54 protein-coding genes (1 of these 54 running past the window's edge) are annotated in these 54,925 nt (G+C 72.1%); 34 read left to right on the top strand and 20 right to left on the bottom strand.

Annotated features, from left to right (window positions below; genetic code table 11):
* Positions 1-560, bottom strand: partial view of a metallophosphoesterase gene (locus tag ABGB11_RS04830; protein ID WP_347629171.1) — the 5' portion only. It extends 340 nt beyond the left edge of the window; the window shows 560 of its 900 coding nt (coding positions 1-560); its start codon is at positions 558-560; its stop codon lies off the left edge, out of view.
* Between the two features lie 94 nt (positions 561-654).
* On the opposite strand from ABGB11_RS04830, the gene ABGB11_RS04835 reads away from it, so the two are divergent.
* A complete protein-coding gene (locus ABGB11_RS04835) occupies positions 655-1,107 on the top strand; it encodes a GatB/YqeY domain-containing protein (RefSeq protein WP_347629173.1) in 453 nt (150 codons plus the stop codon).
* A gap of 47 nt (positions 1,108-1,154) precedes the next feature.
* Here ABGB11_RS04835 and ABGB11_RS04840 read toward each other — a convergent pair whose 3' ends face one another.
* A complete protein-coding gene (locus ABGB11_RS04840) occupies positions 1,155-3,458 on the bottom strand; it encodes a transglycosylase domain-containing protein (RefSeq protein WP_347629175.1) in 2,304 nt (767 codons plus the stop codon).
* Positions 3,459-3,784: 326 nt separating this feature from the next.
* Here ABGB11_RS04840 and ABGB11_RS04845 point away from each other — a divergent pair, with 326 nt between their 5' ends.
* A complete protein-coding gene (locus tag ABGB11_RS04845) occupies positions 3,785-4,096 on the top strand; it encodes a WhiB family transcriptional regulator (protein WP_347629177.1) in 312 nt (103 codons plus the stop codon).
* Between the two features lie 466 nt (positions 4,097-4,562).
* Positions 4,563-4,814 carry a hypothetical protein gene (locus tag ABGB11_RS04850; protein WP_347629179.1) on the top strand — a complete coding sequence of 84 codons (252 nt, stop codon included), beginning with the start codon at positions 4,563-4,565 and terminating at the stop codon, positions 4,812-4,814.
* 455 nt (positions 4,815-5,269) lie between these two features.
* Here ABGB11_RS04850 and ABGB11_RS04855 read toward each other — a convergent pair whose 3' ends face one another.
* Both ABGB11_RS04855 and ABGB11_RS04860 read right to left on the bottom strand, forming a co-directional pair.
* Positions 5,270-6,427 (bottom strand): ArsA family ATPase, encoded by a 1,158-nt coding sequence (locus ABGB11_RS04855; protein WP_347629181.1) that lies wholly within the window; start codon positions 6,425-6,427, stop codon positions 5,270-5,272.
* A gap of 472 nt (positions 6,428-6,899) precedes the next feature.
* A complete protein-coding gene (locus ABGB11_RS04860) occupies positions 6,900-7,895 on the bottom strand; it encodes an ArsA-related P-loop ATPase (RefSeq protein WP_347629182.1) in 996 nt (331 codons plus the stop codon).
* A 250-nt stretch (positions 7,896-8,145) separates the two neighbouring features.
* On the opposite strand from ABGB11_RS04860, the gene ABGB11_RS04865 reads away from it, so the two are divergent.
* The 3 genes from ABGB11_RS04865 (at position 8,146) to ABGB11_RS04875 (ending at position 10,259) form a co-directional block, all read left to right on the top strand.
* On the top strand, positions 8,146-9,183 hold the full coding sequence (locus ABGB11_RS04865; protein ID WP_347629184.1) for an SPFH domain-containing protein: 1,038 nt from the start codon (positions 8,146-8,148) through the stop codon (positions 9,181-9,183).
* A gap of 216 nt (positions 9,184-9,399) precedes the next feature.
* The gene (locus tag ABGB11_RS04870) at positions 9,400-9,675 is read left to right on the top strand and encodes a hypothetical protein (protein WP_347629186.1); all 276 of its coding nucleotides are present in this window, start codon (positions 9,400-9,402) and stop codon (positions 9,673-9,675) included.
* Positions 9,676-9,761: 86 nt separating this feature from the next.
* The gene (locus ABGB11_RS04875) at positions 9,762-10,259 is read left to right on the top strand and encodes a MarR family transcriptional regulator (RefSeq protein WP_347629188.1); all 498 of its coding nucleotides are present in this window, start codon (positions 9,762-9,764) and stop codon (positions 10,257-10,259) included.
* Between the two features lie 25 nt (positions 10,260-10,284).
* Here ABGB11_RS04875 and ABGB11_RS04880 read toward each other — a convergent pair whose 3' ends face one another.
* Positions 10,285-11,232 (bottom strand): NADP-dependent oxidoreductase, encoded by a 948-nt coding sequence (locus ABGB11_RS04880; RefSeq protein ID WP_347629190.1) that lies wholly within the window; start codon positions 11,230-11,232, stop codon positions 10,285-10,287.
* Positions 11,233-11,355: 123 nt separating this feature from the next.
* Between ABGB11_RS04880 and ABGB11_RS04885 the strand changes: the two genes are divergently transcribed.
* The 5 genes from ABGB11_RS04885 (at position 11,356) to ABGB11_RS04905 (ending at position 14,219) form a co-directional block, all read left to right on the top strand.
* Positions 11,356-11,757 (top strand): helix-turn-helix domain-containing protein, encoded by a 402-nt coding sequence (locus ABGB11_RS04885; protein ID WP_347629192.1) that lies wholly within the window; start codon positions 11,356-11,358, stop codon positions 11,755-11,757.
* Positions 11,758-11,788: 31 nt separating this feature from the next.
* Positions 11,789-11,947, top strand: a complete 159-nt coding sequence (locus tag ABGB11_RS04890) for a DUF4177 domain-containing protein (protein ID WP_021591512.1) — start codon at positions 11,789-11,791, stop codon at positions 11,945-11,947.
* 10 nt (positions 11,948-11,957) lie between these two features.
* Positions 11,958-12,419, top strand: a complete 462-nt coding sequence (locus tag ABGB11_RS04895; RefSeq protein ID WP_347629194.1) for a RidA family protein — start codon at positions 11,958-11,960, stop codon at positions 12,417-12,419.
* Between the two features lie 16 nt (positions 12,420-12,435).
* Positions 12,436-13,308 carry an NUDIX hydrolase gene (locus ABGB11_RS04900; RefSeq protein ID WP_347629196.1) on the top strand — a complete coding sequence of 291 codons (873 nt, stop codon included), beginning with the start codon at positions 12,436-12,438 and terminating at the stop codon, positions 13,306-13,308.
* A gap of 128 nt (positions 13,309-13,436) precedes the next feature.
* Entirely contained in the window at positions 13,437-14,219 is a 783-nt protein-coding gene (locus ABGB11_RS04905) for an MBL fold metallo-hydrolase (protein WP_347629198.1), read from the top strand.
* Positions 14,220-14,277: 58 nt separating this feature from the next.
* Here ABGB11_RS04905 and ABGB11_RS04910 read toward each other — a convergent pair whose 3' ends face one another.
* Positions 14,278-14,964, bottom strand: coding sequence for a Crp/Fnr family transcriptional regulator (locus ABGB11_RS04910; RefSeq protein ID WP_021591516.1), 687 nt, complete (start codon positions 14,962-14,964; stop codon positions 14,278-14,280).
* Positions 14,965-15,194: 230 nt separating this feature from the next.
* Between ABGB11_RS04910 and ABGB11_RS04915 the strand changes: the two genes are divergently transcribed.
* Positions 15,195-15,830 carry a TetR/AcrR family transcriptional regulator gene (locus ABGB11_RS04915; protein WP_347629200.1) on the top strand — a complete coding sequence of 212 codons (636 nt, stop codon included), beginning with the start codon at positions 15,195-15,197 and terminating at the stop codon, positions 15,828-15,830.
* Here ABGB11_RS04915 and ABGB11_RS04920 read toward each other — a convergent pair.
* Together ABGB11_RS04920 and ABGB11_RS04925 are read right to left on the bottom strand one after the other, a co-directional pair.
* Positions 15,827-16,381: a carboxymuconolactone decarboxylase family protein gene (locus ABGB11_RS04920; protein ID WP_347629201.1), complete on the bottom strand. Its 555-nt coding sequence runs from the start codon at positions 16,379-16,381 to the stop codon at positions 15,827-15,829. The two genes, ABGB11_RS04915 and ABGB11_RS04920, sit on opposite strands and share 4 nt — an antisense overlap.
* On the bottom strand, positions 16,378-17,259 hold the full coding sequence (locus tag ABGB11_RS04925; RefSeq protein ID WP_347629203.1) for an SDR family NAD(P)-dependent oxidoreductase: 882 nt from the start codon (positions 17,257-17,259) through the stop codon (positions 16,378-16,380). Before ABGB11_RS04925 ends, ABGB11_RS04920 begins: the two co-directional genes overlap by 4 nt.
* A 109-nt stretch (positions 17,260-17,368) precedes the next feature.
* Between ABGB11_RS04925 and nth the strand changes: the two genes are divergently transcribed.
* The 3 genes from nth to ABGB11_RS04940 all read left to right on the top strand — a co-directional run bounded on the left by nth (position 17,369) and on the right by ABGB11_RS04940 (position 20,199).
* Complete coding sequence (gene nth / locus ABGB11_RS04930) at positions 17,369-18,109, top strand: endonuclease III (protein WP_347629204.1); 741 nt, start codon at positions 17,369-17,371, stop codon at positions 18,107-18,109.
* A gap of 106 nt (positions 18,110-18,215) precedes the next feature.
* On the top strand, positions 18,216-18,812 hold the full coding sequence (locus tag ABGB11_RS04935) for a CoA pyrophosphatase (protein ID WP_347629653.1): 597 nt from the start codon (positions 18,216-18,218) through the stop codon (positions 18,810-18,812).
* A gap of 190 nt (positions 18,813-19,002) precedes the next feature.
* The gene (locus tag ABGB11_RS04940; RefSeq protein WP_347629205.1) at positions 19,003-20,199 is read left to right on the top strand and encodes a MarP family serine protease; all 1,197 of its coding nucleotides are present in this window, start codon (positions 19,003-19,005) and stop codon (positions 20,197-20,199) included.
* Here ABGB11_RS04940 and ABGB11_RS04945 read toward each other — a convergent pair.
* From ABGB11_RS04945 to acs, 5 genes are all read right to left on the bottom strand, one after another.
* Entirely contained in the window at positions 20,196-20,648 is a 453-nt protein-coding gene (locus tag ABGB11_RS04945) for a DUF309 domain-containing protein (protein ID WP_347629206.1), read from the bottom strand. The two genes, ABGB11_RS04940 and ABGB11_RS04945, sit on opposite strands and share 4 nt — an antisense overlap.
* A 22-nt stretch (positions 20,649-20,670) precedes the next feature.
* Positions 20,671-21,594 (bottom strand): alpha/beta hydrolase, encoded by a 924-nt coding sequence (locus ABGB11_RS04950; RefSeq protein ID WP_347629207.1) that lies wholly within the window; start codon positions 21,592-21,594, stop codon positions 20,671-20,673.
* 6 nt (positions 21,595-21,600) lie between these two features.
* Complete coding sequence (locus tag ABGB11_RS04955) at positions 21,601-22,032, bottom strand: phage holin family protein (RefSeq protein WP_347629209.1); 432 nt, start codon at positions 22,030-22,032, stop codon at positions 21,601-21,603.
* 13 nt (positions 22,033-22,045) lie between these two features.
* Entirely contained in the window at positions 22,046-22,207 is a 162-nt protein-coding gene (locus ABGB11_RS04960; protein WP_347629211.1) for a Na+/H+ antiporter NhaA, read from the bottom strand.
* Between the two features lie 96 nt (positions 22,208-22,303).
* Positions 22,304-24,271 carry an acetate--CoA ligase gene (acs, locus tag ABGB11_RS04965; RefSeq protein WP_347629213.1) on the bottom strand — a complete coding sequence of 656 codons (1,968 nt, stop codon included), beginning with the start codon at positions 24,269-24,271 and terminating at the stop codon, positions 22,304-22,306.
* A gap of 246 nt (positions 24,272-24,517) precedes the next feature.
* Here acs and ABGB11_RS04970 point away from each other — a divergent pair, with 246 nt between their 5' ends.
* The 10 genes from ABGB11_RS04970 (at position 24,518) to ABGB11_RS05015 (ending at position 33,345) form a co-directional block, all read left to right on the top strand.
* Entirely contained in the window at positions 24,518-25,309 is a 792-nt protein-coding gene (locus ABGB11_RS04970; RefSeq protein WP_347629215.1) for an oxidoreductase, read from the top strand.
* A gap of 34 nt (positions 25,310-25,343) precedes the next feature.
* Positions 25,344-25,961 carry a pentapeptide repeat-containing protein gene (locus ABGB11_RS04975; RefSeq protein WP_347629217.1) on the top strand — a complete coding sequence of 206 codons (618 nt, stop codon included), beginning with the start codon at positions 25,344-25,346 and terminating at the stop codon, positions 25,959-25,961.
* A gap of 904 nt (positions 25,962-26,865) precedes the next feature.
* Positions 26,866-27,945, top strand: a complete 1,080-nt coding sequence (gene ssd, locus ABGB11_RS04980; RefSeq protein ID WP_347629219.1) for a septum site-determining protein Ssd — start codon at positions 26,866-26,868, stop codon at positions 27,943-27,945.
* The gene (locus ABGB11_RS04985; protein ID WP_347629221.1) at positions 27,942-29,093 is read left to right on the top strand and encodes a TadA family conjugal transfer-associated ATPase; all 1,152 of its coding nucleotides are present in this window, start codon (positions 27,942-27,944) and stop codon (positions 29,091-29,093) included. The genes ssd and ABGB11_RS04985 overlap by 4 nt, the downstream gene beginning before the upstream one ends.
* On the top strand, positions 29,090-29,785 hold the full coding sequence (locus tag ABGB11_RS04990) for a type II secretion system F family protein (RefSeq protein ID WP_347629223.1): 696 nt from the start codon (positions 29,090-29,092) through the stop codon (positions 29,783-29,785). The genes ABGB11_RS04985 and ABGB11_RS04990 overlap by 4 nt, the downstream gene beginning before the upstream one ends.
* A gap of 515 nt (positions 29,786-30,300) precedes the next feature.
* On the top strand, positions 30,301-30,849 hold the full coding sequence (locus ABGB11_RS04995; protein WP_347629655.1) for a type II secretion system F family protein: 549 nt from the start codon (positions 30,301-30,303) through the stop codon (positions 30,847-30,849).
* Between the two features lie 97 nt (positions 30,850-30,946).
* Positions 30,947-31,132: a DUF4244 domain-containing protein gene (locus ABGB11_RS05000; protein WP_024934460.1), complete on the top strand. Its 186-nt coding sequence runs from the start codon at positions 30,947-30,949 to the stop codon at positions 31,130-31,132.
* Entirely contained in the window at positions 31,129-31,488 is a 360-nt protein-coding gene (locus tag ABGB11_RS05005) for a TadE family type IV pilus minor pilin (RefSeq protein ID WP_347629657.1), read from the top strand. Before ABGB11_RS05000 ends, ABGB11_RS05005 begins: the two co-directional genes overlap by 4 nt.
* Positions 31,478-31,888: an Rv3654c family TadE-like protein gene (locus ABGB11_RS05010; protein ID WP_347629225.1), complete on the top strand. Its 411-nt coding sequence runs from the start codon at positions 31,478-31,480 to the stop codon at positions 31,886-31,888. The genes ABGB11_RS05005 and ABGB11_RS05010 overlap by 11 nt, the downstream gene beginning before the upstream one ends.
* Positions 31,889-32,091: 203 nt before the next feature.
* Positions 32,092-33,345, top strand: coding sequence for a hypothetical protein (locus tag ABGB11_RS05015; RefSeq protein ID WP_347629227.1), 1,254 nt, complete (start codon positions 32,092-32,094; stop codon positions 33,343-33,345).
* A gap of 343 nt (positions 33,346-33,688) precedes the next feature.
* On the opposite strand, the gene ABGB11_RS05020 is transcribed toward ABGB11_RS05015, so the two are convergent.
* Positions 33,689-34,336, bottom strand: a complete 648-nt coding sequence (locus ABGB11_RS05020) for a helix-turn-helix domain-containing protein (RefSeq protein ID WP_347629229.1) — start codon at positions 34,334-34,336, stop codon at positions 33,689-33,691.
* A gap of 80 nt (positions 34,337-34,416) precedes the next feature.
* Between ABGB11_RS05020 and ABGB11_RS05025 the strand changes: the two genes are divergently transcribed.
* From ABGB11_RS05025 to ABGB11_RS05040, 4 genes are all read left to right on the top strand, one after another.
* The gene (locus ABGB11_RS05025; protein ID WP_347629231.1) at positions 34,417-35,697 is read left to right on the top strand and encodes an SgcJ/EcaC family oxidoreductase; all 1,281 of its coding nucleotides are present in this window, start codon (positions 34,417-34,419) and stop codon (positions 35,695-35,697) included.
* Positions 35,698-35,811: 114 nt separating this feature from the next.
* Positions 35,812-38,829 (top strand): AAA family ATPase, encoded by a 3,018-nt coding sequence (locus tag ABGB11_RS05030; protein WP_347629233.1) that lies wholly within the window; start codon positions 35,812-35,814, stop codon positions 38,827-38,829.
* Between the two features lie 18 nt (positions 38,830-38,847).
* Positions 38,848-40,254 (top strand): FAD-binding oxidoreductase, encoded by a 1,407-nt coding sequence (locus ABGB11_RS05035; RefSeq protein ID WP_347629235.1) that lies wholly within the window; start codon positions 38,848-38,850, stop codon positions 40,252-40,254.
* 193 nt (positions 40,255-40,447) lie between these two features.
* Positions 40,448-40,822, top strand: coding sequence for a hypothetical protein (locus ABGB11_RS05040; protein ID WP_347629237.1), 375 nt, complete (start codon positions 40,448-40,450; stop codon positions 40,820-40,822).
* A 3-nt stretch (positions 40,823-40,825) separates the two neighbouring features.
* On the opposite strand, the gene ABGB11_RS05045 is transcribed toward ABGB11_RS05040, so the two are convergent.
* Entirely contained in the window at positions 40,826-43,060 is a 2,235-nt protein-coding gene (locus ABGB11_RS05045; RefSeq protein WP_347629239.1) for a DEAD/DEAH box helicase, read from the bottom strand.
* 324 nt (positions 43,061-43,384) lie between these two features.
* Here ABGB11_RS05045 and ABGB11_RS05050 point away from each other — a divergent pair, with 324 nt between their 5' ends.
* The 5 genes from ABGB11_RS05050 to ABGB11_RS05070 all read left to right on the top strand — a co-directional run bounded on the left by ABGB11_RS05050 (position 43,385) and on the right by ABGB11_RS05070 (position 47,999).
* Positions 43,385-43,738 carry an STAS domain-containing protein gene (locus ABGB11_RS05050; protein ID WP_021597910.1) on the top strand — a complete coding sequence of 118 codons (354 nt, stop codon included), beginning with the start codon at positions 43,385-43,387 and terminating at the stop codon, positions 43,736-43,738.
* Positions 43,739-43,754: 16 nt separating this feature from the next.
* A complete protein-coding gene (locus ABGB11_RS05055) occupies positions 43,755-44,195 on the top strand; it encodes an ATP-binding protein (protein ID WP_347629242.1) in 441 nt (146 codons plus the stop codon).
* A gap of 606 nt (positions 44,196-44,801) precedes the next feature.
* Positions 44,802-47,252, top strand: coding sequence for a sodium-translocating pyrophosphatase (locus tag ABGB11_RS05060; RefSeq protein ID WP_347629244.1), 2,451 nt, complete (start codon positions 44,802-44,804; stop codon positions 47,250-47,252).
* A gap of 146 nt (positions 47,253-47,398) precedes the next feature.
* Complete coding sequence (locus ABGB11_RS05065) at positions 47,399-47,521, top strand: hypothetical protein (RefSeq protein WP_347629246.1); 123 nt, start codon at positions 47,399-47,401, stop codon at positions 47,519-47,521.
* Positions 47,522-47,531: 10 nt separating this feature from the next.
* Complete coding sequence (locus ABGB11_RS05070) at positions 47,532-47,999, top strand: histidine phosphatase family protein (RefSeq protein ID WP_347629248.1); 468 nt, start codon at positions 47,532-47,534, stop codon at positions 47,997-47,999.
* A 1-nt stretch (position 48,000) separates the two neighbouring features.
* Here ABGB11_RS05070 and ABGB11_RS05075 read toward each other — a convergent pair whose 3' ends face one another.
* The 5 genes from ABGB11_RS05075 to ABGB11_RS05095 all read right to left on the bottom strand — a co-directional run bounded on the left by ABGB11_RS05075 (position 48,001) and on the right by ABGB11_RS05095 (position 54,869).
* Positions 48,001-50,271 carry an FUSC family protein gene (locus ABGB11_RS05075; protein ID WP_347629250.1) on the bottom strand — a complete coding sequence of 757 codons (2,271 nt, stop codon included), beginning with the start codon at positions 50,269-50,271 and terminating at the stop codon, positions 48,001-48,003.
* A 213-nt stretch (positions 50,272-50,484) separates the two neighbouring features.
* On the bottom strand, positions 50,485-51,738 hold the full coding sequence (gene serB, locus ABGB11_RS05080; RefSeq protein WP_347629252.1) for a phosphoserine phosphatase SerB: 1,254 nt from the start codon (positions 51,736-51,738) through the stop codon (positions 50,485-50,487).
* 67 nt (positions 51,739-51,805) lie between these two features.
* Positions 51,806-52,846, bottom strand: a complete 1,041-nt coding sequence (locus ABGB11_RS05085) for an S-adenosylmethionine:tRNA ribosyltransferase-isomerase (RefSeq protein WP_347629254.1) — start codon at positions 52,844-52,846, stop codon at positions 51,806-51,808.
* The gene (locus tag ABGB11_RS05090) at positions 52,843-54,204 is read right to left on the bottom strand and encodes an MFS transporter (RefSeq protein ID WP_347629256.1); all 1,362 of its coding nucleotides are present in this window, start codon (positions 54,202-54,204) and stop codon (positions 52,843-52,845) included. The genes ABGB11_RS05085 and ABGB11_RS05090 overlap by 4 nt, the downstream gene beginning before the upstream one ends.
* On the bottom strand, positions 54,201-54,869 hold the full coding sequence (locus tag ABGB11_RS05095; protein ID WP_347629258.1) for an SDR family NAD(P)-dependent oxidoreductase: 669 nt from the start codon (positions 54,867-54,869) through the stop codon (positions 54,201-54,203). The genes ABGB11_RS05090 and ABGB11_RS05095 overlap by 4 nt, the downstream gene beginning before the upstream one ends.
* Positions 54,870-54,925 lie beyond the last annotated feature (56 nt).

Below are 54,925 nucleotides of genomic sequence, written 5' to 3' on the forward strand. Positions count from 1 at the left end.
TTGATGTGGGAGTCGTCGATGCCGCCGAACTCGACGTCGAGCTCGCCGACCTTGAGGCGTCCGATGCGGTTGTTGAGGTCGAGCCAGCCGGCGGCCTGGAGGGACGAGCCGAGTTCGCGGTAGGGCAGGTCGGGTTCGCGGCGGCGGCGGTCGTAGTCGGACTGGCTCGTCCGCCAGATGTAGCGGAGCGGGTTCTTCAGCACCGGTGAGTACAGGTCGTTCGACCCGTAGACGAAGACTCCGGGACGGTCGAGGAGGGGGCCGAGGGCGTCCAGGAAGGGGCCGATCGCGTCGCGGTGCGAGAGGGAGTCGCCGGTGTTGACGACCAGGTCGGGTTCGAGCGCGTCCAGGGAGCGGACCCAGTGGATCAGGCGCGAGCGGCCGGGGGTGAGGTGCGCGTCGGAGAGGTGCAGGATCTTCACCGGCGGACGGCCGGGCGCCAGCACGGGCACGTCGAAACGGCGGAGCCGGAACCAGTTCCGCTCGATGAGCGAGGCGTACCCGAAGGTCGCGGCTCCCACCCCCAGGAGTCCCAGGGGCGCGGCGTAGATCTTTCGCACGGCTCTCCCTTCTCAGGGTTCCATGTTTTCAGACATGGGCACCGCGCGGTAATCCTGATGAGGCAGAAGGTGCCGGACGGGCATGATGTTGGGCATGACCTTGAAGGAGAAGCTGGAGACCGACCTCGCGTCCGCGATGAAGGCGCGTGACGACGTGCGCACGCGGACTTTGCGGATGGCCCTTACCGCGGTGAAGAACGAGGAGGTCGCCGGCAAGCAGTCGCGCGAGCTGTCGGACGACGACGTCGTCAAGGTGCTCACCCGGGAGGCGAAGAAGCGCCGCGAGGCCTCGGCGGCGTTCGGTGACGCGGGGCGGGAGGACCAGGCGCAGGCGGAGCGGGACGAGGGCGCGGTGCTGGAGGAGTACCTTCCCGCGCAGCTGTCGGACGAGGAGCTGACCGCGCTGGTGGCGGACGCGATCGCTGGGACGGGCGCGTCCGGTCCGCGCGCGATGGGTCAGGTCATGAAGGCGGTGAACCCGAAGGTGGCCGGACGTGCCGAGGGCGGTCGCGTCGCCGCCGAGGTCAGGCGCCAGCTCGCGGAATGAGGAAGGGCCCGGCATGATCGCCGGGCCCTTGCGTCTCAGTCAGGGGGTTACTGCCCGTTCCCTCTGCCGCGTCCGTCGCCCTTCTTGCCGCTGCTCACGTACAGGATGACGGTGCTGCCGGGCGGGACCTCGGTGCCGGCGTCCGGGGACGTGGCCACGACCGTCCCGCGCGGCTGGTCGGACCGGACGGACCCGGGCGCGACCTTGACCTTCAGGTCGGCCCCCCTGAGTTTGGCGGTGGCGGCGGCGATCGTGTCGCCCTTCACCTGCGGGACGCGGGTGGTGTCGCCGAAGTCGCGGGACGGGGTGCGGAAGCCGGGCGCGGGCTCGCCGGAGAGGGCGCTCCGCATGGACTGCTGCCAGATTCCGCCGGGGATGTCAGCCCCGTAGACGCCGTAGACCTTGTACTGCCAGGGGCCGCGGAAGTCCCAGTAGGCGGTGGCGGCGGCGAGGTTCGGGGTGAATCCGGCGAACACGGCGCAGGTGAACTCTTCACAGGTTCCGGTCTTGCCGGCGGCGGGGCGGCCGATGCCGCGTCCGGCCGCGGTGCCCTTGGTGAGGACGCCCTGGAGGATCGAGTTGACCTTGTCGGCGACGTCCTCGTCCAGGGCCTGGTGGCAGTCCTGCTTGGGCAGCTTCAGCTTCTTGCCCTCGGGGTCGACGACCTCGGTGACGGAGATCGGTGCGCAGTACTTGCCGCGGGCGGCGAAGCCGGCGTAGGCGGCGGCGAGGTGCACCATGTCGATGTCGTTGACGCCGAGGACCTGGGACGCGATCGGCAGGAGCGGGTTGCCGTTGCCCTGCTTCATCCCGAATTTCTCGGCCATCTTGACGGCGTTGCAGACGCCGACGCGCTTCTCCAGGTGGGCGTAGAACGTGTTGACCGAGTGCCAGGTGCCGGTCTTGAGGTTGAAGTTGCCCTTCTCGCTGTCGCCGGCGTTGGACAGCGTCCAGGTGCCGCCGCCGATCATGGCGTTCTTGACCTTCTTGCCCTGGTACATCCCGGTGTAGCGGCACGGCTGGAAGCCGCCGATCGTGGTCGTCTGCGGCGAGTTGATCGTGGTGCTGACCGGGATGCCCTGGTCGAGCGCGGCGGCCAGCGTGAAGATCTTGAACGTCGAGCCCGCGGACACGCCGTTGCCGCCGCCGTGGTGGGAGTCGGCGGGCAGGTTGATCGTCGTCCGGCCCTTGCCGGGGCCGAACCGCTTGCTGAGCCCGATCGCCTTGATCTTGCCGGTGCCGGGCTCGACCATCGCCTCGGCGCCGACGCGGTTGCCGCCGGGGGCGACGGTGCTGCGCAGCGTCTTGTCGACGGCGCGCTGGTCGTCCATGTCGAGGGTGGTGCGGATCGTGTAGCCGCCCCGGTTGAGCTCGTTGACGACGGCCTGCTGCTGCTTCGGCTCGAGTTCCCAGTACTTGCCGTCCGACAGGATGTTGAGCATGTCGTACTTCACGTACTCGCAGAAGTACGGCGCCTTGCTGGACTGGCAGCCGCCGACCGGGTCGGTGCGGTTCAGCTCGATCGGCTTGGCGGCTTCCTCGTCCGCCTGGGCCTTGCTGATGTGCCCGAGCTGGGCCATCCGGTTGAGGACGATGTCGCGCCGGTGCCGCGCGTCCTGCGGGTTGCGGATCGGGTCGAACGCGGCGGGGTTCTGCGTGATGCCGGCGAGCAGGGCGGCCTGTCCGAGGTTGAGCTTGCTGGCGGGGACGCTGAAGTAGCGCTTGGCCGCCGCCTGGACCCCGTACGCGCCGGCGCCGAAGTAGGCGATGTTCAGGTAGCCCTCAAGGATCTGGTCCTTGGTCATGCGCTGCTCGATGTCGAGGGCGTAGCGCAGTTCACGGAGCTTGCGCCCGACGGTGGGGGCCGTGGCCTCGCGGTACTCCTCCTGCGTCCGGGCGCTGTCGACGAGGAGGTTCTTGACGTACTGCTGGGTGAGCGTGGACCCGCCCTGCGTCTGCTCGGACTCGACGTTGGACGCGAGGGCGCGGATGGTGCCCTTGAGGTCGAGCGCGCCGTGCTCGTAGAACCGCGAGTCCTCGATGTCGATGATCGCCTTGCGCATGATCGGGTTGACCTGGTCGAGCCGGACGGACTCGCGGTACTTGTCGAAGAACGTGGCGACCTGCTTGCCGCTCGCGTCGTACATCACCGTCTTCTCGGACGGTGGTGTCGTCTTGAGCTCGCCCTCCATGTCCTCGAAGTTGTTGGCGGCGTCGCGGGCCGTCAGCCCGGCACTGCCGACCGTCGGCAGCGCGATGAGCGCGACGATGAGCCCTGCCACCACCCCAGCCCCGAGCAGCCTGAACAGCGTGGACGCAGCCTTGACCCGATCCGTTTTCGCAACGCGCACGAGGTATAGGGTACGCGGGACGAGCAGTGCATTAGGGACAGGTCCGCCACCGCCCCCGCTTTCCGGGCCGCACGATCAGGACGTTCGTCCGGTATGCCCTCATGATGACAACCTGCGTCGTGTCTGGCGCGTCAACTACAGGTAACTAGTCCGTTCCGGCGGTATGGCCCCGGTGGGCTATATCGAGAATGGGCCCATCGGGGGCTGTTGAAACGTCCCTCGCTTCCGTAAGTTCTTCCCCACGGCTTTCGTTTGGCGGCCTGACGTCCGCGCCCGTCCGGCCAAGGAGCGCAAATCGACACAGACCCTAGGGGAGTGGGGCCAAGATGTGGATCACGGATTGGACCGCCCGCGCCGCCTGCCGTAACGCGGATCCGGATGCCCTGTTCGTGCAGGGAGCGGCGCAGAACCGGGCCAAGCTCATCTGCCGCGGCTGCCCAGTGCGCACGGAGTGTCTCGCTGACGCCCTCGACAACCGGATCGAGTTCGGTGTCTGGGGCGGCATGACCGAGCGTGAACGCCGTGCTCTGCTACGGCGGCGGCCGGATGTGCGATCGTGGCGCGACCTGCTGGAGACCGCGAAGGACGAGTACGAGCGGTCGGTCGAGGTCGACGAGGAAGAACTCGTCGCCAGCTGACCTCGGCGGGCCCCAGCGGCCCGTCCGGCAGGGGTTCAAGGACCGGGAAGGTCCAATAGAAGCGTGACCGCGGGCCTGTACCGTCCTCCAACCGGTACAGGCCCGTCGCCACGCCTCAGGCCAGGCCGAGTATCTCGATCTGGACGAGTGCAGTGCGCTTGACGCGCGATGTCGCGTGCCAGATGCCTAGCCCGCTCGCGATCGCTCCACCACGCTGCCGCCCACCGCGGGCACACTACGGCCCACGACCGAAACGGTGACCGCCGTACCCTGCTGTGGGGAAAACTGCCGCCTGTTGCGACGCATCACGGCTAAGCCCCGCCACCGCGGCCTCCCGCGCTGCGGCCGACGCCACTATGACCAGGCATGGTGAGCGGCTGAGCCTAGTAATAGCGCGACCTCGTTCGGGCCGAGCACGCCGTCAACGTCCACGACTATGTCCCGGAGCGGTGGCGAGGAACGTGCCGTGCTCGCAGCCGTGGATCTCCACGCACCGCGGGACTTGGCGGTTTCGGCGGTTGATCGGCTCGAACGCGCCGCTTCCGCCAGGGCTTCATGCCGCTCAACGCGCGAGCTCGATCAGGTTGCTGCGGAGGCAAAGCCGCAGGTGGTGGTCTTTCCGAGTGCGTTGTGTCGCTATCGCCTCGATCGGCTTGCGGTGAATGCACAGGGTGGCGCGAAGGTAGATACCGCAAGTGTTCGTGTTGCGGTCATCTGATCAGCTTCTGGCTACACCGAGTCACCGCCAACGGTGGAGTACGCACCGTTCACAATAGGCTGGGCTGCGCAGATCGCCTCCACCTGTACGTGGTCGTCAGGGTCGCCTCGTCCCCGCTCGGCGGGGTTGGGCGATCGCGCCGGGCAGGGGTCATTGGTCGTGATCCAATGCCTCACCTGCCGCGCCGGATGGCGAGGTCGTGGGGCGGGGCGGAGGTGGCGATCTTCCGCCTCGTCATGGCCACCCGCGAACCGACCAGTACCGCCTCCCCGACCCGCGCGGCTCCGCTGGGTGTGTCCTGCAAGGCGCCCGGGTTGTAGGCGCCGGTCGCTTCACCTGGCCTACTAGTCGGTGCGCCGCAGGGATCGCCCGACGTTGCATGCCAAGGCTGTGAGACGCCGCGGAGGGCAGCTGGGCGCGTCCAGCCGGGGAAGGAGGGGTGCTTGTGGTCGGGGTCAGGCTGCCGGTGCGGATGAGGTGGGGGCCGCCAGGTCTTCGCCGACCTGGCGCAGGCCGGCCAGGTCGTGGACGTCCTCCGCCTGGGCGGGGACGGCCGTGACAGGGACGGTCGGGTGCGTGGACGCGAAGTGGTCGCGGAGTCGCTCCTCGCGGGCGGAAAGCTGCATGCGGTCGGTGTGGAGGCGGAGCAGCGCGGCGGTCAGCTTGTGCTCGCCGCGTTCCTCCAGCGTCTCGGCGGCGGCCTGGCTTCGGGCGGCCGACAAGGTGTCGGCGGCGGACTCGTGGACGCGGTTGACGACGAGCCCGGCGAGCGGCATGCGTTCCTCGGCGAGACGCTCGACGAAGTAGGACGCCTCGCGGAGGGCGTCCGGCTCGGGCGCGGCGACGACGAGGAACGCGGTGCCGGGGGTCTGCAGCAGCTTGAACGTCTTCTCGGCGCGCTCGCGGAACCCGCCGAACATCGTGTCGAAGGCGGCGACGAAGGTCTGCACGTCCCGCAGCAGCTGGACGCCGAGGACCTTGTTGATGACGCCGGTGAACATGCCGAACCCGGCGCTGATCACCTTGACGCCGAAGCGCCCGCCGGTCTTGGCCGGCGCAGCGAGGATCTTCATGAAGCGGCCGTCGAGGAAGCGGCCCATCCGCTCGGGCGCGTCCAGGAAGTCCAGCGCGTTGCGGGACGGCGGGGTGTCGACGACGATCAGGTCCCAGGCGCCGGACCGGTGCAGCTGCCCGAGCTTCTCCATCGCCATGTACTCCTGCGTCCCGGACAGGCTGGACGACAGCGACTGGTAGAAGGGGTTGGCGAGGATCTGCTTCGCGCGGTCCGGGTCTGCGTGCGCCTCGACGATCTCGTCGAACGTCCGCTTCATGTCGAGCATCATGGCGTGCAGCTCGCCGTCGCCATCGACCTCGATCTTGCGCGGGTTGTTGTCGAGCTCCGACAGGCCCATCGACTGGGCGAGCCGGCGCGCCGGGTCCACGGTGAGGACGACCACGTCCCGTCCCCGCTCGGCGGCGCGCACCCCGAGCGCGGCGGCCGTGGTGGTCTTCCCGACGCCCCCGGAACCGCAGCACACGATGATCTTCGTGCGGGGGTCGTCGAGCAGCCCGTCGACGTCCAGTGCCGGAGGGGTCTTGCTGATCGGGCTCATCGGTTCACCTCTGCCGTCCGTGCCCTGGCTCGGAAGGGCCCTTCCCCAACGCCACCACGCCCACGCGCCGCTTGCTCGTCATCGCCGTCACGGTGCCGGAACGCGTCAAACCTGCGCGCCTGGCGAACGCTCACGTCCGGCCGGAGCCCGCGCCCATCATCCAGCGCGACCCACGAAACACCTGGCGGCACCGCCCCAGCATCGTCCAACGCCACCCACGAAACCCCACCAGGCGATACAGCAGACGCAATCCCGCCGCCTACCCGATCGGGCACGGCTACGCCGCCGAGGGTGGTTGCATCGCGCCGTTTGGGGCGGGGTGCGATCTGCGGTGCCGAACTGGGCGCGGTTGTGGCGTGCCGTGGCTGGTCGGGTGTGGAGGTGTTGGGCTGCGTGGCGCCGGGCACGGGTGCGACGTCCTCGATCGGATCGGAGCGCGGCTGGGCGGGGGTGCTGGGAATGGGGTGGGGGGTCATGCGGCGCCCTGGGCGCGGAGGGCGGCGGCCAGGTCGTAGAGGCCGGCGAGGTCCATGCCGTCCGAGAGGAGGGGGAGGGTGTAGCGGGGGCGGTCGATCGACTCCAGGCGTTCCTTCTCGCGGCGCTGCAGGGCCGTGCGGCGGGCGTGGTCGGTGGCCTCGGCGGCGAGGACGGCGCCGATCGACTCGGCGTCGTGCTCCAGGCCGGCGGCCTTCACGCCGCGGATGATCTCGTCGGTGTCGAGCGTGCCGGCGGCGGCAGCGGCGAGGTCGTCCTCGGTCAGGACGGGCTGGTGCTCCATGTTGACGATCACACCGCCGACCGGGAGGCCGACCTCGGTGAGGGCGTGGATGCCGTCCATCGTTTCCTGGACGGGCATCTCTTCCAGGAGCGTGACGAAGTGCACCGCGGTCTCGGGGCTGCGGACGACCTTCATCACGGTGTCGGCGTGGTTCCGGACAGGGCCGACCTTGGCGAGGCCGGACACCTCATCGTTGACGTTCAGGAACTTGGTGATGCGGCCGGTGGGCGGGGCGTCCATCACGACGGCGTCGTAGATGAAGGAGCCGTCCTTCTTCTTGCGGCGTACCGACTCGGAGGTCTTGCCGGTGAGGATCACGTCGCGGAGGCCGGGGGCGATGGTGGTGACGAAGTCGACGATGCCGAGCTTGGTCATCGCCTTTCCGGCACGCTTGAGGTTGTAGAACATCTCGAGGTACTCGATGAGCGCCTCTTCGGTGTCGATGGCCAGCGCGTAGACGTCCCCGCCGTCCGGGGCGACGGCGACGCGGCGCTCCTCGTACGGGAGCGGCGGGCAGTCGAAGAGCTGGGCGATGCCCTGGCGCCCCTCGACCTCGACGAGCAGGACCTTGCGGCCTCCGGCGGCCAGAGCAAGGGCGAGGGCGGCCGCGACGGTCGTCTTGCCCGTGCCGCCCTTCCCGGTGACCACATGGAGGCGTACGCCGTCCCAGTCGGTGTCTCTCGCACTCACCCGATCGACCATATCGTTCGCCCGTCAAACACTTGAGAGGGCGGAGGCCCTCGTGCAAGTGATCCCTGACACGATGCCGTCCGGGTCGACCCGCCCGGACGTTGTCATCCGGCCTGCCCGCGCGGTTAGCTGGGAAACGTGAACCGTTGCTCCCGGCGGTTCCGCCTGGATCGTACGGGTCCAGAAGCCTGCCGGGATTCCGGGGGTGCGCTCCCGGTGCCCGGCCGACCATGCGAGAAGAGGTGCCGTGATGGCAGCGGTGGCCCTGGTCATCTTGCTCATCGTCCTCGTCGGCGGGCTGATCGTCCTGTCGTCGTCCATCCGCATCGTTCAGCAGTTCGAGCGCGGGATCGTGTTCCGCTTCGGCCAGGTGCAGCGCGGCGGCCAGCTGCGTCCCGGCGCGGTCCGCGAGCCGGGCCTGACGGTGATTTTGCCGATCATCGAGCGGATGCAGAAGGTCAGCCAGCAGACGATCACCATGGGGGTGCCCGGACAGGACGGCATCACCCAGGACAACGTGAGCGTCCGCGTGGACGCCGTCGTCTACTTCCGGGTGATCGATCCGGTGAAGGCGATCGTGAACGTCCACAACTACGGCTACGCGGTCTCGCAGGTGGCGCAGACGTCGCTGCGGTCGGTCATCGGGCAGGCGGACATGCAGGAGCTGCTCGGCGAGCGCGAGAAGATCAACATGCGCCTGCGGGCGATCATCGACGAGATCACCGAGGGGCCGTGGGGCATCCTGATCGAGCGGGTCGAGATCAAGGACGTGTCGCTGCCGGAGGGCATGAAGCGGTCGATGGCCCGGCAGGCCGAGGCCGAGCGGGAGCGCCGCGCCCGGATCATCACCGCGGACGGCGAGTTCCAGGCGTCCAAGCGGCTCGCCGCCGCCGCGGAGATCATGTCGCAGGACCCGGCGGCCCTCCAGCTGCGCCTGCTGCAGACGGTCGTGGAGGTGTCGGCCGAGAAGAACAGTACGCTGGTCATGCCGCTGCCGGTCGAGGTGCTGCGGTTCTTCGACCGCGTCACCGGCGGTGCCCCCCAGAGCGGCGAGTCCGGGAGCGGGGACGACAAGCCCGGCCTCGCGGAGCGGCTCGCCAGGGCCGAGGCGGAACTGGCGAAGGCGGCGGAGCAGCCGTCCACGCTGAAGTCGGCCGATGACGTCCCGCCCGTCATCGGGCTGGACGAGCCGAAGTCCCAGGTGGCGGCCCCGCAGGACGACGAGCAGCGCGGCATCACCGGCGCCCCCGACGCCCGCACCGAGGGCGACCAGCAACCACCTACCTGAACCAGGACGGACACCAGCCGCCGCGTCCCGCAACGCCCTAGTTCGAGGGGCCGCCCGGGGCCGGTGGCGGTGCCGCGCTCGTCGGCACCAGGACGTCACGCGGGCCAGCGCCTGCGGCGGGATGCTCATCTGCACGACGGTCTCCCAGGTGGGGTTGAGGACGCCGAGCCCGGTCAGCGCGAGCCCGTATGCGCCGATGACCAGGGGTGCGGGCGCGTGGGCGGCCAGCAGGGCGAGGGGCAGGGCCAGGGTGGCGAGGCCCGCGTTCGCGACGAGGACGGGACGGCGCGGCCGGACGCGGGCGGCGACGAGTGCCCCCACGACGAGCCCGACGGCGCCCACCTGGACGGTCGCGCTTGCGCGACCGCGAGATGCCAGAGCTGCGGCGACCCGCCGATCGGTTCGAGCGCGGCGAACAGAGCGGCATCGCCGGTCAGGGACAGGACGCGCGCGCAGAACAGCAACCGGAAGTCCCGGCCGCGCGGTGGGTGAGCCATGGCGCGAAGGTAGTTCGGCGCAGAGTTATTCGCCAACGAATTATCGTCTAGCGAACAAAGCATCTGGATACGATCGCCGCCATGGGCGACAGAGACCGGACTGACGAGCACGTCGCGCGGTGGACGCCGATCCTCCCGGACCTCGATCCGGACACGGAGGGCGCCGTCACCCGGATGGGACGCTTCGTCAAGCACATCAATCGCGTCCGGGAGGACCTTCTCGTCGCCTCCGGCCTGCAGCGGCACGAGTACGACACGCTCCACGCCCTCGCCGGCCGGCACGGGACCGCCGCGCCCTCCCAGCTCGCCGCCGACCTCGGCATGCCGCCGAACTCGATCACCGGCCGCCTGGACGCGCTGGAGCGCCGCGGTTACGTTCGCAGGTCGCCGTCCGCCACCGACCGCCGCCGGGTCATCGTCGAGCTCACCCCCGCGGGCCGCGCCGCCTGGCGGGAGGCCCTGGACGGAGTGGGCGTCGAGGAGACCCGCCTCCTCGACGCGCTGACCCCCGAGGAACGCCGCATGCTCTCGGACCTCCTCCGCCGCGTCATGCTCCGCGCCGAGCAGGACGCCCGCTAGAAGACCACGCCGCGCCCCCGTGCTCTCAGGGGGTGAGGACCATGCGGCCGCGTAGGGGGGTGGACTCTAGGCGTTCGTGGGCCTTGCGGGCCTCGGTCAGGGGGAGGGTGTCGGCTACGCGGAGGGTCAGGTGGCCCTCGTCCACCAGTGCGGCCAGGCGGGTGAGCTGGGGGGCGTCGGCGCTGATCCATTCGTTGCGGACGGTGATGCCGCGCAGCGGGACCGGGATGGCCGGGCCGCCGTTGACGGTGGCGAACGTCCCGCCGTTCCGGACGGCGTCGAGGGCGGCGCCGGCCAGGAGGGCCGCGTCCACGGCGCCGTCTACGCCGCCGGGGACCAGTGCGCGGACGGCGTCCGAGAGGTGCGCGTCGCGGGGGACGAACATGTCCGCGCCGAGGCGGCGGACGAGGGGCTCGTCCCCCGTGGAGGCGGAGGCGACGACGCGGAGGCCTCGGTGGGCGGCCAGTTCGACGGCGTAGCCGCCGACCGCGCCGGCGGCGCCTGTGACCAGGAGTGAGGCTCCTTCCGGCAGGTCGAGGAGGTCGAGCGCCTGGAGGGCGGTCAGTGCGTTCAGCGGGAGCGTCGCCGCCTCGACGGGGGACGCCGAGCGGGGTGCGTGGGTGACGGCGGTGGCGTCGAGGACGAGGGCCTCGGCGTAGGCGCCGAGCGGGATGTCCAGCCTGTCCTGGAGGCCGACGACGGCGTCTCCGGGGGCGAGCCGGGTGACGTCCGGGCCGACGGCGTCGACGGTTCCGGCGACGTCCATGCCGACGCCGAACCAGGGGCGGGTGCCGAAGGCGGGCATCAGGCCGGCCTCCGCCAGGGCGCCGGAGCGGACCGCCCGGTCGACCGGGTTGACGGCCGCGGCCGCCACCCGGATCCGGACCTGCCCCGGCCCGGGTTCGGGGACGGGTATCTCGGCGTCTTCCAGGGCCTCGGGTCCGCCGGCCTTCCTGACGATGATCGCGTGCATGCCGCAACTCCTTGGTGAGGTGGGGTGCGGGGACGCCCCGCATTCGCCACCTTCGCCGGAACAGCGGTGCGCCGGAAGAGGTTACCCAAGAGTGCGTTCGTCACCAGGAAGTGAGCCCGCAGCATGGCGACGATGACGGCGGCGCAGCGCCGCGAGCAGGAGAAGGCGGCCTTCGAGGCGTTCATGGAGGCGTGCCCGATGAACCAGTTGATGGGCATCGTCGGCAAGCAGTGGAGCACGATGGTCCTCGTCGAGCTGGCGGAGGGGCCGCGCAGGTATGCCGAGATCAGCCGCGCCATGCCCGGGGTCAGCGCGAAGATGCTGACGCAGACGCTGCGGTCCCTGGAGCGGGACGGTTTCGTGGCGCGGACCGTGACGCCGTCCGTGCCGGTCCAGGTCGAGTACGCGCTGACGGTGCTGGGCGAGCGCATCATGCCGTTGATCACCTCGATGCTGGAGTGGGCGAACCGCCACATCGAGGACGTCCACGAGGCGCGGGAGCGGTACGACGCCGCCGCGCGGTGACCTGGGCCCGCCCATCGCTAGGGTGAGGGCCATGAAGAAGTGGGAGTACGCGACCGTTCCGCTGCTGGTGCACGCGACCAAGCAGATTCTCGACAACTGGGGACAGGACGGGTGGGAGCTCGTGACCGTCCTGCCGGGGCCGAACCCGGAGAACCTCGTGGCTTACTTCAAGCGCGAAGTCCAGTCGTAGGAGGAGTGGCATGAGCACGCCCGAAGAGCGGATCCGCGAACTGGGAATCGAGCTGCCGGAGGTCGTCCCGCCGGTCGCGTCCTATGTGCCGACGGCCCGGACGGGGTCGCTGGTGTACACCGCCGGGCAGGTCCCGCTGGTCAAAGGCGAGCTGGGCGTCACCGGGAAGGTGGGCGCCGAGGTCGACGTGGAGGAGGCGGTGCGGCAGGCGCGGATCTGCGCGCTGAACTGCATCGCGGCGCTGAAGGCCGAGCTCGGCGAGCTGTCGCGGGTCGTCCGGATCGTGAAGGTCGTCGGGTTCGTGGCGAGCGCCCCGGACTTCCACGGCCAGCCCGAGGTGATCAACGGGGCGAGCGACCTGCTGGCCGAGGTGTTCGGGGACGCGGGCAGGCACGCGCGCAGCGCCGTCGGCGTGGCCGTCCTGCCGCGCGACGTGCCGGTCGAGGTGGAGTTGATCGCCGAGGTCTCTTGACGGAATGCCATTCGGTATGTCCGAATTGGCCGCCATGGGGATCACCAACGGGCTCAAGCTGCCGGACTCGTTCCGGGACCAGGTAGAGGCGATTCGGGACGGCCGTGCCGAGCCCCCGCCCGCCCGTCACGCGGCGACGGTCGTCGTGCTGCGCGACCACGAGCGGCACGGGCTGCAGGCGTTCATGCTGCGCCGCGTCCGGTCGATGGTGTTCGCGCCGGGCGCGTACGTGTTCCCCGGCGGCTCGGTCGACCCGCGCGACGGGGAGGCGGAGCCTGCCTGGTCCGGCCCGCCTCCCGCCGAGTGGGGCAGGGCGTTCAAAGCGGACGAGACGCTCGCGAGGGAGCTGGTCTGCGCGGCCGTCCGGGAGACGTTCGAGGAGACGCTCGTCCTGCTCGCGGGGCCGACGGGCGAGACGGTCGTGGACGACACCCGCGGGGACGACTGGGAGGCCGACCGGCAGGCGCTCCTCGACCGGTCGCAGTCGTTCGGCGAGTTCCTGGCGAGGCGCGGCCTCGTGCTCCGCGCGGACCTGCTCCGCCCGTGGGCGCACTGGATCACCCCCAAGATCGAGCCGAAGCGGTACGACACCCGGTTCTTCGTGGCCGCGATGCCGCGGGGGCAGCGGGCCAGGGACGTCAGCACCGAGGCCGACCGGGTCGCCTGGGTGCGTCCGGCGGAGGCGGCGGAGCGTGCGGAGAAGGGCGAGTGGCCGATGCTCCCGCCGACCGTCGCGACGCTGGCGGAGCTGGCCGCGTTCGACACGGTCGCGGACGTGCTGGCGGCGCGGCGCGAGATCGTCGTGCACGAGCCCGTCGCGGAGATCGTCGACGGCGAGGCGTACCTCGTCCTGCCGGAGACCGTCGCGCGGCACTACCCGCAGCCGTGAGCCGCCGGATGCCGCTGAACCGGTCCGTCATGTGGCGGCTGGCGGGGACGTCCGCGCTCCGGCATCTGGAGCGCCTCGGCTGGAACCCGGTCCGTCATCCCGATCATGCCTCGGGCAGGATGGGGGATATGACGGAGATCGACGGGATGGGTACTGAACGGGCGACTTGCGTGCTCGCGCCGAACCCGTCCGCCATGACCCTGGACGGCACCAACACCTGGATCATCGCCGAGCCGGGGGCGGACGAGGCCGTCGTCGTCGATCCCGGCCCGAAGGACGGCAAGCACCTCCGGCGCGTCCTGGACACCGTCGAGGCCCAGGGGCTGCGGGTCGGGCTCGTCCTGCTCACCCACGGCCACCCCGACCACTCGGCGGGCGCCGGGAAGTTCGCGAAGCTGGCGGGCGGCTCGGTCACGGTGCGGGCGCTCGACCCCGCGCACCGGCTGGGCGAGGAGGGCCTCGCGGAGGGCGACGTCGTCACGACCGGCGGCCTGGAGCTGCGGATCATGGAGACGCCGGGGCACAGCGACGACTCGCTGACGTTCTGGCTGCCGGCGGACGGCGCCGTCCTCACCGGCGACACCGTGCTCGGGTACGGGACGACCGTCCTGGAGGGAAGCCTCGGCGACTACCTGAGTTCGCTCGACCGGCTCCGCGCGTTCTCCGCCGACGTGGAGGCGGAGACGATCCTGCCCGGTCACGGGCCGAAGCTGGACGACCCGATCGCCGTCCTCGACCACTACATCGACCATCGCCGCGAGCGGCTCGCCCAGGTCGAGGCGGCCGTCGCCGCGGGCGCGCGGACGGCCCGCGAGGTCGTCGAGCGCGTCTACGCCGACGTCGACAAGTCCCTCTGGCCCGCGGCCGAGTGGTCGGTCCAAGCCCAGCTCGACTACCTGCGGGAGCGCTGACGGCCCGCCGGGCGGGGCCGCCGCCCGCGCCGCGGCGCGGGCGCGCTCCCGGCGGGGGTCACTTCGAGCGCTTGCGGAGCCGTTCGATGTCGAGGATCACCACGGCGCGGGCCTCGATGCGCAGCCAGTTGCGCTGCGCGAAGTCGGCGAGCGCCTTGTTGACGGTCTCGCGGGACGCGCCGACGAGCTGCGCCAGCTCCTCCTGGGTGAGGTCGTGGTGGACGTGCAGGCCCGACTCCGACGGCTGGCCGAACCGCTCGGCGAGGTCGAGCAGCGCCTTGGCCACGCGGCCGGGGACGTCGGTGAACACCAGGTCGGCCATCACGTCGTTGGTCTTGCGGAGCCGCTGCGCCAGCGCGCGGAGCAGCTGGACGGCGACCTCGGGGTGGCCGGTGAGCCAGGGCCGCAGGTCGTCGTGCCCGAGCCCGGCCAGCCGGCACTCGGTGACCGCGATGGCGCTCGCGGTGCGCGGACGCGGGTCGAACAGGGACAGCTCGCCGAACATCTCGGACGGGCCGAGGACGCTCAGCAGGTTCTCCCGGCCGTCCGGCGCCGTCCGGGTCAGCTTGATCTTGCCTTCGAGGACGACGTACAGCCGGTCTCCGGTCTCGCCCTCGTTGAACAGCGTCTGGCCGCGGGCGAGACGCACCTCGGTCACGTTGGCGCGCAGCGCCTTGGCGCCCTGCTCGTCGAGGGCCTCGAAGAGCGGGGCTCTGCTCAGAACGTCCACGTCGCGATCGGTCACGCTTTTCCTCCTCGAACACCTACATGCCTAGTGTGACGTACGTCCCACCGCGTACGTGAAGGCAGGGTCACGGCGCGCCGAAACGTGGACCGCGGTGCTTCGTGCCCGTGAAGCGGTCACGGTTCCGTTCGCCCAGTGTACGGACCACCGGGTGAATGCCATCACACCGGTCTCATCACCTATTACCGTCCGATCTCGGATGGATGGCGCAGGTGCCCTAGCCTGAGCGGATGCAGAGTTCACCGCGACGCCTGCCGAGGGGGCGTCACGCGCTGTCCCGCGCGGAGGTGGAGCGGGTGCACCGCGACCGGCTCTGCTCCGCGATGGCGGCGGCGATGGCGGAGAAGGGCTACGTCGGCACGTCGGTGGAGGACGTGCTGAAGCGCGCGAGGGTGTCGAGGCAGAGCTTCTACGCGCTGTTCTCGTCCAAGCTCGACTGCTTCATGACGGCGTTCGACCAGGCGAGCGAGTTCCTCCGCCTCCACCTGGCCGACACCGTGGCGAGCGCCGGCGCCGGTGCGGGAGACCCGGCGGACAGGTTCGAGCGAGCGTTCACCACCTACCTGGAGACGCTGGCGCTGGATCCGGGGTACGCGCGCCTGTTCCTGGTGGAGGTGTACGCGGCGGGGCCGGAGGCCGTCCGCCGGCGCACCGAGGTGCAGCACATGCTCGCGGAGGGCCTCGCCGACCTCATGGGCGTGACCGGGGAGGCGGCCCGCTTCGCCTGCCAGATCGTGGTGTCGGCGGTGAGCACGATGGTGACGCCCGCCGTCGCGGCCGGCGACATGGACGCCCTGCGGGCGGTCGGGCCCCCGGTCATCGAGCACGTGCGGCTGCTGCTCCGCTCGGGCGTCCTGGACTCCTAGCCGCCAGGTCGGCGGTCGGGCTGGACGCGCAGCGCGGTGATCACGGTGGCGAGCATCTCGTAGTGGGTGGCCAGCATGGTCAGCTCGATGCACTCCGCCTCGGTGAGGACGGCGCGCAGCCGTATCCAGGTCTCGTCGTCGAGGTCCCGCTCGGTGTGGAGCCGGTCGGTCGCGATGAGCAGCGCCGCCTCGCGCATTGACCATCCGAGGGCGTGCGGCCCCTTCTTGACGCGCTCGATGTCCCGGTCGTGGAGGCCGGCGCGGCGCGCGAGGCGGACGTGGTGGTCGAACTCGTAGCGGCAGTCGCGCAGGTGGGCGACGCGGAGGATGACGAGCTCGGTCTCGCGGCGCGGCAGGGTCCCGCCGGGCATGAGCCGTCCGGCGAACCACAGCCAGCCGCGGAACAGGCCGCGGCTGCGCGCCAGCGTCAGGAACAGGTTCGGTGGCCGCCCGGTTCCCGCGACCCGGCCCGCGATGCGGCAGATGAGCCAGTTGACCGGCCCCACGTCGCGGCGGCCGCCGGGGGTGGCGCGGGGTCGGGGTGCGGTCATCGGCGGGGCTCGGGTTGCGGCGTGGTCAGCTCGACCTGCTCGTTCCTGGCGATGTCCAGGATCTCGCGCAGCCCTTTCTGGACGACGCGGTCGGTGATGGGTTGCACGACCATCCGGACAGGCAGGACGCCTCCGACCCACCAGGGAGCCACGATGCGCTTGGAGCGTCGGGCGATTCCGCGCTCCAGCGCGTCGATCCCTACCCGCAGTGGTGCGACGCCGGAGACGAAGCTGGTGCGCGGCGCCGCGTCCATCAGGGCGGACGCCGCTTCGGTACTGAACCCGCGGTGCGTCATGTCGGTGTCGAGTTCGGCGAAGTAGGCGACGCCCGCCTTCGCGCCCCAGGGGCGCAGTTCCGCGCGCAACGTGTTGCCGAGGGCCTCGACTCCTGCTTTGGACGCGCTGTAGGCGCCCAGCAAGGGCGCATGGACGGCCGCAGCCAGGGACGCCACCGCCAGTGCATAGCCGCGTTCATGGCTGATGTGGGGCCCGGCCGCTCGAAGGGTGTTGAACACGCCCAGGACGTTGACGCGCAGGCTCTGTTCCAGGACGGACGGGTCGCCGCCTATCACCGGCATCTGCGCGGCCACCCCCGCGTTGGCCACGACCACGTCCAGGCCGCCCAGCTCTTCGACCGCGCTGGTCACGACGTCCTCGACCCGGTCGCGGTCGGTCACGTCGCACGTCCACCAGGGGGCCCGCCCGCAGTCCTCGGCGACGGCGGACAGGCGGTCGGGCTCCAGCCCGGCAAGCGCCACCCGGGCGCCGCGCTCGTGCAGCCTGGCGGCGAGGGCCGCGCCGATCCCACGCGCGGCGCCGGTGATCAGCACGCGCCGTCCCGCGAGGGTCGCCGCCCACCGGGAGGAGTCACGGATCATGAGGTGACCTTACCACTAAAGAACATGGACGTCTTTTTGAGACTGCCGGGTCTCATGCCCGACCCTGTATGCGGCCAGGTGATGCGGGCAAGGCTCTAGGCTGACCGGTATGGCGACGGAGGCGTCCCCGAAGGCGCGTGCTCGGAAGTGGAAGGACGAGACACGCCTGGGACTGGTGCGGCGGGCACGCCGCATCAACCGGATCCTGGCCGAGACCTACCCGGACGCCCACTGCGAGCTGAACTTCGGGACCCCGTTCCAGCTCCTCGTGGCGACCGTGCTGTCCGCGCAGACGACCGACGTCCGGGTGAACTTGACCACGCCTGAGCTCTTCGCCAAGTACCCGACCCCCGAGGACCTGGCCGCCGCCGACCCCGAGGACGTCGAGGCCATCCTGAAGCCCACCGGCTTCTTCCGCGCCAAGACCAAGTCGGTCATGGGCCTGTCCGCCGCGCTCCGCGACGGGTTCGGCGGGGAGGTCCCGGGGCGGCTCGAAGACCTCGTGAAGCTGCCGGGCGTCGGGCGCAAGACGGCCAACGTCGTCCTCGGCAACGCGTTCGACGTCCCCGGGATCACCGTCGACACCCACTTCGGCCGCCTCGCCCGGCGGTTCGCCTGGACGACCGAGGACGACCCCGTCAAGGTCGAGCAGGAAGTCGGCGAGCTCATCCCGCGCAAGGACTGGACGATGCTGTCCCACAGGCTCATCTGGCACGGCCGCCGCATCTGCCATGCCCGCCGTCCGGCCTGCGGCGCGTGCCCGCTCGCGCGGCTGTGCCCGGCCTTCGGCGAGGGCCCGACGGACGAGGAGACCGCCCGCAAGCTCGTCAAGCCCGGGCCGTTCTCGTGACCCGCCCGGGAAGGAACGCGGGCGGCCCGGAGTTGGGACGGACGTGACCGACACCACCCTCAGCCGTCCCGCCTGGCTCGACCGGTTCCTCGACGAGGCGCCGAGGATGCCGGTGCCGCCGATGTTCCGGCCGCAGCCCGGCGCGCGGGACGCCGCCGTCCTGATCCTGTTCGGCGAGGGTCCGGACGGCCCGGACGTCCTGCTCACCGAGCGGGCCGCCACGCTGAACAACCACGCCGGGCAGCCCGCGTTCCCCGGCGGCCGCATCGACCCGGAGGACGACGGCCCGGTCGCGGCGGCGCTGCGCGAGGCGTGGGAGGAGGCCGGCGTCGAGCCGTCCGGCGTGGACGTCCTGTGCACGCTGCCCGAGCTGTACCTGTCGCACAGCGCGCACCGGGTCACGCCCGTCGCCGGATGGTGGCGCGAACCGTCGGAGATCGCCCCCGGCCACCCGGGAGAGGTCGCGATGGTCGCGCGCGTCCCGATCGGCGAGCTGGTCGACCCGCGGAACCGGCTGATGGTGCGGCACCCGTCGGGGATCAAGGTGGGACCCGCGTTCCACGTGCGGGACATGCTCGTGTGGGGGTTCACGGCGGCGCTGCTGACGCAGGTCCTGGACGTCGGCGGCTGGGACCGCCCCTGGGACACCTCCCGGGTCGAAGACCTGCCGCAGGAGGTCGTGGACCTCGCCGCGCGGGGCTGACCGCCTCGTGCGTTTCCACAAAATCGTTCCGCCGCGTCCACGCGAAGGGCTTGCCGCGGGTCAGGACGCCGTTCGCGGTGCGTACGGCGCTGGTCACGCGGGCGTGTCACTCCCGACGGCTACCTCGCGCACCTGAATCTGGTACATCGAGGGGACGTGAAGCGGCGGCGCGGACCTATACGGTGAAGCCGTGCTGCACGACCACGTACTCGATCTCATCCTGCTCGTGCTCGTCGTGCTGTTCGGGGTCTCGGGCTACCGGCAGGGCTTCATCGTGAGCCTGCTGAGCTTCGTCGGCTTCGTCGGCGGCGGCGTCATCGGGGTGCTGATCGCGCCGCCGATCGCGGAGGCCGCGGTGGACGGGGCCGCCCAGCAGGCGCTGCTCGCCATCGTGATCGCCTTCCTCGCCGCCACCCTCGGCCAGCTCGTCGCCTCGTCGCTCGGCGCCGTCCTGCGCAACCGGGTGACCGGCATGAACGCCCGTACCGCCGACGCCGTCGGCGGTACGTTCGTCAGCGCGCTGTCGCTGCTCATCGTCGCCTGGTTCTTCGGCAGCCTGGTCGCCAACTCCGAGTTCAGGCCCGTCCGGACGCAGGTCAAGGGCTCGTCCATCATCAACGGCATCAACGACGTGATGCCGGCGCAGGCGCAGACGTGGTTCACCTCGTTCCAGGGGTTCGTGAAGAGCAGCGAGTTCCCGCAGGTGTTCAACGGCCTCGGCGGCGAGTCGGTGGTGCAGGTCCCGCCGCCGGACGAGTCAGTGCTGAACACGCGGGGGCTGCGCGCCGCCAAGGACAGCATCGTCAAGGTCGTCAGCACGGCGCCGCAGTGCCAGCGCCGCATCGAGGGCACCGGGTTCGTGTTCGCGCCGCAGCACATCATGACCAACGCGCACGTCGTCGCCGGGGCGCGCGGCTCCTCCGTGGTGGCGACGATCAACGGCGACACCAACCGGGGGCGGGTCGTGCTGTACGACCCGAAGCGCGACGTCGCCGTCCTGTACGTGCCGGGGCTGCGGGCGCCGGCGCTCCAGTTCGCCAAGGAGGCCCGCGTCCGGGACGACGCGATCATCGCCGGCTTCCCGAAGAACCAGCCGTTCACGCCGGGTGCGGCCCGCATCCGCGCCCGGCAGACGGCGCGCGGCCCGGACATCTACCACTCCGGCCAGGTCAGCCGCGAGATCTACGCGATCCGCGGCAAGGTCGAGCCGGGCAACTCCGGCGGGCCGCTGCTGTCCACGGACGGGCGGGTCTACGGCGTCATCTTCGCGGCGGCGCTCGACACCGAGTCCACCGGGTACGCGCTCACCGCCGAGGAGGTCGCGTCCGACGCGCGGGCCGGCGCGAACGCCACGAAGCCGGTGTCGACGCAGAGCTGCTCCGACTAGGGGCTGGTCAGGCGGAGGGCTATGGGGCCGTTTTGTGGCTCCTCGGCCAGGGTGCGGGCGCGCTGAACGATCCCGCGGACGTCGATACCGTGCGGTGGCGTGTCCTGGTACGGGGCGATCCGGTCGGCGGCGCGGCTGAGCAGGGCTTCGCCGCCGCGTGCGTTTCCCCGGCGGAGGTGGGTTATCCCTACGGCGACCTGTGCCAGGCCCCTCCACAGTTCACGCTCTTGTTCTGGCGCAGCCTTCCAGACCGCTTCCAGTACTTCATGGGCATGGAACGGACGATCGGCGTCAAGGAGCCGTTGTGCCTCGGCCAGAGCCTCGTCTGGGGGCATGTCGAGGTCGTCCGGCATCGTCGGTATGCCGGTGGCGCCGTGCGGCAGAGGACGTCCGTACGCGTCGCGCGGCCGTGCGTTGCGTGGGCGTCCAGACTCGTCCCGATCCCGCATGCCTCCACGGTACGCGGGGGGTTCAGCCTTCCGGCTCCGGGTCGGCGAGCCAGCCGAGAAGCTGCGTGTCGAACGCTTCGGGGCGTTCTTGGTGGGGGAAGTGACCCGCGCCCTCTATGAGCGTCCATCGATAAGGGGCGGTCACGTAACGGCCGGAGCCTTGTGCACTGGACGGGAGGATGCACGTGTCCAAGGCGCCGTGTACCTGGAACGTGGGTGCCTGGATGGGGACGCGCATGCGGTGCGCGTAGCGGATACCGTCCGGGCGGGCCTGCGACCGGATGAGCCAGCGGTGGTACTCCAGTGCGCTGTGGGCCGCCCCAGGGATCTGCATGGCCTTCCGTACGAGTTGCTCTGTACGTGCGTCCGGCCAGTCTGAACCGGACCAGTCGTGCAGGAGCTTCCCGGCGAGCGCGGCGTTGTCGCGGACCAGGCGCCGTTCAGGCCATAGGGGCAGCTGGAAGCCGAACGTGTGGCGCGCCGCCCATCCCTGCCGGCGCGGGTCGCCGGCGACGGCCTGCCGCAGCCGCAGCGGGTGCGGGGCGCCCACCACCGCCAGCCGCTGGACGATCTTCGGGTGGTACACGGCCATCGTCCAGGCGAGCAGCCCGCCCCAGTCGTGCCCGGCGACGATCGCGTTCGCCTCGCCCAGCGCGCGGACGAGCCCCGCGGCGTCCCCGGCCAGCGTGACCAGGTCGTATCCGCGCGGCGGCTTGTCGCTGCCGCCGTAGCCGCGCAGGTCGACGGCCACGGCCCGGTACCCCGCGGCCGGCAGCGACACCAGCTGGTGGTGCCAGGACCACCAGAACTCGGGGAAGCCGTGCAGCAGCAGGACGAGCGGTCCCTCACCGGCCTCCGCGACATGGAAGCGCGTCCCGCCGGCGCTGATCTGCCGGTGCGTCCACGGGCCCTCGACCTCGATCAGCGACGCGTCGTGCCCGGACACGGCGTGTCAGCCCGTCAGCTCGGGGGTGCCCGAGTCGCCGCGGCTGCGCAGCGCGGCCAGGTCCTCCTTCAGCGTCCTGCGGGTCCGCTTCGCACCCTCGATCTTGGTGATCCGCCACTTGCCGAAGAGGAGCAACAGCCCCGCCAGCACCGCGTACACGCCCGCCACGACGAGGAACGCGGCCCAGTGCCAGAGGCCGAGCGCGACCAGGCCGTAGGCGAAGGCGATGGACAGCAGGATGATGATCAGCCCGCCGAGCATCGCGGCGGCGCTGAACATCGCGCTGCCGATGGCCGCCTTCTTGGCGTCGGCCTTCAGCTCCAGCTTGGCCAGTTCCATCTCCGCCCTGACCAGGTTGGAGATGGAGCTCGACGCCAGCGCGACCAGTTCGCCGACGGACTTCTCCTCGACGCGCTCGTCCGGTGTTGCCTCCGACATATCTCATTTCTCCTTAGTCCGGGCGTGCGCGCAGACGCACCCTTCTCCGGAAGACGACGATGGCGGCCGCCGAGGCGAGAACGCTCGCGATCAGAACCGCAGTCGTCACTCTCTCGAATTGTGACGGGTCGGTATAGGCCAAACCGCCGATCAGCAGCGAAACGGTGAAACCCACCCCGCAACTAACGCGACCAGGGTCTGTGCAGAGAGGCGGCCCGTGTCCCTCTGGGGTGCGAGGGACGCGGGCCGCGTTGGTCTCTGGTTCTGGTGGCTAGTCTTCGGACTTGGCGCTGGGCAGCTTCTCGGAGATGAGGTCCATCACCGTGCTGTCGGCCAGCGTGGTGACGTCGCCGATGCTGCGGTTCTCCGCCACGTCCCGCAGCAGCCGCCGCATGATCTTGCCGGAGCGGGTCTTCGGCAGCTCCGGAACGATCATGATCTGCCGGGGCTTGGCGATCGGGCCGAGGGTCTTGGAGACGTGGTCGCGCAGTTCCTTCAGGAACTCCTCGCCCTCCACCTCGCCGCCGGCGTCCCCGCGCGGGATCACGAACGCGACGATGGCCTGCCCGGTCACCGGGTCGGTCGCGCCGACGACCGCCGACTCGGCGACCTTCGGGTGCGCGACCAGCGCCGACTCCACCTCCGTCGTGGAGATGTTGTGCCCGGACACGAGCATGACGTCGTCCACGCGGCCGAGCAGCCACATGTCGCCGTCCGCGTCCTTCTTCGCGCCGTCACCCGCGAAGTACAGGTTGTCGAAGCGGGACCAGTACGTCTTCACGTACCGCTCGTCGTCGCCCCAGATCGTCCGGAGCATGCTCGGCCACGGCTCCCTGAGGACCATGAAGCCGCCGCCCCCGTCCGGCACGGACCGGCCCTGGTCGTCGACGACGTCCGCGGCGATCCCCGGCAGCGGGCGCATCGCCGCGCCCGGCTTGGCCGCCGTCACGCCCGGCAGCGGGCTGATCATGATCGCGCCGGTCTCGGTCTGCCACCAGGTGTCGACCACCGGCGTCCGGCCGCCGCCGATCTTGTCGCGGTACCAGACGTAGGCCTCCGGGTTGATCGGCTCGCCGACCGACCCCAGCACGCGCAGGGACGACAGGTCGTACTGCGCCGGGATGTCGTCGCCCCACTTCATGAACGTCCGGATCGCCGTGGGCGCGGTGTAGAAGATGGACACCTTGTACTTCTGGATGACGTCCCACCAGCGGCCCTTGTCGGGGGTGTCGGGAGTCCCCTCGTAGATGACGCTGGTCGCACCGTTGGCGAGCGGCCCGTACACGATGTAGGAGTGCCCGGTCACCCAGCCGATGTCGGCCGAGCACCAGTAGACGTCCTTCTCCGGCTTCAGGTCGAACACCGCCCAGTGCGTGTACGCGACCTGGGTGAGGTAGCCGCCGGTGGTGTGCAGGATGCCCTTCGGCTTACCCGTCGTCCCGGACGTGTACAGGATGTACAGCGGGTGCTCGGAGTCCATCGGCTCCGCGGTGTGCTGGTCGCTCTGCCGCTCGACGACGTCGTGCCACCACAGGTCGCGGTCGTTCTCGGCCACCGCCTCGCCGGTGCGGCGCACCACCAGGACGTGCTCGATCGTCGGCGTCTGCGCGACGGCCTCGTCCACGATCCCCTTCAGGTCGGACGGCTTGCCGCGCCGGAACCCGCCGTCGGCGGTGATGACGACCTTGGCCTCCGCGTCGTCGATGCGGGTGCGGAGCGCCTCCGCCGAGAAACCGCCGAACACGACCGAGTGGGTCGCGCCGATGCGCGCGCACGCCAGCATCGAGATCGGCAGCTCGGGGATCATCGGCAGGTAGATCGCGACCCGGTCGCCCTTGCGGACGCCCAGTTCGAGCAGGGCGTTGGCGGCCTTGTTCACCTCGGTCTGCAGGTCGGCGTAGGTGAGGGTACGGGAGTCGCCCGGCTCACCCTCCCAGTGAAAGGCGACCTTCGCTCCCCGTCCGGCCTCGACGTGCCGGTCCACACAGTTGTAGGCGACGTTCAGTTCACCGCCCACGAACCACTTGGCGAACGGAGGGTTGCTCCAGTCCAGGACGTCGTCCCAGCGCTTCGTCCAGGTGAGCCGGTCGGCCTGCTCGGCCCAGAACCCCAGGCGATCCTCATCGGCCTTCTCGTAGGCATCGGCCTTGACGTTGGCCTCGGCGGCGAGTTCGGCGGGCGGAGAGAAGCGGCGCGTCTCCTGCAGAAGGTTCGACAGTGTTTCTTGACTGTTGCTCAACGCGAACTCCTTGCTAGGTGATGCGGGGTCGCCCGGTATCCCCACTTCACCAGGAAGGTCCCGGTCCTCACAAGGCCGCGAACCCGGGTGTCGGGGGGAGAGCGCGAGCGGCGCCTGCGTCTCCGGACGGTTCGTGCGGTACCGACAGGCCAGGCCTTCCCAGGTCCGGCATGCGGGAACCGTCTCCGTTCTACGCCCTCGCGGGCCGATGCGCGAATGCCGGACCGGACCGCATAAGGTCGGGCCGTGACCGATGCCTTTGCCGCCGTAGCTGACCTGCCCGGTGTCCCCGACGCCGTCGACGACGCGCGTAAGGCCGTGGACCGGCTGCTCGGCCACCGCATCCTGCGGCGGCGGAGCGCCGAGGTGTCCACGGAGTCGGCGCTGCGCGGCGCGCGCGCCTCGGCCGTCCTCGAAGGCTCCCCGGTCACGCTGGACGAGCTGCGCACCACGGAGAACCCGACGGACCCCGTCGTGCAGGGAACGCTGCGCGTCTCGGCCGAGCTGGGCACGCTGACGGAGGTCTGGCGGAAGGCGCCGCGGCAGGCGCTGGCGCGCCTGCACGTCCTCGCGGCGGCCGACGCGGTCGGCAGCGCCGAACTGGGACGTCCGCGCAGTGGCGACGGGGTCGTGAAGGACGTTCTCGGCCTCGGCGAGCCTCCCGCGCCGTCGGAGGTGGCGGCCCGGCTGGACGCGCTCAGCGGGCTGCTGACCGAGCCCACCAAGGCGCCGGCGCTGGTCGTCTCGTCGATCGTGCACGGTGAGCTGCTGGCGCTGCGTCCGTTCGGCTGGGGGGACGGGGTCGTCGCCCGTGCCGCTCAGCGTCTCACCCTCGTCTCTCGTGGCCTCGACCCCAAGTCGCTCGTCGCGCCGGAGGTGGGGCACCTCGAACTGTTCGAGGAGTATGGCGAGGCCCTTCGCGGATACACGTCCGGTACGTCCGAGGGGGTGGCGCGCTGGGTCGTGCATTGTTCAGCCGCCGTGGCCGCCGCCGCGCGGGACTCCCAGGCGATCTGCGAAGCGTTCATGCGCGGCTGAACGCGTTGTCGGTGGGCGGGGCCATGCTGTTCGCATGGCCGATCGCATGCACGGACGACCCGCCGCGCCAACGGACGTCACCATCTCTTCGGAGAACTGGGATTCCCGTGACCTGACGGGTGAGAACCATGAGAACGTCCTGTTCGTGGACGTGGACATGACCGAGGCCAGTGGCGTCGGTGCCACGTTCACGGGCTGCACGTTCAGGGGCGTGCGTTTCAACGTGTCCAGCCATACGGATGCGGCGTTCGTCAACTGCACGTTCGTCAGATGTGGTTTCTTCGACGCGTCCTTCACCGGGTGCAAGTTCCTGGGGAGCTTGTTCGACGGCTGTACGCACGACCTGATGAAGGTGAAGGGCGGCGACTGGTCGTTCACCGGTCTGCCAGGTGCTGATCTGCGGCGGGCGTCGTTCACCGAAGTGCGCATGCGCGAGGCGGATCTCACGGGTGCGAGATGCGCTGGGGCAGAACTGCGCGAGGTCGACCTGTGGGGTGCGTCGCTGCACCAGGCCGACTTCTCGCGCTGTGATCTACGCGGCAGCGACCTGTCGTCGCTCGACCCGCTCACCGCCGAGATCAGAGGCGCGGTGATCGACGCCTACCAGGCGGTCGTGCTGGCGACGGCGCTGGGGCTGGACGTCCGCGGGTAGCGGGGGTGGACGCAAGCGAACGGCGCCCCGCCAGGGGACGCCGCCGCCAAACACGTCACACCGGGTTACCAAGCGTGCACCTCATATCCGTCGGACCGGGTCAAGCCCGTCTCGACGCGCCTCCCGCGGCTGGTCGCGCGTGGGTGCCCGGGTGCCGTGCTCGGACACGTGGTCCGTACGACCTGTGTACGCCTCATTTGCCCTGTTGACAAGCCCTTGTTCGGGAAACGCGCGGGGGCGGCGGGTCTGGAGCCGGAGGGGACGCGAGTGTCCCCTGAGGGCGACGGGGGATATTCCGGACTAACCGGAACTATAACTTTGGTCCGATAAATGATCACACACCGTGATCGTTCCCTTTTGGGGGGCCGATCCCGGATGTAACAGGAAAGATCTTTAGTTCTCCTGTACGCTCCCACTCCCGCCCCGTTGCGCGCCTTGTGCACTGGGACGGGAGGCCCGGCACCGGTGCGGTCGCGCCGCACGCGTCCCGCCTTCGGCGGATCGTTACCGCCAGGTGCGAAAAATCGTCACGTGCCGGACGAGTTTGCGACTCGACGGAACTCTCAACGATCGGGCAGCATATGTTGTATCTGCCTAGACTGGAGTCTGCGAGTTTGCCCGTGCCATAGCGCGAACTTACATACGGGCCGAACTCCCTGAGTCTTTCCTGGGAAAACGGGCCGGCTCTACCCCCCCCGGAGCCGGACCGTCCGGCGACCCCCGCTCTCCCCCCCGGCGGGGGTCGCCCAGTCGTACAGCGGCCGGGCGGTGGCGCCCGCGAGACACCTCCGCGCCACCGCCCCGCCGCCCGCGGCGGGAAGTTATCCACAGGTCGCGGTTCTCCGGCGGCGCTCGGGCCGCGCCCCGCACGGTGGATGTCTCCGAACGTCGAAGGAGCCATCCGATGAACCTCGCGGCACTGATCGTCACGTCCGACCCGGCCCTCGCCGACGGCCTGCTCCGCCTCGCGGCCGCCGCCGACGCCCACGCCGAGGTCGCCTACGGCGCCGACGAGGCCCGGCCCGCCTGGACGTGGCCGGCCCTCATCCTCGTGGGCGCCGACGCCGCCGGGGACGTGGCGGCCGCCGGCCTCCAGCGCCGGCCGGGCGTCGTCCTCGTCACCGGCGACGGCGCCACGTCCGACGCGTACCGCCTCGCGGTGGAGGCCGGCGCCCAGGACGTCGCCGCGCTACCCGACCACGAGGACTGGCTCGTCAACGCGTTCGCCGCCGCCTGCGAGCCCGAGGGCGGCTGGGCGACCACCCTCTGCGTCGTCGGCGCCCGCGGCGGCGCCGGGGCCAGCGTCCTCGCCGCCGCGCTCGGCGTGGCCTCGGCGAACCAGGGCCTGCGCACCCTCCTCGTCGACGCCGACCCCTTCGGCGGCGGCGTCGACCTCATGCTCGGGCTGGAGGAGCACGAGGGCGTCCGCTGGCACGACCTCGCCGAGCGCCGCGGCCGGCTGAGCACCGCCACGCTCCGCGAGACGCTCCCCCGCGCCGGCGACCTCTCCGTCCTCTCCTGGCGGCGCGGCGAACCCGCCCCGGTCTCCGGCGAGGCCGTCGGGTCGCTGTTCGACGCCGCCGCCCGCGGGTTCGACCTGGTCGTCGTGGACGTCCCCCGCTACCCGGGCGACGTCGGCCGGGCCGCGCTGCGCACCGCCGACCGCACCCTGCTGCTCGTCCCCGCGGAGGTCCGCGCCACCGTCGCCGCCGACGGCCTCGCCACCGCGTTGCGCCGCGACACCGCCGACCTGCGCCTGGTCGTCCAGGGCCCGGCCCCTGGCGGCCTCACGCCCGACGCGGTCGTGACCGCCCTCGGGTTGCCGTCCGCCGGCACCTTCGACCGCGACCGCCGCCTGCCCGCCGCGACGGACGAGGGCACCCTCGACCGCGCCTGCCGCCGCGGCCCCCTGGCCGACTTCTGTGCCGCCGTCCTCGACGACCTCGCCCTCCAGCCCTCCGCCTACCAGGAGGCCGCCGCGTGACCGGGCTCTCCGACGCCGTCCGGGACAGGCTCGCCCACACCGGCGGCGAGGCGACGACCGGCCGGGTCGCCGCCGCCTTGCGCGCGGAAGAACGCCTGCTCGGCGACCGCGAGGTCCTGGCCCTGGCCGACGAGTTACGCGCCGAGTTCGTCGGCGCCGGACCCCTGGAGCCGCTGCTGCGCTCTCCGGACGTCACCGACGTCCTGGTGAACGGCCCCGACGAGGTCTGGATCGACACAGGCTCCGGCCTGGTCCGCACCTCCGTCCGCTTCCCGGACGAACCGGCCTTGCGCCGCCTGGCCCAGCGCCTCACCGCCGCCGCAGGCCGCCGCCTCGACGACGCCTCCCCCTACGCCGACGCCCGCCTGCCGGGCGGCGTGCGACTCCACGCGGTCCTGCCCCCGGTGGCCGCGACCGGCACCTGCCTGTCGCTCCGCCTCCCCCGCCGCCGCGCCTTCACCCTGGACGAGCTGGTCGCGGCGACCACCGTCCCGCCCGAGGGCGCCGCCCTCCTCGCCGCCCTGATCGAGTCCCGCGCCGCCTTCCTGATCACGGGCGGCACGGGAACGGGGAAGACGACCCTTCTGAGCTCCCTGCTGTCGCTCGTGAACCCCTCGGAACGCCTGCTCCTGGTCGAAGACTCCGCGGAGCTGAAACCGTCCCACCCCCACGTCGTCCGCCTGGAGGCCCGCCCACCGAACACGGAAGGCGCGGGCGGCGTGACGCTGAACGACCTCGTCCGCCAGGCCCTCCGCATGCGCCCCGACCGCCTGGTCGTAGGCGAGGTGCGCGGCCCCGAAGTGGTAGTTCTCCTACAAGCCTTGAACACCGGTCACGAGGGCGGTTGCGGCACCCTCCACGCCAACACCGCGGCCGACGTACCCGCCCGCCTGGAAGCCCTCGCCTGCGCGGCGGGCCTCACACGGGAGGCCGTCCACAGCCAGTTGGCGGCGGCGCTGGACATCGTCGTCCATCTGGCCCGCGAGCCGGGCGGGGGCCGCCGCCGCGTAGCCGAGATCTGCCTGCTCCAGCGGGCCCCCGACGGCCTGGTCGGCGTCGTCCCCGCCGTCTCGTTCACCGCCTCCGGCGAAACCGTCCCGGCCCCGGGGATGGACGCCCTGACCGCCCGGTTGAGGGGCAGGGCATGATCGAGACCCTCGCCATCCTCTGCTCGGCCGCCGCAGCCTGGACGCTCCTGGTCCCCTCCCCCGCGGCCCACCGCCTCGACCGCCTGACCGCCCCCAAGCACACAGACCCGCTACGGCCCCTCCGCACCAAGATCGAGACCTTCCGGGAACGCCGAACACGTCCGCAACGCCGCCGCACCGCCGTCATCGAACTCTGCGACGCCATGGCCGCCGAGCTGGCCGCCGGCCGCACCCCGGACGAGGCGTTCACGTCGGCCGCCACCGTCCTCGACCCGCACGTGTCCGCCGAGTTGCTCAGCCTGCCTCGCCCACCGCCCGACCACCTGGACAAGCTGGCCGCCCAGCCCGGAGCCGAGGGCCTCCGCCTGCTGGCGGCCTGCTGGCGCGTCGGCTCCGAGCGCGGCGGCACCCTCGCCACGGTCCTGGACGGCCTGGCAAGCGCCCTCCGCGACGAGGAGACCCAGCGCCAGGAGGTCTCCGTCCAACTGGCCGGCCCCCGCGCAACGGCCCGCCTCCTGGCCGCGCTCCCCCTCCTGGGCCTGGCCATGGCCGCGGCTCTGGGCGCCCACCCCGTCCCGTTCCTCTTCGGAACCCTCCCAGGCCTGGCCTGCCTCATCACAGGCACGACCCTCAACGCAGCAGGCCTCTACTGGACCCGCCGCCTAGCCCAATCCGCAGAATCCCCCCACTAACCACCACGAATCCCTTCGAACCCCCTGACCACTTCCCGCACCACCACCCCAGCAAGCACCACACCACCCCAGCGAGCAGTGGCCGGGCGTCGCAGGTCGTCCCTGCCGCGCGCTTGGGGCGGGGCCGTCCGTTCTGTTCGCGGGTGGGCGGGGGCGTCGCGAGGCGGGACGTCAGGTCAGTGCGCTCGCAGGGGGATCGAGGGGCCGGGGGCGCGGCCGAGTGACAAGGAGAGGTAGGTGGGGTCGTGACGATGTGGATGGCTGTGCTCTGCGCTGCGGCGTCCGGTTTTCTCCTCCCTAGAGGCACGAGCATCGCTACGCACAGGCTGGCCAAGCAGTTCCGCGGGAGGCAGCCGAAGCATGCCGCTGCGAGTTCGCGGCATGCGCGGGGCCGGGCCGCCTCCCGGCGGAGTGAATCGTCGCAGGAACGGGACGGGTCCTCAGAAGCGGCTCAGCGGCGGGACGTCTTGCTCAGGCGTGTCGCCGCCGGTGCGGCGGGAGTGCTGTGCGTGGTGATGCTGGGAGGGCCGACCGGCTGGGTGATCGGTGTTCTGGCGGTGGTGGCGGTGTGGTCGTCCTTCAGCCGTCTCGGCGGCGGTGAGCGCCGCCGCCGGCAGGCGCGGCTCATCGCGGACCTTCCCGTCGCGGTGGATCTTCTCGCCGCCTGCCTGCGTGGCGGCGCCCCCTGGCACGAGGCCGTCGCCGCCGTCGCGGACGCCGTCGGAGGCCCTCTCGGGGACGACCTCCGTGCCGTTTCCGTCCAGATCCGGCTGGGAGCCGACCCGGCGGAGGCATGGCTGGCGCTGGCGAAGGAGCCGATGCTCGCACCCTTGGCGCGGGCGGCCGTCCGGGCGACGTCGACCGGGGCCGCTCTCGCCCCGTCTCTCAGCCGCCTCGCGCGCGACCAGCGCCGCGTCGCCCGCTCGGCGGCCGCCGCCAGGGCCAGGGCGGCGGGCATCCGGGCGCTCGCCCCGCTCGGCCTCTGCTTCCTGCCCGCCTTCGTCCTGCTGGGCGTCGTCCCGGCCATCGCCGGGATCGCCTCGACCCTTCTCCTGCCCTGGTGAGCCGGGTTATCCACAGAACGCCGTTCACCCTTCTCCCGGCCCGCCCAGGCAGCAGCCTTGAACAGAACCACGAGCGAAAGGAGCCCCGATGAGGGCCATGAAGACGGTGGTGCGGCGATGGTCCGGAGCATGCAAGGACCGCGGGATGTCCACCGCCGAATACGCGGTCGGCACCATCGCGGCGGCGGCCTTCGCCGGGCTGCTGTTCAAGATCGTGACCAGCTCCCAGGTGAAGTCGCTGCTCTTACAGATCATCGAGAAGGCCCTGAAGCTGGCCGGCTGAGGGACCGCGGGACGGTCACGGCGGAGATCGCCGTGGCCCTCCCCGCCCTCGTCCTGATCACCGCGGCCGCCCTGTGGGGCGTGACGGTCGCGTCCGTCCAGCTCACCTGCACGGACGCGGCCCGCGCCGGCGCCCGTGCCGCGGCCAGGGGCGAGTCCCTCACCGCGGTACGGGCCTTGGTGGAGGAGGCCGTCCCCGATGGGGCGACCGTCCAGGTCCGGCGCGACGAGGCGACCGTCCACGTGGACGTCTCGGCTCCCGTCCGCCCCGCCGCCGCGATCGGCCTGCCACCCATGATCGTCCGAGCCCATATAGCCGCCCCGACAGAACCAGGAGCTCCCACCGATGCCCCCTAACCGCGAACACACCGCAGGCCAGCCCAGGCGGGGGTTGCGTGTCCTACGGGTGGATCGCGGGTCGGGAACGGTGTGGGTGCTCGCGTTCGCGGCCCTGGTGTGGGTGGTCGGCGTCGCGGCGATCATGGTCGGCGGCGTGCGGGTGGCGAGGCATCGGGGTGATGCGGCGGCCGACATGGCGGCTCTGGCAGGCGCGGCGCGAGTCGCGTACGGGGACGCCTGCGGCAGGGCGAAAGAGATCGCGGTCGAGTCCGGTGCCCGCGTGACGCGGTGCCGGGTGCGCGGTGACGTGGTCGAGGTGTCGGTGACAGTCGAGTTGCATGTGCCGATGGGGGTCGGCGGTCTGCGAGTCGCCTCCCGGGCCAGGGCTGGCCCCGTGGGGCGGGACGATGTAAGGTAACGCTTACATCGTTGCACTGAGTGTCAATAGGGTGGGGAGGTCGTCGGAGAATGAAAACACGTTCCTCTTTGTCATGCTCCTGTGACTTTTGCTACCCGGTGGTACGTTACGCTGCCGTAAGCCCGTAGCCATCTCCAGGCACAGTGTGACCCGCGAGCCCTCCGCGGGACGAACGAGCAGACGCTGTCGAAGGGATTGAGGCCGTGACCATCAGTCGCAGGATCGGTGCAGTCGCGCTCGCGGCGCCCCTTGCGATGAGCTTCCCGGTACTCGCCGCCCTGCCTGCGAAGGCCGCAACGACCAGTGTCATCACCCCGGCGAACGGCGCGGTCATCACCAGCGGGTCCGAGCTGACGGCCAAGGCCCACTTCGACTTCGCCATCACCATGCAGCTGCGGGTGGACGGCCCCGGCATCGGCGACACGTTCCTCCAGGAGAAGGGCTTCTCCGGGGACATGTCCGGAACCTTTCCCATCAGCCGGAACGGCCGCTACAAGGTCTACTTGAAGGGCAAGCAGACCGGGAACATCTACGACTCCAACACCTTCACCGTGCGCATCGCGCCGGCGGCCCCGACCGGGGTGTCCGCCGGCACGTCCGGCGGCAAGGTCGTCGTGAAGTGGAACCGCGGCCTTGAGGACGACCTCACCGGCTACACGCTGTCCGGTTCGGGCGTGAAGTCCAAGTCCGGCTCGGTCAATTCCCTGTGCCAGGGGACGAGTTGCTCCGCCACACTGGCGGCGACCCGCTCCAGCGGCGCGGTCTCGGTGGGCGTCAAGGCCCGGCGCTCGACGGGAACGGGCGGCTCCCTATCCTCGAGCGCATCCACGGTCAGCGCGGCGCTGGGCGGTTCCGGCTCGGTGCCCGGCGGCTCGGCGCCGTCCCTCCCGTCCGGCGGCAGCGTCCCCAGCACCGGGACACCGCTGACCCCCTTCAACAATCAGTCGCCGGTCACGCTGCCGTCCGTCCAGCCGGACGGCGCGACGCCCGGCCTCACCTACCCGGCGCCGCAGATCGCCACCGACTCGCCGAAGGCGGAGAACATCGCCGCGACCGACCGGCTCCAGTGGGGCAAGAGCGTCGGCATCGCGCTGGTCCTGCTGATCATCGCCGCGCATCTCGGGACATGGACGCGACGCCTGCGGTTCGCGCAGGGGCCGACCAGCAGCAAGGGCATGGCCGCGCGCATCGCCCGCAACGGCACCGGCCGCAAGCGGGTCTCCAAGGCCCGCGAGCAGATCGCCCGAGCCGAGGCGCTGGCCAAGACGGCCACGGTCACGCTCGCCGGCGCCAAGACCGGCAAGCCGCCGAAGAGGACCGGCGGCCCACGGCCCGCCGACTCGCCCAGGACGAGGCCAGGTCGCCGCCCCGCGACCCTGGGCAAGCGCTCCAGCGGCGTGAGCGTCCGCATAGCCCCGCCCGCCGCCAAACCCAAACGCGGCCGCCGCCGCAAGTAGCCCCCAACGTCTCCTGCCGTCCCCCTAGCGGTGCGGCGGCCCGTACAGGCCCAAGCTCACCGGGCTTCCTTGAGGCCGCGCGGGCGGCGACGCCTCCGGCGAATCGGCCGAGGCGAAGCCGGGCTCACCATCTTCGAGCGCTCCGGGCCGCAGCTGGGTTGCCGTCCTGCGACCGTGGGAGACGCGTGGTCGGCGTGTGATCGTCCGTATCGCCCAGCCTCCCGCCAAAGCCCATGCGCGGCCGCCAACTAGCGCGGCCCGCTCCTGCCCTGACGAAGCCGGTTCGCCGTTTCCGGGCGTTATCGGGGCGGCCTGTGGGGGTGGTTCGTCTGCGGGTGGTTGGTCAGGTTCGGCCGGTGGCCCACATGGTGTGGTACTCCCGGGGGTCGGGGGGTGGGCCTGGTAGCGGGTCGGTGTGGTCGGCTTTGAGGCCGTCCAGGGCGATCGCCAGTAGCCGGGACCGGACGTGCTGATCGGCGTGCTGGGAGGGGGCGGGGCCGGGGCGGCTGAACTGGCCGATGAGCAGGAAGATGTCCAGGGCGGTCACGTCGGTGCGCAGGGCGCCGGCGTCGTGGGCGCGGGCGATCAGTTCGTCGGTGAAGCGCCCGGCCTGTTCGGCGGCGTGCTGGATCTGGGGCGTGAGGGCGATGGTCCCCCCTAGCGGGGCCAGTGCGCCGAAGCCGAAGGCGGTGCACTCGGTGATGTAGTGGACGAGACCCTGCCAGGGATCGCCGATCGCCAGGCCGGCGCGCGCCGCCTCGGCGAGGTGCTCCATGGAATCGGCGCACAACCGCTGGAGGAGCTCCTCCTTGGTGGCGTACCGGCGGTACAGGCTGCCCATCCCCACCCCGGCCCGCTCCGCGATGGCGGACACCGGCGCGTCGAACCCTTGGGTGATGAAGACCTCGCGGGCCGCCTCGATCAGCGCGCGGTCGTTGCGCGCGGCGCGGGCTTGGGGTCCTCGCTTGCGGGGCTTCGCGGAGTCGGGCACGAGCGGAGCCTACCAATTGCGGAGCGAACCGCTCCGTATTAGGTTATTCGGAGCAATTCGCTCCGAATGAGAGGACGCCCATGTCTGTTTCCCGACCCATCCTGGTCACCGGTGCGACCGGCAACCAGGGCGGAGCCACCGCCCGTGAGCTGCTGGCTCGCGGCCGGCAGGTCCATGCGCTGGTGCGCGACCCGGACAAGCCCGCCGCCCGCCGCCTCCGGGAGCAGGGCGCGGTGCTGGTCCAGGGCGACTTGGACGACGCTGGTTCCCTGCGCAGGGCGATGGCCGGCGTGCACGGGGTCTTCAGCGTCCAGCCGCTGGCCCACGAGCCGGACACCTTGGCCGCCGAGGTGCGTCGAGGCAAGACCGTGGCGGACGTCGCGGAAGAGAGTGGTGTCGCGCACCTGGTGTACAGCTCCGTGGGCGGCGCCGAACGCGACACCGGCATCGACCACTTCGAGAGCAAGGCCCAGATCGAGCGGCACATTCTGGGCCTCGATGTGCCCGCGACCATCCTGCGTCCGGTTTTCTTCATGAACAACCTGCTTCACTACGCCGATGCCAAGGACGAGCGGGTCCTGTCGCTGCCGGTCGATCCGGCCAGGCCGATGCAGTTCATCGCCACGGACGACATCGGTGTGTTCGCCGCAGACGCCTTCGAGGACCCGGACCGGTTCATCGGCCGCCAGATCGAACTCGCTGGTGACGAGCTGACGTTCCCCCAGGTCGCCGAGGTCTACCAGCGTGTCACCGGTGTACCGACGCGCCTGGAGGTTCTGCCGATCCAAGAGCGGATGTTCCAGTGGTTCGCAGAAGCCGGATACCAGGCCGATATCCCCGCGCTACGCCGCCATCGTCCGCGCATGCTGACCCTTGAGCAGTTCCTCCGCCGGCGACTCGCTGCACCGGCCTCCTACGCATGGTCGGGGGCCTCAGGCATGACCGGGCGAACGGACGCCGAGCGGCTGGCCGCCGTCAAGCAGGTGGTCGCCCTGGCCGAGCAGCGCCAGAACGACCTCGAACCGTTTCTCGCCTTGCACACGGCTGAAGCCGTCATCGTCAACGTCGCCGGACGGCGGGTGCTGGGCAGGGAGGCACTGCGTCAGGTCAGAAGACAGGCCCTGGCCGGGCCCCTGGCACAGGTGCGCACAAGGCAAGAGGTCGTGGACGTGCGTTTCGCCGCCCCCAACGTCGCCATCGTCAGTTGCATCAAGCACATCTCCGACGAGCGGGATCCAGCGGCGAGGCAGGACGGCGGCGCGACGCTGCCCACGTCGGGCAGCCTCACGTACGTCATGGTCGAGGAAGCACACGGCTGGCGCATCGCGTCCGCGCAGACAACACCGGTGACCGCCGCCTGACCTGGCCTGGGGCTGGGGGGCGGGGGTGGGCGTAGCGTGGGGGGATGGCCGGGGGGACTTTCGGCTGGGGGGCGTTTCGCGGGGGGCGGCGCGTCCGGGCGGGGGCGTGTTGAGATGGCGCCGGCGTTGCGGGTGCGGCTGCTCGGCGGGGTGGAGCTCCGGCTGGAGGGGGAGGCGCTTCCGACGCTGGAGTCGGCGCGGGTGGAGTCGTTGCTGGCGTATCTGCTGCTGCATCGGGAGGCGCCTCAGTTGCGGCAGCGGCTGGCGTTCCTGTTGTGGCCGGACTCGACCGATGGGCAGGCGCTCACAAACCTTCGCAAGGTGCTGCACAATCTGCGGCGGTCGGTGCCGGACGTCGACCGGTTCGTCGACATCGGGGCGCGGACGGTGCGGTGGCGGGACGAGGCGCCGGTGTGGCTGGACGTCGAGCAGTTCGAGCGGGCGATCGCGGACGGGCGGCTGGAGGACGCGGTCGGCCTCTACGGCGGTGAGCTGCTGGAGGGCTGCTATGACGAGTGGCTCATCGAGGAGCGGGAGCGGCTCGCGGGGCTGTACATGGAGGCGCTGGCGGAGCTCGCGGACCGGCGCGGGCGGGAGGGGCGGTGGCCGGACGCCGTCCGGTACGCCGAGCAGCTGGTCGGAGGCGACCCCTTGCGAGAGGAGGGGCATCGGCTGCTGATCCGGCTCTGCGGTGAGGGCGGTGACCGGGTGCGGGCGCTGCGGGCCTACCACGTGTGCGCGACGACGCTGGAGCGGGAGCTCGGCGTCCGGCCGTCGCCGGAGACGCGGGCGATGTACGAGGCGCTCGTCGCGGAGGCGGAGCCGCCGGCCGCGATGTCGCCGTTCGTCGGGCGGGCCGCCGAGTGGGAGCGCCTGGCGGGCGTGTGGCGGGAGGCGGCGTCCGGGCGCGCGCAGCTGGTGCTCGTCAGCGGGGAGGCCGGAATCGGCAAGACCCGCCTGGTGGACGAGCTGAGGGTCCGCGTGGGCGCGCCGGCGGTGGAGGCGCGGGCCTATCCGGCGGAGGGGACGATCGCCTACGGGGTCGTGACGGCGTGGCTGCGGTCCCCTCCGGTGTCGGCGCGGCTGCCGAGGCTGGACCGGGCGCGGCTGACCGAGCTTTCCCGGCTGCTGCCGGAGCTGGCGGTGGCGCCGCCCGAGGCGCTGCCGGAGCCTGAGCTGCGGCGGCGGCTCTTCGGGGCGATCCGGCGGGCGCTGATGTCCGTCGGGGCGCCGCTGCTGCTGGTGGTGGACGATGCCCAGTGGTCGGACGAGCAGTCGCTCAGGCTGGTCCATTACCTGGTGCGGGCGGCGCCGTCCGCGCGGTTGCTCGTGGCCGTCACGGCCCGGCGGGAGGACCTCGACGCCGGGCATCCGCTCGGCACGCTGATCCGGTCGCTGCGGGCGCTCGCGCGGTTCACCGAGATCGAGCTCGGGCGGTTGGGCCGGGAGGAGACCGCGCTGCTGGCCGAGCGCATTACCGGTACGCCGCTGGGCACCGCCGATCTCCGGAGGCTCTACGGCGCCAGCGAGGGCAATCCGCTGTTCCTGGTGGAGGCGCTGCGGGCGGACGCGCCGGCGGCCACGCCGAAGGTGCAGGCGGTGATCGCGGGACGGCTGGCGCGGCTGTCGGAGCCGGCCGCGGAGCTGGCGGGCGTCGCCGCGGCGGTGGGGCGGGCGTTCACCGCGGACGTCGCGGCGGCGGCGAGCGGGTTCGACGAGCGGACGTTCGTGTCCGCGCTGGACGAGCTGTGGCGCCGCGGGATCGTCCGGGCGCACGGCCCGAGCGCCTACGACTTCAGCCACGCGCGGATCCGGGACGCCGCCTACGCCGCGCTCGGCCCGCCCCGCCAGCGGCGGGTGCATCTCGCGGTGGCCCGCGCGCTGGAGGAGGGCGGCGGTGCGGCGGCGGCGCTCGCGGGGCACTACGAGAAGGCGGGCGCGACCGCGGCGGCCGTCCGCTGGCATGAGCGGGCGGCGCGGGACGCGCAGTGGCTGCACGCGCACGCCGACGCGGCTCGTGCCCTGGAACGGGCGCTGGAGCTGTCAGACGGTCTGCCGCGCGGCCCCGACACCGCCCGGGTCCAGCTGCGGCTGCTGACGGCGTTGCCCGCGCCGCTGGTCGCGTGCGAGGGGCACGGGTCGGCGCGGATGGCGCGGGTGCACGCGCGGGCGCTGCGGCTCGCCGACCGGCTCGGCGCCGAGCCGGACCCGCCGCTCGTCTGGTCGCTGGCGCTGGCGGCGCTGACGCGCGGGGAGTGGGAGGCGGCGCACGGGTTCGGCGAGCGGCTGAGGGCGCGCGCCGAACGGGACGGCGACCAGGTGCTGTGGGTGGAGGCCGACTACGTCCACGGGATCGCCGCGTACTGGGCGGGGGACCTGGAGCGGGCGCGCCGGCATTTCACGGCGGCGATGCGGCGGTTCCGGCCAGCGCGGCGCCGGGCGCACGTCCTGCGCTACGGGCAGGACACCGAGCTGATCGTCCGGCTGCGGCTGGCGCACGCGCTGTGGCTGCTCGGCCGGGGCGCCGAGGCCGACCGCCAGCGCGGCATCGCGCTCGGGCTCGCGCAGGGGTCCACGCACGCGTACAGCAGGGCCGTCACGTGGCTGTGGGCGGCGGTCGACGCGATGGACCGCGGGGACGCCGCGCAGTTCCGCCGCCACGTGCGGGGGCTGGAGGCGGACCTCGCCGAGGGCGCTCCCCGCCAGGTGCGCGTGCCGATGGAGCTGTTCGGCGGATATCTCGACGTGGTCGCCGGGCGGACGTCCGAGGGATTGAAGCGCCTGCGCCGTTCTCGCGACGAGGTCGTCCTGGGGGAGGCGCCCGCGCCGGGGCTGCCCGGTGTCGCGACCCGGCTGCTGCTGGAGGGGTACGCGCTGGCGGACGAGCCCGGCGACGGCCTGGTCCTGGCGGACGAGGCGCTCGGCATGGGCCGCGGCGCCCGGCTGTGGGAGGCGGAGATCCGGCGGCTGCGGGCCCTGTTCCTCGCGTCGCTCGGCGAGCCCGGCGGCGAGGTGGACGCGGAGCTGGACCGCGCGCTGGCCGCGGCGCGGCGGCGGGGGCAGCGGGCGTTCGAGGAGCGGCTGCGCGGAACGCTCGCGGAACGGGTGTTCCGCCACGATCGTGCCATCTGACGACCCGAAGGAGGAGTGATGGCCCCGATCAACGCGGTGAACGCCCTCAGAGGCGGGTTCTCCGGCTCGGTGCTCCTGCCGAACGAGCCCGGATACGACGAGGCGCGGCAGGTCTTCAACGGGATGATCGACCGCAGCCCGGCGGTCATCGCCCGGTGCGCGGACGCGGCGGACGTCGCCGCGGCGGTCGACACCGCGCGCGAGAACGAGCTCCTCGTGGCGGTGCGCTCCGGCGGCCACGGCGTCGCCGGGCTCGCCACCTGCGACGACGGCATGATGATCGATCTGAGCGGGCTGAAGTCGGTCACGGTGGACCCGGTCGCGCGGACGGCCACGGCGGGCGGCGGCGTGCTGTGGGGGGAGTACGACGCGGCGACCCAGGAGGAGGGGCTGCACACCCCCGGCGGGCGGGTGACCACGACCGGCATCGGCGGGTTCACGACCGGCGGCGGCTATGGCTGGACGTCCTCGAAGTACGGGCTGGCCTGCGACAACCTCGTCTCGGCTGAGGTCGTGCTCGCCGACGGGAGCATCGTGCGGGCGAGCGATGACGACAACGCCGAGCTGTTCTGGGGCATCCGCGGCGGCGGCGGGAACTTCGGCATCGTCACCGAGTTCGAGTTCCGGCTGGAGCCGCTCGGCCCGACCGTCCTCGCCGGGCTGACGGCCTTCCCGATCGAGCGGGCGCCGGAGATGGTGCGCCGCTGGCGCGACTGGGCGGACGACGCGCCCGACGAGGTGTCCACGTCCTGTGCGGTGCTCAGCGCGCCGGACGAGCCGTTCGTCCCGCGGGAGCTCGTGGGCAAGCCGGTGTTCGGGGTGCTCGCGCTCTACGTCGGGGCCCCGGAACTCGGCGAGGACGCGATCCGGCCGCTCCGGGAGATGGGGCCGGCCGTCGACCTCATCTCGCCGATGCCCTACACCGCCTTCCAGGCGATGCTCGACCCGACCTGTCCGCCGGGCTTCCGCAACTACTGGCGCGGCGAGTACATGCGGGACCTGGACGACGCGGCGATCGACGTCTACCTGGCACACGCCGTCGACCTGGCCGGACGCGGGGGGCCGCTGAGCCAGATGGTCCTCTTCCGGATCGGCCAGGGCGTCGCCCGGGTGCCGGACGAGGCGACCGCCTTCTCGCACCGCGACGCCCGCTACCTGTTCCACCCGATCGTGGTGTGGTCGGATCCGGCCGACGACGCCGCCATGACGGCCGCCACGCGCAGGTTCGCGGCCGCGATGCGCCCGTTCAGCACGGGGGCGTCCTACCTCAACTTCACGGCGGAGGGAGACCGCGTCCGCGACGCGTTCGGCGAGGAGAAGTACGCCCGGCTGGTCGCGCTCAAGGACGCCTACGACCCCGCGAACCTGTTCCGGCTGAACCAGAACATCCGGCCGACGCTCCCCGCGGAGCCCGCCCTCGCGTGACGCCGGAGGGCGAAGCGTGACCGTGCGTGGCCGGACGGCGACGGCGGGTTCTGATGATCAGGAAGGGCTGGCGACCGGTTTGGGCAGGGTCTAGGCTGCCATGCCGAGTTGGATCGTCCGGAAATGCGGCCCGTCGCCCGGGATTCCGGCCCGCCGCGGGCCGGTGGGGCCCGTTGGAGAGGAGACCCTCCGCATGATCTTCTTGGGACTGATCGTCACGCTCGCCGCCGTCGCGGTCGGGGTGGCCGTGCTGCTGGACAACGGCGGCGCCGCCGGGATGACCGTGTTCGGGAACGACGTGCCGGGGGTCACGGCGCAGTGGCATGTCTTCATGGCCGGCGCGGTGGTCGCGATCGTGTTCATGGCGGGCGTGATGGTCGCGATGCTGGGCTTCCGGCGCGCGATGAACATGCGGCGGGAACTGAGGGACCTGCGGGACGAGCACGAGGAGTCGCTGCAGACGCTGGAGATGGAGCGGCGCAAGCTCCAGCAGGCGCTGGCCCAGGCGCGCCGGGGCATGGACGACCAGCCTCCCGTCTCCGCGCAGCGGATGGCCCCGAACGCCTGACCGCTATCGGGGGGCTTCGTCCAGGAGGACGGCCAGGAGGTCCAGGGCGCCGCGCTTGTCCAAGGGGTCGTTGCCGTTGCCGCACTTGGGCGACTGGATGCAGGACGGGCAGCCCGAGTCGCACTCGCAGGACGCGATGGCGTCCCGCGTCGCCCGCAGCCAGGACGCGGCGTCGGCGTAGCCGCGTTCCGCGAAGCCCGCGCCGCCTTCGTGGCCGTCGTAGACGAAGACGGTGAGGAGCCCCGTGTCGGGGTGGACGGCCGTGGAGACGCCGCCGATGTCCCAGCGGTCGCAGGTGGCGAACAGGGGGAGGAGCCCGATCGAGGCGTGCTCGGCGGCGTGGGCGGCGCCGGCCAGGTCGAGGTCGTCCAGCCGCGAGACCTGGTCTTCGGAGAGGGTCCACCAGACGGCGCGGGTGCGGAGGGTGCGGGGCGGCAGGTCCAGGGGCTTCTCGCCGAGCATCTCGCCCGTCTGCAGGCGCCGCATCTGGTAGCCGACGACCTGGCGGGTGACGTCGACGGTGCCGAAGCAGAGCGTGGCCTCGCCCCAGGACACCGAACGGAGCCGTTCGACGATGCCGATGTCGGTCACGTCGCGGGCGGTCGTGGAGTAGTCGGGGTCGGCGGCCTCCACCAGCGCGACGCTGTCGTCCAGGTCGAGGGTGTGGACGATGAACGACTCGCCCTGGTGGATGTAGACGGCGCCCTCGTGGACGGTGGTGTGCGCGGAGGACTCGTCCACGGTGCCGAGCAGGCGCCCGGTGGACAGCTCGACGACCTGGATGGGGGCGCCGCCCGCGCCCCGGATGTCGGCGAGGTCGGCGGCCTTGTCGCGGCGCGTCCAGTACCAGCCCGCGGGACGGCGGCGGAGGAACCCGCGGCGGACGAGGTCGGGCAGCAGGTCGGTGGTCGCGGGGCCGAACAGGGGGAGGTCGTCCTCGGTCAGCGGCATCTCGGACGCCGCCGCGCACAGGTGGGGTTCGAGGACGTAGGGGTTGTCGGGATCGAGGACGGTGGCCTCGACCGGCGTCCCGAAGATCGCTTCGGGGTGGTGGACGAGGAAGGTGTCGAGCGGGTCGTCCCGGGCCACGAGGACCGACAGGGCGGCCTGCCCGGAACGCCCGGCACGTCCCGCCTGCTGCCAGAGGGACGCGCGCGTCCCCGGCCACCCGCACACCAGGACGGCGTCGAGCCCGGAGACGTCGACGCCCAGCTCCAGAGCGTTCGTGCTCGCCAGCCCGATGATCGAGCGCGAGCGCAGGGCCGCTTCCAGAGCGCGCCGCTCCTCGGGCAGGTAGCCGGCACGGTAGGCGGCGACCTGTTCGGCTAGGTCGGGCGCTACCTCGTGCAGGGCGCGCTTGGCGCTGAGCGCCACCGACTCCGCACCGCGCCTGGACCGGACGAACGCGAGCGTCTGGACGCCCTCGACGACCAGGTCGGCCAGGAGGTCGCCCGCCTCGGCGGTGGCGGTACGGCGGACAGGGGCGCCGCGCTCACCGCGCAGGTCGGTCAGCGGCGGCTCCCACAGCGCGAACGTGGCGGGACCGCGCGGCGAGGCGTCGTCGTCGACCGCGACCACGTCCAGCCCGGTGAGGCGGGACGCGGCGATCGCGGGCGAGGACGCCGTCGCGGAGGCGAGGATGAACGTGGGGGCCGAGCGGTAGCGCGCGCAGAGCCGGCGCAGGCGCCGCAGGACATGTGCGACATGGGACCCGAAGACGCCGCGATACCCGTGGGCCTCGTCGATGACCACGTAGCGCAGGCGGCGGAGGAATGACGACCAGCGCGTATGCCCGGGCAGGATCGACCGGTGCAGCATGTCGGGGTTGGTCAGCACGTAGTTGGCGTGCTGCCGGACCCACGTCCGCTCGTCGTGCGGAGTGTCGCCGTCGTAGGTGGCGGCCCGGACGCGCGTGAGGCGGAGGGAGCGCAGCGCGCGCAGCTGGTCGGCGGCGAGGGCCTTCGTCGGCGAAAGGTAGAGGATCGTCCCCTCGCGGTGGGGGTCGTCGTCACCCGCGTAGATCGCCTCGATGGCCGGCAGCAGGTAGGCCAGCGATTTCCCGGACGCGGTGCCTGTGGCGATGATCACAGACCGGCCGGCGCGGGCGTGCTCGGCCGCCGCCGCCTGGTGCTCCCACGGGGCGTCGATGCCGGCCGCGGCCAGCCGGTCCACGAGAAGCGGCGGAGCCCACGACGGCCAGCTCGCGCGGCGGCCGCGACGTGCGGGAACGCTCTCCACATGGGTGATGCGATCGCGCCGCGTCGGGTCGGCGAGCAGGCGGTCCAGGGGAGTTGAAGATCTTTGGGCGCCCATCAGGTTTTCAGTTTGCCAGCCTGGGCAAAACAACGGGAACGCCCCGGCGACGGAGGGCTGTTACCCCCTGCCCTGGCCCTGAGATCAGCAGGTCAGACGGGATGGCGCGAACTTTCGCCCGTGTGGGCGATTACCTGCGTGCACGGCGCCGGAGCGTGGTTGAATCACGGCGAAGTCTCGGGTGGACGGCCGCCGCTGGGCGGTCCGGACGCCGGGATCGGATAGTGCTGCACGGCGCGTGGAGGATCTGTGGACCTGAAGGTGAACGACTACACCACCGACGATGGCCTCACCGTCATCAACGTGGAGGGCGAGATCGACGTCTACACGGCGCCGAAGCTTCGCGAGAAGCTCATCGACCTGGTCAACAAGGGCAAGTTCCACCTGCTCGTGGACATGGAGAAGGTGGAGTTCCTCGACTCCACCGGGCTCGGCGTCCTCGTCGGCGGGCTGAAGCGGGTGCGCGCCCACGACGGCTCGCTGGAGCTGGTGTGCACCCAGGAGCGCATCCTCAAGATCTTCCGGATCACGGGGCTGACCAAGGTCTTCGGCATCCACGACTCGATCGCCGAGGCCGAGGAGAAGCGCAAGGGCGCCAAGTAGGCGGCCCGCGGCTGAGATGTCGACCGTTGAACTGTCCTTCAGCGCGCTGCCCGTCCACGTCCGGACGGCCCGGCTGATCGTGACCGCCGTCGCCCGCCGCAGCGGCGTCGCCGAATCCCTGCTGGACGAGGTGCGGCTCGCGGTCGGGGAGGCGTGCTCGCGCGCCGTGGAGGCGCACCGACGGCACTGCCCGGACGAGCCCGTCCGCCTGGAGCTGAGCGGCGCCGACCGCCGCTTCGAGGTCACCGTCAGCGACACCGTGCCCGGTGACGACACGGCGGGGGGCCTGTCGGCCGCCCAGGACCCGGAGGAGCTCGAGTACGGGTTCGGGGAGGGCACCGCCGAACTGGGTCTGGCCGTGATCGCCGGGCTCGCCGACGACGTGGAGATCGCCGCCACGCCCAAGGGCGTGCAGATCCGGATGAGCTGGCCGGCCGAAGCCGAGGCGACCATCTGACGCGCCCCGTCCTCGCTCGCGGCCGAAGGCCCCGCCACCCGGCGGGGCCTTCGTCATGTCCGGCCCCGCCACGGCCCTCGGCACGGCCGCGCCACGGCGGCCCCGCCACGGCCTCGGCGCGACTTCGGCACGGCCCGAACACGGTTCCCTAGGGCGTGCCGGAGGGTGGCTCCGGATTGGGGCCGGTGGGGCCTGTGGTGTCCGTGGTGTGAGATTCTCTCGTGATCAACCCAAGATCGTCCCGATTTGGGTCTGGACATAATCCGTGTTAATGCCTAGCTTCAATAGGGACGCCGGTGGAGACGCCGAAGCGTGATAGCGGCCAGCGCCTGTCAAGAGAACGGCGGGGTAATAGTGGGGTAACCCGGATTGACCTGGGCTGATGCCTGCTGATCAGGCTAATAGGTCAATTTCCGGCGTATCGCGGATTGCATTTCGGCGACATCTTCATCAGGGGTGTCGCGGCCTTAACAATCGCCTTGTACGTGCGTAGACTCCCCGCACCCGCGTTGCCGTGCGAGGCGTTCGAAATCATGACTCGCGGGGTACGCGGTAAAGATCGTCTTTTGGGCGATCGAGACGCAATGCCCCTGTCGAGGAGGACGGATGTCCGGGTTTTCCCTGTCAAGCCCGGCCAGCGCAGAAGTGGATCTCGGCGGCGGCGACCTCTCCCTGGTCGTCGTCGTCGCCGTGATCGCGCTGCTCGCACTGGCCGTCGCCGCGGGTCTCGTGCGCGATGTCCTGGCCGCTGGCCAGGGCACCGACAAGATGCAGGAGATTGCGCGAGCGGTACAGGTAGGTGCGAGCGCCTATCTGAAACGCCAGTTCCGAACGGTCGCGGTCTTCGTCGTCCTGATCCCGCTCGTCCTGCTGCTCCTGCCGGCCGACTCCACCGGTGAGCGGATCGGCCGGTCCGTCTTCTTCGTCATCGGCGCGCTGTTCTCCGCCATCACCGGCTTCACCGGCATGTGGCTGGCCGTCCGGGGCAATGTCCGGGTCGCCGCCGCCGCCCGCGAGCAGGACGGCGAGAAGACGGCGATGCGCATCGCCTTCCGCACCGGCGGCGTCGCCGGCATGTTCACCGTCGGGCTCGGCCTGCTCGGCGCCGCGGTCGTCGTCCTGGCCTACCAGGGCGAGGCGCCGAAGGTGCTGGAGGGCTTCGGCTTCGGCGCCGCGCTGCTCGCCATGTTCATGCGTGTCGGCGGCGGCATCTTCACCAAGGCCGCCGACGTCGGCGCCGACCTCGTCGGCAAGGTCGAGCAGGGCATCCCCGAGGACGACCCGCGCAACGCGGCGACGATCGCCGACAACGTGGGCGACAACGTCGGCGACTGCGCCGGCATGGCCGCCGACCTGTTCGAGTCGTACGCGGTCACGCTCGTCGCGGCGCTGATCCTCGGCACCGCGGCGTTCGGCAACGAGGGCCTGGTGTTCCCGCTGATCGTGCCGATGATCGGCGTGATCACCGCGGTGATCGGCATCTTCGCGGTGGCGCCCCGCACCGGCGACCGCTCCGGGATGACGGCGATCAACCGGGGCTTCTTCATCTCCGCGGGGATCTCGGCGATCCTCGTCGCGATCGCCGCGTTCACCTACCTGCCCTCGTCGTTCGCCGACCTGAGCAACGTCACCGACGCGGAGATCCGCGGCCTGGACGCCGACCCGCGCTGGGTCGCGCTCGGCTCGGTCATCATCGGCATCGTGCTGGCCAGCGCCATTCAGCTGCTCACCGGCTACTTCACCGAGACCAACCGCAGGCCGGTCAAGGAGGTCACCGGCAGCGCCCGGACCGGCCCCGCGACCGTCATCCTGTCCGGCATCTCGCTCGGGCTGGAGTCGGCCGTCTACACCGCGCTCGTCATCGGCGGCGCCGTGTACGGGGCTTTCCTGCTCGGCTTCGGCAACACCACCGTCGCGCTGTTCGCGGTGGCGATGGCCGGCACCGGGCTGCTCACCACGGTCGGCGTGATCGTCTCGATGGACACGTTCGGCCCCGTCTCCGACAACGCCCAGGGCATCGCCGAGATGTCCGGGGACGTCCAGGGCGAGGCCGCGTCCGTCCTGGAGCGGCTGGACGCGGTCGGCAACACCACCAAGGCGATCACCAAGGGAATCGCGATCGCGACCGCGGTGCTCGCGGCGACCGCGCTGTTCGGCTCCTTCCGGACGACGGTGATCGCCGCGCTGGGCGACGCGTCGCAGAGCGCCAAGGACGCGATCGGCGACGACTTCCTCAACTTCAACCTGTCGATCGCCAGCCCGAACGTGCTGATCGGCCTGATCGTCGGCGCGGCCGTGGTGTTCCTGTTCTCCGGTCTGGCGATCATGGCGGTCGGCCGGGCGGCCGGCCGGGTCGTGGTCGAGGTGCGCGAGCAGTTCCGCACCAAGCCCGGGATCATGGACTACACCGAGAAGCCCGACTACGACCGGGTCGTGGACATCTGCACCCGGGACGCGCAGCGCGAGCTCGCCACCCCCGGCCTGCTGGCCATCATGACGCCGATCGCGGTCGGCTTCGCCCTCGGGTACGCGCCGCTCGGCGCCTTCCTGGGCGGCGCGATCGCGGCGGGCGTGCTGATGGCGGTGTTCCTGTCCAACTCCGGCGGGGCCTGGGACAACGCCAAGAAGCTCGTCGAGGAGGGCCACCTCGGCGGCAAGGGCAGCGAGGCGCACGAGGCGACGGTCATCGGCGACACGGTCGGCGACCCGTTCAAGGACACCGCCGGCCCCGCGATCAACCCGCTGATCAAGGTGATGAACCTGGTCGCGCTGCTGGTCGCGGACGCGGTGGTCACCTACGCGGGCAACACCCTGCTGCGCGTCGCGGTGACCGTGCTGTCCGTCGGGGTCATCGTCGCGGCCATCGTGATCTCCAAGCGGCGCGCCGACCCGATCGGCGAGGCACCCGCGAAGCCCGCCGTCGAGGACGGCGGCTCGCCGGAGGCCACCGAGAGCGGCGAGGCCAAGGGCGGCGCCATCGAGGAGGGCCCGGAGGAGGCCGTGGTGGGCGCCGAAGGTGCCGAGAAGGGCAGTGAGGAGCCGTCCGGCAAGTCCTGATCGCCTGAGATGGAGGGGCCGGTGGCGACGCGCCGCCGGCCCCTTCCGCGTTTCCCGGGGTCGTGTCCTGACCACCCGGCACCGGTCGTACGCTGTACGCGAGGGCTCGGACGTCCCGCGCCCGGACCGGAACTCGGGAGGCGGCCGTGGCGGGCAGCGGCAGCGGGAAGCAGGGCATGTCGGGGCCCAAGGGGTTCGCCGTCGCGATCGGCGGAATGCTGCTCATCATGCTCGTGCTCTGGGGCATCGCGGCGATGGTCGCGCCGTAGGGTGGCGGCCATGCCGACGCTCATCGTCCTCCGCCACGCCAAGGCCGTCGCCGGCCTCGGCACGTCCGACATCGACCGGACCCTCAACGACCGCGGGCGGCGCGACGCCGCCGCCACCGGCGACTGGCTGCGCGCCGGCGACCTCGTCCCCGACCACGTCCTGTGCTCCACGGCGGCGCGGACGCGGGAGACCCTGGAGCTGCTGTCGCTCGGCGCACGCGTGAGCTTCGAGTCCGGGATCTACGGCAACGACCCCGACCACCTGCTGTCCCTCGTCTCCGCGGCGCCGGAGGACGCCGGGCGGGTGCTGCTCGTGGGGCACAACCCGTCCGTGCACCAGCTCGTCCACGACCTGACCGGCGAGGCCCCCGACTCCTTCCCCACCTGCGCGCTCGCCGTGATCGACCTGCCCGGGGCGTGGACGGACGCGCGGCCCGGCGCCGGAACGCTCCGCACCGTCCACACCCCGAAGGGCTGACTCAGGACCGCGGCTCGGCGGCCTCCAGCGCCGTGTCGATGACGGTGGCCGCGTCCCGGCGCAGCGCCCGGATCGTATGGCGGGTGCCGGACACCTGGAGCAGGGCGTGCCGGAGCGGGGTGGGCTCGTCCCGCCCGACCCCGGCCTTGATCTCGGCGCGCCGCCGGCGCGTCAGCGCGGACAGGTGCGCGTCGAGGTCGGCGAGTTCCTCGTTGAGCTCCTCGGAGGGCGTACCGGCCTCCAGGTCTCGGTCCTCCGGCTCCTCGATGAGGTCGGCGGCCTCCTCGAGCTGGTCGGCGACCCGGTCGAGGATCTCGGGGATCGGGCCGGTGTCCACGGCCTTCTCCCGCGCGAGCCGCGCCACCGCGATCAGATGGTCGCGGCTGCGGTGCGCGGCGTCCACGGTCCGGCGCAGCAGGGCGATCAGCTCGGTGTCGGGCAGCCGCTCCTGGCCGAGCCGCGTCCGGGTCTCGGCGACCGCCTCCGCCGCCCGCTCCGCCGCGACGATCGTCTCGTGCGCCAGCCGGACGCGCTCCCCGGCGAGGACGTCCGCCGTCGCCCGGACGAGGCCGGCGTGCGTCCGCAGCACCCGTTCGAGCTGGACGGGGAGCCGCTCCACATGCCCCGCGGGCCACAGCAGCCGGACGGCGAGGTAGGCCATCAGCGTCCCCGCGAACGTCAGCCCGATCCGCTCCCCGGCGGTGCGCCAGTCGGCGGGTGTGGAGAAGTCGAGCAGCAGCATCGCCAGCGGCGTCCCGAACAGCGCCCAGTAGGCGTAGTTCACCGGCCGCATCGCGAACCCGGCGACGGCGAAGCAGAGGACGGTCAGCGCGATCGTGATCTCCCCGGGCGCCAGGGTGAGGATCACCGCCGCCACGACGGACCCGGCCGCCGTCCCGCCCACCCGCTGGACGAGCCGCTCGACCGTCTCGCCGTAGGTGGCGCGCAGGCTCAGCATCGCGGTGATCGTCATCCAGTGCCCGTGCGGGATCTTGAACGCGGCGGCCAGCGCCATCGACGCCAGTGCCGTCACGAACACCCGCGACACCTGCCGGAACCGCGGGGACCGCGTCCGGACGGCGCGGCGCAGCCGGTCCCACGCCGGCATCGGATCGAGCGTCTCCGGCATGCGCGGCGCGCCGAGCCCGATGCGCAGCCCGCCCGCGACGACGCGGCGCGCGGACGCGACCTCGCCGGCGATGCGGTCGATGGAGCGGCGCACCTGGCCGATCAGCGCGACCGCGACGAGGTCCTCGTCGCCGGCGAGCCCGGCGCGCCTGATCTGCTCGGCGGCGCGTCCCATCCGCCGGACGGCGGCGGACTCCTCCCGGCCGAGCGGCGCCTCGCCCGCCGTGGCGATCGCGCCGGCGAGCAGCCGCAGCCGCGCCGCGAGCGCCGAGATCGCCGTCTGCGTCTCCAGCCGCCACTCGCGGTCCGGCGGGTAGTTCTTCGCCGCCTCCAGGACGGCCTGCAGCGTCACCGTCTCGTGCAGGACGCGGCCGAGCGCGTCGATGAGCCGCTCGGGCCGCGTGGGGTCGCCGTTCCCGCGTCCGGACCGGTACAGCGCGTAGGTGGACCGCGCCGCCGTCAGCGCCTCCGACGCGGCCCGGCGCTTGGCCTCCCAGTCCGGGATCCGGGTGACGGCCAGCAGGTCGGGGTTCGTCAGCTCGACCGCGTCGAGCGGCGCCGCGTCGGGCGCCCCCACGTCCTCCGCGACGGCGTCGAGCGCCTCCGCGACCGCGTCGGAGGCCTCGCTCAGCGCCTCCCGCAGCGGCAGCAGCCGCCGCGCCGGCCACGGCGCCAGCAGCAGCAGCGCGGTGAGCAGCCCGCCGGTCAGCTCCAGCAGCCCGACGTTCAGGACGTCCGCGGACGGCGGCCGGACGGCGCTCAGCAGCACGGCGAGCCCCGCCGTCGCTCCGATCCGCGGCACCGCCACCCCGAGCGCGACCAGCGGCGGTACCACGAGCACGGTCGGCCACAGGTGCTCGCTGAGCAGCCCGCCCACCCCCGCGCCGACCGACACGATCAGCACCCCGGCGGTCAGGTTCCGCGCCTGCGCCCCGTAAGGCCCCTCGGGCGCCCGCAGTGCGACGAGATAGGCCCCGAGCGCGACCATCGACCCCTGCGCCGGATGATCGCTCACCGCCCCCACGAGCAGCGGCACGGCCATGGCCAGTGCGGCGGCCACCCCGTACATGGGCGCCACCTGCCCGTGGGCCCGGGCCAGCGCCTCCCGAACCCGGGCACGAGCCCCCACCAGCCGCCGCAACATGATCCAGATCTACCCGAACGCCTCTGATGCCCGAACCTCGATCGGCTCGTGGCTGGAGCTCAATTCGCGCCCTCTTGCGCGCCCTCTTGGAGCTTGAAGCTCAGCCGGGGTCACGGGCAGGCGCGTGGAGCGAGTGCAGCGAGCGGAGGGCGCATGCCCGTCGAGCCGGGCGACCGCAGCGACACGTCGCGGACCCGCACGGTCGCGGAGACCTTAGCCGTGTCGTGAGGATTGACCGGCTCGTGACGGGGGTTCCAGGGGGTCGCCCCCCTGGGAGTCAGCAGCGTCCGCTGCCTCTACTTCTTCTCGGGAGATGCCCAGGAGGAAGACGATGGTGTCCAGGTAGGGGACGTTGACGGCGGTGTCGGCGGCCTGGCGGACGACCGGTTTGGCGTTGTAGGCGATGCCGAGGCCGGCGGCCTGGAGCATGTCGAGGTCGTTGGCGCCGTCGCCGATCGCGACGGTCTGGCTGAGGGGGATGCCGGCCTCGCGGGCGAAGCGTTCCAGGGCGACGGCCTTGCCGGCGCGGTCGATGACGGGGCCGGTGACGCGGCCGGTGAGCTTGCCGCCGGCGATCTCCAGGGTGTTGGCGGCGGAGTAGTCGATGCCGAGGTCGTCGACGAGGGCGTCGGTGACCTGGGTGAAGCCGCCGCTGACGATCGCGAACTTGTAGTCGAGGCGCTTGAGGGTGCGGACCATGGTGCGGGCGCCGGCGGCGAGCCGCAGCCTGCCGCGGACGTCGTCGATGGCGGAGGCGTCGAGCCCGGCGAGGAGGGCGACCCGCTCGCGGAGGGAGCCCTCGAAGTCCAGCTCGCCGCGCATGGCGGCCTCGGTGACCTTGGCGACCTCGTCCAGGCAGCCGGCGTGCTCGGCGAGCAGCTCGATGACCTCGCCCTGGATGAGGGTGGAGTCGACGTCCATGACGATCAGCCGCTTGGCGCGCCGGTGCAGGCCGCCCTGCTGGACGGCGACGTCGACCTGCTGCTCGGCGGCCTCGACGGCGAGCCCGGCGCGCAGCGCGTCCGGGTCGGCGCCGGAGACGTCCATCTCGATGCAGGTGACGGGGTTCTGCGCGAGCCGCTCGATGCGGTCGATGTTGGCGCCGTGGGCGGAGATCCGGCCGGCGATCCCGGCCATGGCGGCGGGCTTGAGCGGGTTGCCGAGGACGGTGACGTGCAGCCGCCCGCCGGGCCGGTGCGTCCGCTTGTTGCGCCCGGTGGACAGCTCGATCTCCATGTCGAGGTCGTTCGCGACATGCTCGGCGGCGTTCCACACGCGTCCGATGTCGGCGCCGTCGGTGTAGGAGAGCAGGACGCCGAGGACGAGCCGGCCGCGGATGACGACCTGCTCCACGTCGGCGACCGTCAACGGGAACTGGGAGAGTGTGCGGAAGAGGCGCGACGTCACGCCGGGGCGGTCGCGTCCGGTGAGCGTGATGAGCAGCGTGCGCTGTGCTGACCCGTCCATACGTTCACAACGGTACCGGCCGCGCCGCACGCCCCGTCCGGCAGGTCCGGCATGCGAGACGGCGGCACTAACCAGCCACTATCAGGTTGAGGTCCCCGAACTCGTGCCAGAGGTAGCCCTCGGCCAGTGCGGTCTCGTAGGTGGCGGCGAGCAGTTCGCGGCCCGCGAGGGCGGTGAGCATCATCAGGTGGGACGACCGGGGCTCGTGCAGGCCGGTGAGGAGCCCGTCGACGGCCCGGACGCCGCTCTCGGGCGTCACGATGTGCTCCGTCCAGCCCGAGGACGGTTGGACGCGTCCAAAGGCGTCTGCGGACGTCTCAAGGGCGCGCACGGCGGTCGTGCCGACGGCGATCACCCGGCGCCCCCGGGAGCGGACGTGCTCGACGAGCGCGGCCGTCGGCTCGGGGACCTCGTAGCGTTCGGCGTACGGGGGCTCGTGGGCCTCGGGCGACGCGACGCCCGTGTGGAGGGTGAGCGGGGCGAACAGCACCCCGCGGGAGACCAGGCGCGTCACGATCTCGGGCGTGAACGGGCGGGCGGCGCTCGGCATCTCCGCGCCGCCGGTCGAGCGGTCGTGGGCGAAGGTCGTCTGGTAGGCGGAGACCGGCCAGTCGCGGCGCACGTACCCGTACCGGATCGGCGTCCCGTACCGCCGCAGGTAGGGGACGACGTCGGTGCTCAGACGAGCCTGCCAGAGCCGGTCGGACTCCCGGGAGCCGGCGGTGTGCCGTCCGACGAGGGTGAGGGTGGTGCCGCCGGGCATCGGGATCCATTCGCCGGGGCAGCCGCCGGAGTACGGGCGGCTGGACTTGCCGGCGAGGCGGCGCAGCTCGACGATCCACAGCCGGTCGTCCGCGCCGGGCACCGGGGTGGAGAAGTGCACGCTGATCCGGTCGAGCCGGACGGCCGCGGGCAGCGTGGCGGAGGTGTTGACGACGAGCAGGTCGCCCGGGTCGAGCAGCTCGGGCAGGTCGCGGAATTCGTGGTGGGCGACCTCGCCGGTGGCGCGCCGCCCGACGAGGAGCCGGACGCCGTCGCGGGTCCGGCCGCGCGCTTCGGGCGGTTCGTGCGCCTCCAGGGCGGGGGGCAGGGTGAATTCGACGGTCATTTCCGGACCTCCAGGCGGAGTGCGGCGATCACGCCGAACACGGCGATCGCGGCGAACAGCGCTCCGGCGACGGCGAGCCCGGTGCCGAGCCGGGCCGCGCCGAAGCCGGTGACGAGCGCGCCCGCGACCCCGACCACGAGGGACGAGCCGAGGGTGTCGCTGATCTGCAGCGCGGACGAGTTGACGCCCTGCTCGTCCTCGGGCGACAGGTCGAGGAGCAGGACGGAGAGGCTGCCGATGGAGAACCCCATCCCGGCGCCGCCGATGATCCAGGCGGGGGCGGTGAGCCAGCCGGAGAGCTGGAGGGCGACGGAGGCGAGGACGATCCCGCCGGCGACGAACACGGCGCCGAGGACGGCGTAGAACTCGCGGGACCGCTCGGAGCGGGCCTGGATCTGGGACGCCGCCGACCAGCCGAGCGCGCCGACCGTCAGGACGATCCCCGCCTGCGTGGCGGTGAAGTGGTGCAGCCGGGTCAGGGCCAGGGGGATGAACACGTCGGTGCCGAAGAACGAGCCGGACAGCAGGCCGCGGACGAGGACGACGCTCGGCAGCCCGCGGCGCAGGCGGAGCGTCCCGGCGGGCAGCAGGCGCGGCAGGCCGAACGCCAGACCCGCGAGGCCGGCGAGGATCGCGGGCACGATCGTCCAGCCGGTCCCGTCGAGGCCGTAGAGGAGGATGCCGGCGCCCGCGGCGACCAGGGCGGCGGCGAGGTGGCGCGACCGTCCCGTCACCGGGGAGCCGTCCACCGTCGCGATGCCGCGCAGCACCGGCACCAGCAGCAGCGCCGGCGGGAGCACCAGCGGGATCAGCCCGAGGAAGACCCACCGCCAGCCGATGTGCTCGGCCACGGCACCGCCCACCGCGGGGCCGATCAGCGACGGCAGCACCCATGCCGCCGACAGCGCCGCGAACACCCGGGACCGCAGCTCCTCGGGGTACACGCGGGCGATCACCACGTACAGCGCGACGATCGCGACGCCCGTGCCGAGGCCCTGGACGGCGCGCCCGGCGACGAACAGCCACATCGACGGGGCCCCGCCCGCGACCACCAGCCCGGCGACGAACGTGCCGAGCCCGGTCATGAGCGGCCGGGACGGCCCGGACCGGTCGACCCAGCCGCCCGCCAGCACCGTGGACAGCAGGGTCGTGATCAGGGTGGCGCTGAAGCCCCACGCGTACAGCGACAGGCCGTTCAGGTCGGCCGCGACCAGCGGCATGACGGTGCCGACGGCCATGCTCTCGAACGCCAGCAGCGTCATGACCATGACGATCCCGAGCGTCGCGCCCCGCAGCCCGGCCGCCATCACGCTCCGCCCGGCGACCGTCTCCCGTCCGGGCTCCAGGACGGTCGTCATCGCGCGCCCGCCAGGTCCGCCGCCCGGTACCGGCCGCTCGGGAGGCGGCCGGCGACGAGCCCGCGGAGCGCGGCGGCCGCCTCCTCGGGCGGTGGTGCGGCGTCGGCGTCCTCGCCCGCGGCGCGCAGCATGGCGGTGTTCATCTCGCCCGGGTCCGCCCACCACACGGCCACGTCGGGCTCCTCGGCGGCGAGGACGTTCGACAGCTGCTCCAGCGCCGCCTTGGACGTCCCGTATCCGCCCCACGTCGCGTAGCCCTCCACGGCCGCGTCGGACGTGATGTTGAGGATCGCGCCCCGCCGCTCCCGCAGGACCGGCAGGACGGCCTGGATCAGCGCGAGCGGCGCGAGGACGTTCGTCGCGAGCGTGTGCGCCAGCGCGTCGACGGGATGCGAGGCGAGCCGCGGCATCGGGGCCGGGCCCAGCGTGCTCGCGTTGTTGACGAGCAGGTCGAGCCCGCCGCCGGCCGCGCGGGCCAGGTCGGCCCGGTGCGCGGGATCGGCGACGTCTCCGGCGATCGCGGTCGCGCCGGTCTCGTCCGCGACCGCCGCCAGCGCCGCCGCGTCGCGCGCGTCGATGACGAGGTTCCAGCCGTCCCCCGCGAGGCCGCGGGCGAGCGCCCGCCCGAGCCCCTGGGAGGCCCCGGTGATCAGTGCCGTCTTCATGCTCCCGACGCTAGGAACCGGGGCGTCCCGGGGCATCGGCCGACGGGTCCCCGGAA

Origin of the sequence: Actinomadura sp. B10D3 (genome assembly GCF_039871695.1) — a bacterium.
GTDB classification, from domain to species: Bacteria; Actinomycetota; Actinomycetes; order Streptosporangiales; family Streptosporangiaceae; genus Spirillospora; species Spirillospora madurae.

Bases quoted from the DNA above. Each gene is read 5' to 3' on its own strand.
- ABGB11_RS04835 (WP_347629173.1), top strand. From the start codon at position 655: ATGACCTTGAAGGAGAAGCTGGAGACCGACCTCGCGTCCGCGATGAAG.
- ABGB11_RS04845 (WP_347629177.1), top strand. From the start codon at position 3,785: ATGTGGATCACGGATTGGACCGCCCGCGCCGCCTGCCGTAACGCGGAT.
- ABGB11_RS04855 (WP_347629181.1), bottom strand. From the start codon at position 6,427: ATGAGCCCGATCAGCAAGACCCCTCCGGCACTGGACGTCGACGGGCTG.
- ABGB11_RS04865 (WP_347629184.1), top strand. From the start codon at position 8,146: ATGGCAGCGGTGGCCCTGGTCATCTTGCTCATCGTCCTCGTCGGCGGG.
- ABGB11_RS04875 (WP_347629188.1), top strand. From the start codon at position 9,762: ATGGGCGACAGAGACCGGACTGACGAGCACGTCGCGCGGTGGACGCCG.
- ABGB11_RS04880 (WP_347629190.1), bottom strand. From the start codon at position 11,232: ATGCACGCGATCATCGTCAGGAAGGCCGGCGGACCCGAGGCCCTGGAA.
- ABGB11_RS04885 (WP_347629192.1), top strand. From the start codon at position 11,356: ATGGCGACGATGACGGCGGCGCAGCGCCGCGAGCAGGAGAAGGCGGCC.
- ABGB11_RS04890 (WP_021591512.1), top strand. From the start codon at position 11,789: ATGAAGAAGTGGGAGTACGCGACCGTTCCGCTGCTGGTGCACGCGACC.
- ABGB11_RS04895 (WP_347629194.1), top strand. From the start codon at position 11,958: ATGAGCACGCCCGAAGAGCGGATCCGCGAACTGGGAATCGAGCTGCCG.
- ABGB11_RS04900 (WP_347629196.1), top strand. From the start codon at position 12,436: ATGTCCGAATTGGCCGCCATGGGGATCACCAACGGGCTCAAGCTGCCG.
- ABGB11_RS04905 (WP_347629198.1), top strand. From the start codon at position 13,437: ATGACGGAGATCGACGGGATGGGTACTGAACGGGCGACTTGCGTGCTC.
- ABGB11_RS04915 (WP_347629200.1), top strand. From the start codon at position 15,195: ATGCAGAGTTCACCGCGACGCCTGCCGAGGGGGCGTCACGCGCTGTCC.
- ABGB11_RS04920 (WP_347629201.1), bottom strand. From the start codon at position 16,381: ATGACCGCACCCCGACCCCGCGCCACCCCCGGCGGCCGCCGCGACGTG.
- ABGB11_RS04925 (WP_347629203.1), bottom strand. From the start codon at position 17,259: ATGATCCGTGACTCCTCCCGGTGGGCGGCGACCCTCGCGGGACGGCGC.
- nth (WP_347629204.1), top strand. From the start codon at position 17,369: ATGGCGACGGAGGCGTCCCCGAAGGCGCGTGCTCGGAAGTGGAAGGAC.
- ABGB11_RS04935 (WP_347629653.1), top strand. From the start codon at position 18,216: ATGCCGGTGCCGCCGATGTTCCGGCCGCAGCCCGGCGCGCGGGACGCC.
- ABGB11_RS04945 (WP_347629206.1), bottom strand. From the start codon at position 20,648: ATGCGGGATCGGGACGAGTCTGGACGCCCACGCAACGCACGGCCGCGC.
- ABGB11_RS04955 (WP_347629209.1), bottom strand. From the start codon at position 22,032: ATGTCGGAGGCAACACCGGACGAGCGCGTCGAGGAGAAGTCCGTCGGC.
- ABGB11_RS04975 (WP_347629217.1), top strand. From the start codon at position 25,344: ATGGCCGATCGCATGCACGGACGACCCGCCGCGCCAACGGACGTCACC.
- ssd (WP_347629219.1), top strand. From the start codon at position 26,866: ATGAACCTCGCGGCACTGATCGTCACGTCCGACCCGGCCCTCGCCGAC.
- ABGB11_RS04990 (WP_347629223.1), top strand. From the start codon at position 29,090: ATGATCGAGACCCTCGCCATCCTCTGCTCGGCCGCCGCAGCCTGGACG.
- ABGB11_RS04995 (WP_347629655.1), top strand. From the start codon at position 30,301: ATGCTGGGAGGGCCGACCGGCTGGGTGATCGGTGTTCTGGCGGTGGTG.
- ABGB11_RS05000 (WP_024934460.1), top strand. From the start codon at position 30,947: ATGAAGACGGTGGTGCGGCGATGGTCCGGAGCATGCAAGGACCGCGGG.
- ABGB11_RS05010 (WP_347629225.1), top strand. From the start codon at position 31,478: ATGCCCCCTAACCGCGAACACACCGCAGGCCAGCCCAGGCGGGGGTTG.
- ABGB11_RS05025 (WP_347629231.1), top strand. From the start codon at position 34,417: ATGTCTGTTTCCCGACCCATCCTGGTCACCGGTGCGACCGGCAACCAG.
- ABGB11_RS05030 (WP_347629233.1), top strand. From the start codon at position 35,812: ATGGCGCCGGCGTTGCGGGTGCGGCTGCTCGGCGGGGTGGAGCTCCGG.
- ABGB11_RS05035 (WP_347629235.1), top strand. From the start codon at position 38,848: ATGGCCCCGATCAACGCGGTGAACGCCCTCAGAGGCGGGTTCTCCGGC.
- ABGB11_RS05040 (WP_347629237.1), top strand. From the start codon at position 40,448: ATGATCTTCTTGGGACTGATCGTCACGCTCGCCGCCGTCGCGGTCGGG.
- ABGB11_RS05055 (WP_347629242.1), top strand. From the start codon at position 43,755: ATGTCGACCGTTGAACTGTCCTTCAGCGCGCTGCCCGTCCACGTCCGG.
- ABGB11_RS05060 (WP_347629244.1), top strand. From the start codon at position 44,802: ATGTCCGGGTTTTCCCTGTCAAGCCCGGCCAGCGCAGAAGTGGATCTC.
- ABGB11_RS05070 (WP_347629248.1), top strand. From the start codon at position 47,532: ATGCCGACGCTCATCGTCCTCCGCCACGCCAAGGCCGTCGCCGGCCTC.
- ABGB11_RS05075 (WP_347629250.1), bottom strand. From the start codon at position 50,271: ATGTTGCGGCGGCTGGTGGGGGCTCGTGCCCGGGTTCGGGAGGCGCTG.
- serB (WP_347629252.1), bottom strand. From the start codon at position 51,738: ATGGACGGGTCAGCACAGCGCACGCTGCTCATCACGCTCACCGGACGC.
- ABGB11_RS05085 (WP_347629254.1), bottom strand. From the start codon at position 52,846: ATGACCGTCGAATTCACCCTGCCCCCCGCCCTGGAGGCGCACGAACCG.
- ABGB11_RS05090 (WP_347629256.1), bottom strand. From the start codon at position 54,204: ATGACGACCGTCCTGGAGCCCGGACGGGAGACGGTCGCCGGGCGGAGC.
- ABGB11_RS05095 (WP_347629258.1), bottom strand. From the start codon at position 54,869: ATGAAGACGGCACTGATCACCGGGGCCTCCCAGGGGCTCGGGCGGGCG.